Here is a 46,493-nt window from a genome sequence, read left to right on the forward strand (position 1 = left end):
CCAGTTTTAATAACTGGAATGCAACCCGGAGGGCAATTAACAACAACAACGGATGTGGATAATTGGCCTGGTGACATTGAGGGGTTACAAGGACCTGCCCTGATGGATCGTATGCAAAAACATGCTGAACGTTTTGAAACCCAAATTATTTTTGATCATATTGTTAAAGCTGATTTAGCACAAGCACCTTTTACATTACATGGTGACAGTATTACCTATACTTGTGATGCACTAATTATTGCTACTGGAGCTTCTGCTCGTTATTTGGGACTAGAGTCAGAATCTGCATACCAAGGCCGTGGCGTTTCTGCATGCGCAACCTGTGATGGATTTTTTTATCGCAACAAAGCGGTATGCGTCATCGGCGGAGGAAATACTGCGGTGGAAGAAGCACTGTATCTGTCGAATCTCGCAGCTTCGGTTACCTTGGTGCATCGCCGAGACAGCTTGCGTGCAGAGAAAATTCTACAAGATAAACTTTTTGAGAAAACTCGTACTGGCAATATTAAAATTATCTGGAATGCCACACTAGATGAAGTGATAGGGGATGACAAGAAAGTAACAGGTGCCTTAATCCGCAATGTTCAAAATAATACCAAGGAATTATTAAATGTCGATGGCGTTTTTATTGCTATTGGACATACTCCCAATACCGACTTGTTCAAAGATCAACTGGTAATGAATAATGGTTATATTGTGATTAAATCGGGACTTGAAGGCATGGCGACCAGTACTTCCGTACCAGGTGTGTTTGCTTGTGGGGATGTGGCGGATCACGTGTACCGGCAAGCGATTACTTCCGCTGGTTTTGGTTGCATGGCGGCTCTTGATGCTGAACAATATTTAGATTTGAAATAGAAATCGTCTTTGATCTGGAACTGCGAAGTGAATTAATTCCATAAAATTTGCTTCGCGAGCCCAAATAAGTTTCAGGTCTATTTAGTGGTTTTGTTCTGATGAAGCATTTTCAACATAATATCTTTTCCCATGGCTTCAACCATTTTCATAAATAAGGGCGGTTTATTTTGCTGTAAACGACGTAAATCAGAATAACGCCAATATAAAAAATCAACAGGTTCTCGTGAATAGATGGTAGTAGTGGCTTTGCCATCACGAAAATAGCTCATTTCACCAATAAAGTGATAAGGGCCTACCTGTATCATCGTATTATCAACCTCGATGTAAACCATACCTTTAGTAATTAACATTAAATTTTCAACAGGTTCCCCTCTTGTCAGCATTTGTGTGTTACTGGAAGTTCCCCGATAACTTAATTTAATTAGACGAATGAAATCGCTCGTTTGCATACTTGAAAAAAATAGATCTTTTATCTGCTGTAAATCATAGGGAAGATCCTTAGGAATCATGTCCCTTAATAAAATCCCAATTTGAACAAAATTGATGACAATTGATGCGACTGCCCAATAAGCAACAGGGGGAACATCAGCCAAAGACCCATAAAGTAAAAAGGATAAGTCGGAAAGTATAAATATAGTACGGATAAACAGTACTTTTCTAAAACAGAGGCTTAGAAGGAGTAAAATATTACCCAAGCTATACAGATAATCCAATTGTTTTCTCCTATCTTGTTTATAATAATTGTAGAATAAAAAAACTTTATCAGAGGAAAATTCGAGATATATCCAGGAGATTGAATTGAGTAATCATGTTGAATACCTCTTTCCCAATCCAGAAATGAGTGACGATCAAGGCCTATTATGCATGGGTGGCGATTTATCACCCCAATGTATCCTCCAGGCATATTCTCATGGAATCTTTCCCTGGTATGAACCTGGAACACCGATACTGTGGTGGTCTCCTAATCCGAGACTTATATTAATACCCAATGAATTTAACTTGTCTCGAAGTTTGAAAAAATCATTAAAAAAGCCGTTTAAGTTCTCAATAGATACAGCTTTTCTTCAAGTCATCACGGCATGTGCTACCAGCTCTGATCGAACGGATAAAACGTGGATTACTAACGAAATGATAGAGGCATATGTTCATTTGCACACAATGGGTTATGCACATTCTTTTGAGATTTGGTTTGAGAATGTTTTGGTAGGCGGTCTATATGGACTTAGTTTAGGTCATGCTTTTTTCGGAGAATCAATGTTTCATAAAATGACCGATGCTTCCAAAATGGCTTTTTATTTTTTAAGTAAGACAATGGAAGCATGGCATTTTGACTTTATTGATTGCCAACTTCCGACAAACCATTTACAAAGTTTAGGTGCGAAGATAATTAAACGGAAAGAATTTCTTCAAATGTTACACCAATCACTAAAATTTCCATCAAAAATAGGATCCTGGAAAATCCCTGAAATGGAAAATTTCAATTAATAACTCTTTGTACTATTATTATACTTAACGAATCATTTTACACCATTTCGCTCTGTCATGGCTTCAATGAATTGATAATAACATCATGAACTAACTTGGAGTATTTTCCTATGGAGTCAGAATCGAATGTTTCCATTATTTTCAGGCAACTGAGCAGTAATCAATTATACGATATTTTAGAACACCATGGTGCCACAAAAAATGAAACCAAGGCCATATTTTTAATGCGAGATCTTTCTGCGGGATTAATCACTGTTTCATACTATTCCCGAGAACATGAAATGGTACAGCATCTCAGATTAGGCTTAACGGAAGATGGATGGAAAACAGTCCCAAAACCGCCTAAAGAGCCTTTTTTTACAGCTACTCTTGAAGTTAAAACAAAATACATCCAAGATAAAGCAAAATTCGACAAACAAATGCAGATTTTTTTTAATACTGCAAAAACATTATTGAATGAGAATGCCACGCCCAAACATCTTCAAAGCTTAGGCCATGAATTACGCAACAATAAATTTCAAAAAGATGGCCTTATTAGACCTTCTCCAATGCAAGCAAGTCAAGAAAGGCACTATTTTGATTACCTAAGTAATTTATTACTAAATGAAGATACCCCCAGTCCTGCTAAATCCATTGTGTCATGAAAAAACCAGATTAAAATTTTTATTGTCCTGAGACAAATCCCACAGAAATCTGATACAAAACAATTAATTTTTAAACGACCTAGATTGCCATTTTCTTTATTTTAGTGCAGTATACACGCTGTTAGTATAGAATCATTCATCATATTTTTTATAAATTTGGTTACATCATTGAGAGACCTATGGCAAAAGAAGATCATATAGAAATGGCTGGGACTGTTATAGACACCTTACCTAACACCATGTTTCGTGTTGAATTAGAAAATGGACATGTTATCACTGCTCACATTTCTGGTCGTATGCGTAAAAATTACATTAGAATTTTGACAGGTGATAAAGTCAAAGTTGAGTTAACTCCTTATGACTTGACTAAAGGTCGCATTATATTCCGTGATAAAAATTAGTTAGATTTTTTAAATCTCTTCTTGAATTAAAAATACTTCCAGGTGGACTAAAATATGGGTCAAATGAGATCATTGCAATGATTTGATTTCCAAATAGAGTCCTTGGAGTAATTGTAGACAAAGGCACCAATCTACTTTGATTCAAAGTTTGTTAATTTAAAAAAAACGATTATTATCAAGTGCAGCAAATACGAAGACAATTTCCTATTTACTGCACCTGATGGATAAGTTATAAGGCTTCAAAAATTGCCGCAGCGCCCATGCCCGTACCAATACACATGGTTACCATTCCATATCGTCCTTTAGTTCTCCTTAACCCATGTAATAAAGTAGCTGTTCTTATCGCACCTGTAGCGCCAAGGGGATGCCCTAAAGCAATGGCACCACCCAAAGGATTTACCTTATTTCTGGGTAGATCAAGCTCTTTGATTACCGCCAAAGCCTGAGCTGCAAAGGCTTCATTGAGTTCTATCCAATCCAGTTGATCTAGCGTTATTCCAGCTCTTTTTAAGGCAACTGGTATCGCTTTTATGGGGCCTATACCCATAATTTCAGGAGGAACGCCCGCCACAGCATAACTCAATAATCTTCCCATTGGTTTTAGATTGTATTGTTTTAAAGCATTTTCACTAGTTAATAAAGCAATGCCTGCTCCATCACTGGTTTGGGAACTGTTCCCAGCGGTTACTGTTCCTTTTGCAGCAAAAACTGGTTTTAATTTTGAAATGACTTCATAAGAAGTATCTGCTCTTGGTCCTTCATCTTTATCTATCCATTTTTTCTGGATTAGAGACGTACCCTTTTTTAGATCTGCTTGCCTTACCGTAATTTCTACCGGGCTAATCTCCTCCTTAAAATCACCACGCACCTGGGCTGCAACAGCTTTTTTATGGCTTTCGGCAGCAAACTCATCCTGTTGCTCCCTGGTTATTTCCCAACGCTTTGCCACATTTTCAGCAGTGATGCCCATGCCATAGGCAATTGCAACGTCTTCATTATCGAATATAACTGGATTAGCTGTGTATTTGTTTCCGCCTAAAGGAACCATGGACATACTTTCAACGCCGCCAGCAAGAGCTAAATGCATATCCCCGGTACGTATTGACTCGGCAACAGTAGCGATGCTTTGAACACCAGAAGAGCAAAAACGATTGATGGTCATTGCCGGAACTGATTGAGGTAAATCGGCAAGTAAGGAGGCAATCCGAGCTACGTTCATCCCTTGTTCAGCCTCAGGCATGGCGCAACCTATGACTACATCACCTATTTTCTGAGCATCTACTGAGGAATTCCGTTGCATAAGCTTTCGAATGATTTGAGACAGCAAATCATCAGGCAAGGTATGCTTAAAAACACCCCTGGGTGCTTTGCCTACAGGGGTGCGTAGTACATCCACTATATATACATTAGTCATTTTCTAATTCTCCTTAGTTGCGTAACGGCTTGCCAGTTTCTAATAAATGACTAATCCGTGCTTGAGTTAATGGTGAATTCGCTAGAGTGATAAATGCCTCTCGCTCTAACTTAAGCATCCAGTTCTCATCAACCAAAGTATTCTGATTGAGATTGCCACCACAAAGTACTGTTGCCAGCTCTGTAGCAATAAAATAATCATGTTTTGAAATAAATCCGCCTTCTAGCCAGTTGACCAAACCTGCCTGTAATCGAGCCTTCCCTTCGATTCCAACAATAGGAAATTGCTTTTTCAGGGGAGGCAAATAATTTTCAGTGTGCATCATATTTACCTTAGCTAATGCAACATAAAGTACTTCATCTGCATTCATTACATAACTGTCTGTTTTCCGCAAATAACCCATTTGTATGGCTTCAGGAGCTGAACCTGCCACTTGTGCGGTCGCTATTTGTTGGTAGTAATTTTGTATTATTGCCATCAAATCCCCAGATTGATGAGCAGCAGCTCTCATCGCCATTTCTTTACATCCGCCTCCAGCAGGTATTACTCCCACTCCGAATTCGACTAAACCAGGATAAGCTTCAAAAGCGGAAACAACAGCATCGCAATGCATCATGAACTCACATCCCCCACCAAGGGCACGCCCTCTCAGCGCAGCAACAGTCGGAATAGAACTGTATTTAAGACGCAATGCCGTCTTTTGAAATTGCGCGATCATGGATTCCAGAGCTTGCATTTTATTGTCCTTTATTAAATTAAGGACTCCTTTTAAATCAGCACCCGAAGAAAAATTATTTTTATCCTGCTGATAAATAATTAATCCACGACATTGTTTCTCAGCAATTCCTATTGCTGCTTCAAGACCATCAAGAACCGCTTGTCCTATAGTATTTGCCTTACTTTTAAAACTTACGACAGCAACATCATCCTGTAAATGCCATAAACGAATCCCATCATTTTCATAAAGGATAGGAGTTGGTTGTGACGGTTCCTTGATAACCCGATCCGTAAAATATTGTCGTTGATAAACAGGTAATTGGCTTCGTGGTTGATAATCTTTTGTTTGGGGTGAAAAAGCACCTTTTTCGGTATAAAAAGTATCAATTTCAAAAAGCCATCCCGGCAACTTGGCTGTGCTCAGCGTTAATTTTTCTTGTATTGCCTGGTCAATGTACGTCCTCATTTTGCCTAAGTCGGCTAATTGCCAGGTTTCAAATGGACCTTGCATCCAGCCAAAACCCCAACGTATCGCTAAGTCGACATCCCTGACGTTATCGGCAATAGCCTCAAGTTGATACGCACAATAATGAAATAAATCTCTAAAACATGCAGCCAAAAACTGTGCCTGCTTGTTGTTAGAGTGAATTAAATTCTGCATTCGGCCTATGGGGTCAGGATTACCCATAATTGTTTTTACTTCATCACTGACAACAGGTTGAGCCGGACGATAAGTTGATGAACGAACATCATACACTTCAATGGTCTTTCCATTTTTTCTATATATGCCTTGGCCAGTTTTTTGACCTAAATGTCCCTCTTTAATTAAATTAAGAAGCCATTCTGGAAGTTTAAAAATTGGATGCCAAGGATCATCTTGTAGCTGTTGTTGCATTGTATGGATTACATGTTGCATGGTATCAAGGCCAACAACATCCATCGTGCGGAAAGTGGCAGATTTTGGCCTTCCCAATAAAGGACCGGTGAGAGCATCCACCTCATCTAATCCCATCTCCATATTAAATGCATGATGGAGAGTAGTTAAGAGGGAAAAAACACCAATACGGTTGCCAATAAAATTAGGGGTGTCTTTGGCACGCACTACTCCTTTTCCTAGATAACGCGTTAACCACGTCTCCAGGTTATCCACCAGCTCTTTATTGGTTGTTTCTGCAGGAATAAGTTCAGCAAGATGCATATAACGAGGTGGATTAAAAAAGTGAACGCCACAAAAATTTTCTCTATGCGCTTCGGGTAAAACAGAACAGAGTGAATTGATACTCAACCCTGATGTATTACTTACCAAAATTGAATGTTTCCCCATATATGGAGAAATGCGTTTATATAAATCTTCTTTCCAATCCAATCGTTCCGCTATTGCTTCTATGATTAGATTGCATGAGGATAAATCAGGAAGATCCTGATCGTAATTTCGTGATTGCAATAGAGATGCCGATTGCGGGGTAGCAAGAGGAGAAGGCTTCAACTTTCCCAAGTTTGCTATTGCCTTATCTACCAATGCATTCGCATTCCCTTCTTTAGTCCCCAAATCATAAAGTAATGTTTCGATACCTGCGTTAATACAGTGCGCTGCAATCTGCGCCCCCATAACACCAGCTCCCAGAACTGCGACTTTTTTTATAAAAAAAGGTCCATGCATTCTTTTTTCCTCGTGTAGCCTGGGTGAAGCGAAGCGTAACCCCGGTTAATTTTATATTCAATACACCTGGGTTACGCTTCGCTTCACCCAGGCAACGACTATAATTTTGGATTAATTAGGATAAATCAAACCGGATGCCCTGAGCTAAAGGCAGTTCATTTCCCCAATTAATGGTATTGGTTTGTCGACGCATGTATGCTTTCCAAGAATCGGAACCTGATTCACGTCCTCCGCCAGTTTCTTTTTCTCCACCAAAAGCACCGCCGATTTCAGCGCCAGAGGTACCGATATTAATATTAGCGATGCCACAATCACTTCCCCATGAACTTAGAAAATGTTCTGCATTTTTTAAGTTTTGCGTGAACATGGCAGAAGACAATCCTTGGGGCACATGATTTTGTAAAGCAATAGCCTCATCAATTGTATTAAAAGGTATCACATATAAAATGGGCGCAAATGTTTCTTCCTGTACAATATCCCAATGGTTTTTCGCATCACAAACTAAAGTCGGTTGGACAAAATTACCTGGACGATGAACTGGCTCACCCCCAAAAACGATGCGACCACCAGCTTCTTTAATGCGAGCAATTGCCTTTTTAAATTGATCTACAGCTTGCTCATCAATGAGTGGTCCCATTAAATTTCTTTTATCTAAAGGGTCTCCAATCGTGATTTGCTCATAAGCAAAACGTAAACGTTCTACAACATAGTCATATTTTGAATTATGAATAAATAGTCGACGTGTGGAAGTACAGCGTTGCCCCGCAGTTCCTACTGCCCCAAAAACAATTGCTGGAATTGCTAAATGCAAATCAGCAGATTCATCGAGAATAATGGCGTTATTTCCACCGAGTTCAAGGATGGTTTTTCCTAATCGAGCTGCAACTTTCGCTGCAACTTGTTTGCCCACAGCTGTTGATCCTGTAAATGAAATAAGCGGTATGCGCTGATCATGAACCATTTCTTCGACCACATCATGAGTTTCTGGGATAAAAAGACTAAATATTTCCGGGCAACCATTCGCGCTTAATACCGCATTGCAAATATGTTGAACCGCTATGGCACACAAAGGAGTTTTTGCCGAAGGCTTCCACAGGGTGACATTCCCGCAGATAGCAGCCAGAAAAGCATTCCAAGACCAAACTGCAACAGGAAAGTTAAAAGCTGAAATAACACCCACAATACCATAAGGGTGCCACTGCTCATACATTCTATGTTGAGGACGTTCTGAATGCATGGTATTCCCATACAGCATTCGCGATTGGCCTACCGCAAAATCAGCGATATCAATCATTTCCTGAACTTCTCCGTCCCCTTCCTGTTTCGATTTCCCCATTTCCAGCGAAACCAGACTTCCCAAAGCATCCTTATGTTCACGTAAGGCTTGACCAATCTGCCTGATAATTTCTCCTCTTTTAGGAGCCGGAACTTTTTTCCATTCATGTGCAGCATGCTGTGCACGAGTCATGATTTCCTGATAGTCTTTTGAGGTGCAGGTTGCAATTTCAGCGAGCTTTTCACCATTTGCTGGATTGTAAGAAATTAATTTATGATCATGAATTGCACTCTGCCAACCTTGACCACTAAATGCGCCTGAATTGACGGCGTGGATTTTCAAGCGTTTTAATATATCCATTAAATACCTCCATAGTTACCCGAAGCTATAGGAAAATACCCCGAGAATGGTAATTATCAATTAGGCGTAATAGTGACCAAAGCGATTTTCAAGAACATCCATTAGCTTAAATTTCTCTTGCAGAATCAAGCCTCTATATTCATTTTCTTGTCCAAGAACGAGATCGACTACAGCACATACACCTGAAGCAGTACTAATTTGAATTGCTGACCACTCCAAGCCACAAATTTCTGCGGGATATATTTTTTTTACATAATTCTTTTCGGTTAATTCACCACGTTTAATTCCCTCAACAGAAACATAAACAATGACAAGATCTTGGTAAGTTTTCGGGACAGCATTTTCCAAAATCTGCTTTAAGGTAGGTCTATCTTGATTTAAGCGCAAATCATTCATTAAAAAACGCATTTTGGAGCAATGGCCTGGATAACGCATTGTTTTATAATTCATGGTTTGGACTTGGCCTGCGTATAATTCGGCCAAACTTCCTAAGCCACCTGAAGTATTAAATGCTTCATACTCACATCCATCAATCTGTATGGTCTCTAATCCTTCTAAAGGTGCCACTGTAACCGCTTTTCCATATTTAATGGCATAACATGGATTACCATATTCGTTTATCACTCCATCAGTAGACCAGGTTAAGGAATATTGCAGCGCATTATTCGCATTTTGCGGTAGTGCCCCTACACGTAATTTCACATGATGGCACTCTTCGAATTCTTGCATTAAGCTATTTGCTGCAATGCTGATAAAACCAGGAGCTAATCCACATTGAGGAACAAATGCAGTTTCTGCATCAAGGGCGATTGCTTTGACTGCTTCAGTCACAGCGGTGTCTTCCGTGAGATCAAAATAATGTGCTTTAGCAGCTCTTGCGGCTTGGGCAACATAAGTATTTAAAAAATATGGAAGGCTTGAAATCACAGTCACTATATTATTCTTTTCCATATAGGCTTGTGTGGACTGCTGATCACGAACATCTAAGGCGACTGTTTTTATATTAGGAACTGCTTCCAACAGTCTTTTCACATCTGATCCATTAAAGTCGATGTCAACCAAATGGACCTGGTAAGAACCGCTCTCAGATAATAAACAAGCGATTAAGCTACCAATTTTCCCTGCACCAGTAATCATTACATTATACATTTAATCCCTCTCCCATTATAAAACGCAATCATCCTACACAAAATATCAGGAATTTAATAGTATTCTTGAATGACAAAACAGAATCTTAAATATCGAGTTATTTTGATGTTTAAGGCATAATAGTGAAAAAGGACTATATTTTAAATGAGATTTCTAGAATCAAAAAGGAAGTTTGTTTATGAAAAAATCAAAAAAAAAGTCAAGCAAATCCATTCTTAATATCCAAAATCCCCTTCCTATTGAATCAGAAAAAACGGATTATGATGGTTTAAGCTTCGATAGATTATTTCACGCAACAATCATTCAATTATGTAACTGGATCTCTCCTGGTAACTTCATGATGTCATTTACCGACTGGCTTATTTATTTAATTTTTTCACCTGCCAAGAGAATCGATCTAAATAAAGACGCAATCCAAAAATTAGGTCACTTATTGCTCTACTTGCAACAACAGTTTCAAGGGAAAAGTGATCCCTGCATTGATGTACGCCAGTCAGATCACCGTTTTCAAAATGAATTGTGGTCTCAGTTTCCATTTAACGTATATACCCAATCCTTCTTATTAACCGAAGCCTGGTGGGACAACGCGACAACACAACTACGGGGTGTTTCTAAACACCATGAAACAATCGTCAATTTTGTAACACGTCAGATTTTGGATGTCTTCTCTCCCTCTAATGTGCCCGGAATGAATCCCGAAGTCCTCACTACATCCCTTACCGAAGGAGGCATGAATCTTTTGAAGGGTTGGAATAACTTTGTTGATGATGTTTTAAGGAAGCTCAATAACAAACCGCCAGCGGGAAGTGAGCAATATAAAGTGGGAGAGAATGTCGCTACAACTCAGGGAAAAGTGATTTATCGAAATGATCTGATTGAACTGATCCAATACAAGCCTGCGACACCTACAGTCTATCCAGAGCCCGTTTTAATTATACCTGCTTGGATTATGAAATATTACATTCTCGATCTTTCCCCTAATAATTCCATGGTTAAATTTTTAGTGAATAAAGGACATACTGTCTTCATGATTTCCTGGAAAAATCCAACCTCTGAAGATCGGGATTTAGATTTTTCTGATTATGCAATGAGCGGAATCATGGATTCATTAAAGATTATCAATCAGGTGATTCCAAACAGAAAAATCCATGCTGTCGGTTATTGCATCGGTGGAACCTTATTATCTATGGTGGCTGCAAAAATGGCGGCTGATAACGATGCCCGATTAAAAACAGCAACTTTGTTTGCAGCACAAACGGATTTTGAAGATGCGGGCGAATTGCAATTATTTATTGACGAAAACCAGCTTACTTATATAGAAGATATTATGTGGGAAAAGGGCTATTTGGAAGGAGCACAGATGGCTGGTGCGTTCAACATGTTGCGATCCATAGATCTTATCTGGTCGCGAATCGTTTATGATTACCTATTGGGAAAGCGACAAGAGATAAGTGATTTAATGGCGTGGAATCTAGATACAACAAGAATGCCTTACAAAATGCACAGTAAATATTTACGGAATCTATTTCTAAAAAATGATTTGGTTGAAGGTCGATTTAAAATAATGGATAAAACCATTAATCTTGCCGATATAAGAATACCCATTTTTGCTGTAAGTACAACAAAAGATCACATTGCACCTTGGAAATCTGTTTATAAAATTCATTATTTCACAGACAGTGACATCACTTTTGTGTTAACTAATGCAGGACATAACACTGGCATTGTTAATGAACCAGGGGATCCTGGCCGTACTTATCAAATGTTAACTCATAGGTTAGACGACAAACATTTAGCCCCCGATGTGTGGATGGAAAGAGCGCCCCACTATCAAGACTCCTGGTGGCTGGCTTGGGAGAAATGGCTTTCAGGTTATTCTGGGATAAAAAGAAAACCTCCTGAAATGGGAAGTCCTGAAAATCAGATAATACCTCTTTGTAATGCCCCAGGAACTTATGTATTAAAAAAATAATCCTGGATGGTGATTTAATTCCCAAAAATATGGTACAAAAATTTCAATTACATAACGGAAGATTGCTCATCAGATCCATAAATTATTTTTCTATTTCTTGACCAAAATTAAGTAGTCATTTATCTTATTATTTTATAATATTTTAACCACCATGAAGCAAACCGCTTTAGCCAATTCTCTTTCATGGAACTCATCCATTCGTCTGAGTTATATTCAATACTTTTTTGTATTTATAGCAGGCCTGTTAGCGCCATTTGGTTTTGCTCCTTTCCACATACCTGGATTCATGCTGTTAAGCATGTCTTTTTTTTACTCAACTATTCAGGACACCTTACCTAAAAAAAGTTTTTGCCTGGGGCTTTTTTACGGAATTGGGTATTTCGGCTTTGGGGTGTCATGGGTTATTGTCAGCATTCACGATTATGGACACCTTAATTACATTATTTCGGGTTTAGTCACATTAATCTTTATTATGTACCTCTCTCTTTTCCCCGCCCTCACTGCTTCTTTTTATAATTTACTTGAATTAAAAAATAGAAAAATTCTCTCTATAATCCTATTCTGCGTTTTATGGTGTTTCAGTGAATACTGTCGCTCAACTGTATTTACCGGGTTCCCCTGGCTACTAACTGGTACTGTCCTCATTGATACACCTATAAAATATATTGCGCCTATTTTAGGGGTGTATGGATTAAGTTTTGTTTGCGTATTTATATCTGCGTTATTAGTTTTAGCTATGTCGCACAATTCTAAAAAGCGGATGTACTACCTTATTTTAATTGTATTACTTATTATTAGTCCCACACTTTGCAAAAATATTTCATGGTCACGAATTAAAGAAGAGCCAATTAGTATCGGTGCTGTTCAAGCCAATCTGTCTATGAGGGATAAATGGGATGAAGCTTTATTTTGGAATTTATTAAATTATTATGAAAAAGCAATAAACAAGCTTTTAGGAAAGCAATTAATCATTTTACCTGAATCAGCAATACCCTTGCCGGCTAGTTATTTAGACAAGTATCTTTCAAAATTGGATAAGCGGGCCCAAAAAGCAAATAGTGCGTTATTATTAGGTATTTTACAGCCTACAAATGATAATGAAACTAACTTTTATAATTCAGTTATTGCCTTAGGACAAGCAAAAGGAAAAAAGTTTAAAAGACAATTAGTTCCCTTTGGTGAGTACATCCCCAAACCACTGGTAAAAATTAATCGATGGTTGAGTCTGCCAGAACCCAATTTGTTGCCTGGGAAAACAAGACAACCGCTTATTAGAATTGAAAACCATCCTGTAGCCAGCCTCATTTGTTATGAGATTGCTTATCCAAGCATTTTACGCGAACAAATGCCAAAGGCCCAATGGATTGTATCGATTAGTGATAATGGTTGGTTTGGGCACTCTTTAGCCAGCTACCAACAATTACAAATGGCACAAATTTTATCTCTTCTTACTGGACGTTATCAAATAGTCGTCAATAATGATGGGCTGTCCTCAGTCATTGATGCAAATGGAGACATTGTAGAAAGCCTTCCTCCATTTAGTTCAGGACTCCTGCAGAGTAGTATTTTCCCAGCTGAGGGAAGGACTCCCTGGATTATTTGGCATGAGTACCCAGTACTTATATTTTGCACATTTTTTCTTATTTTTATACTTTTTATTCAACTACGTCGCTTATTCCAGCAATAATCTATTGCTGGCAGAGACAAGAGGAGTTATCCTTAGCGATTTAGAGTACTTATAAAATCGGACTATGGATAATACCTATATACCACAAGAAGTTGAGGAACAAGCTCAACAATATTGGCATAAAAAACAATCATTTAATGTTTCAGAAGATTTAAATAGAGAAAAATTTTATTGTTTATCCATGTTTCCCTACCCCAGTGGGACATTACACATGGGACATGTTCGTAACTACACTATTGGTGATGTGATTGCCCGTTATCAACGTGCTTTGGGAAAAAATGTACTTCAGCCTATTGGCTGGGACGCTTTTGGTTTACCTGCTGAAAATGCAGCCATTAAAAATGGCATACCACCTGCGGAATGGACCAAAAAAAATATTGAGTCCATGAAAAAACAGTTTTTACGTCTTGGTAATGCTTATGATTGGCGCCGAGAAATTTGTACCTGTGCACCTGAATATTATCGCTGGGAACAATGGTTTTTTATCAGACTTTTTGAAAAAGGGCTGGTCTATAAGAAAAATGCAATAGTCAATTGGGATCCTGTAGATCAAACCGTTTTGGCCAATGAACAGGTTGTGGATGGACGAGGTTGGCGTTCTGGCGCGCTTGTTGAAAGAAAAGAAATTTCTCAGTGGTTTATTAAAATTACCGCCTATGCCGATGAGCTACTCACTTCTCTGGATACATTAGATGAATGGCCTGCTCAAGTAAAACAAATGCAACGTAACTGGATTGGACGATCCACTGGCACAGAAATTTATTTTAATGTCGTTAATTATCCTAAGCGTTTAAAAATATATACCACACGTCCTGATACCTTAATGGGCACTACTTATCTTGCTGTGGCAACAGATCACCCTATCGCTAAAGAAGCAGCAACTCATCGTAAGGAAGTTAAAGAATTCATTGACAGCTGCCAAGGTACTAAAATGGCTGAAGCTGAACTCGCCACCATGGAAAAAAGAGGTGTCGCTACCGGTATGATGGCAATTCATCCAGTAACAGGAGCAGAAATTCCTATATGGGTGGCAAATTTTGTACTGATGCAATACGGTTCTGGCGCAGTTATGTCTGTTCCAGCTCATGATCAAAGAGACTGGGAATTTGCAAAAAAATATCAATTACCCATCAAGGAAGTCATCAAACCAGCATCCGATACCAAACATGATTTGAACAAGTCTGCCTATACTGGAGAAGGTACCTTGATTCACTCAGGTCAATTTGATGGATTAAGCTCTTCAGAAGCAGTGGAAACCATCACTAATTTTCTTGAAGAACATGATTTAGGGAAAGCGACAATCAATTACAGGCTTAGAGACTGGGGAGTTTCCAGACAAAGATACTGGGGTACCCCCATCCCTATGATTTTATGCGAACAATGCGGCACAGTTCCTGTTCCTGAAGAAGATCTCCCCGTAGTTCTTCCAGAGAATGTAACAATCACAGGTGCTGGATCACCCCTTGCCCAATGTCCTGAATTTGTTAACGTAAGCTGTCCTAAGTGCGGTCAGGATGCAACTCGTGAAACCGATACTTTTGATACTTTTGTTGAATCATCCTGGTATTATGCGCGTTTTGCGTGCAAGGGACAGGAAAATGCAATGCTTGATGATCGAGCTAAATATTGGACTCCTGTCGATCAATATATTGGTGGCATCGAACATGCCGTCATGCATTTGCTGTATGCTCGATTCTTCCATAAGCTCATGCGTGATGAAGGATTACTTAATTCCGATGAGCCCTTTAAAGCATTACTGACCCAAGGAATGGTTTTAAAAGATGGGCATAAAATGTCTAAGTCGGTTGGGAATGTTGTGGATCCAAACCATTTAATAGATACCTATGGTGCGGACACAGCGCGTTTATTTGTTATGTTTGCAGCGCCTCCTGAACAATCTTTAGAGTGGTCAGATGCGGCTGTAGAGGGGGCTCATCGCTTTCTAAAACGAATATGGGCTTTTGCTTATCAACACCAAAATATGTTCATTGAGGTGAATGATATTATTTTGAGTGGTAATGGTCATGTGAATTGGCAACAAGCAGAAACACGCTTAAAAAAATCACGCCATGTTGTCCACCAAATTCTTGCTCAAGCCACCCATGATTATGATCGGAATCAATTCAATACTGTCGTTTCTGGCTGTATGAAATTATTCAATGAACTATCCAGTTACTCCATAGAAACTGAAGAAGATAAGTTCTTTATACATTCCAGCATGAGTATTTTGTTGCGGTTATTAGCCCCTATTACCCCGCACATTACCCACTATATATGGCAGCAATTAGGGTTTGAAAAAGCCATTATTGATGCAAATTGGCCAAGAGTCGACAAAGGTGCTCTGAAGACTGATGAAGTAGACTATGTAGTTCAAGTGAATGGAAAATTACGGGGGCAATTCACTGCGGGTGTGGATACTCCCGAAGAAACATTAATCACTTCAGCAAAAGAGCATGTAAAAGATTTTCTGGTTGATAAAACAATCAACAAAGCCATCGTGGTGGCCCACAGACAGTTAATTAATTTGGTTGTTAGTTAATGGAGCCTAATCAATTAGATTATCCTAAGATTCCGTATCGATTTAGCGGACAATCTTTTGGACTATTATTACAGCATCAAGCAGTACTGCGATTTATGATTCCTTTGCTGCTTTTTCTCATGCTTGTGTCTTGTGGTTTTCATTTAAGGGGTACGAGTAATGTACCAAGTTGGCTTAATCATGTAGCGATTATTTCAGAAAATAATGACAAGCAATTTGTCTCAATTTTAGAATCACGGCTGGAAGGTTCCAAAATTAACGTTAATCCGGATCCTGCTCATGCACCTTATTGGTTAATGATTAATGAAGTGAACTTACAACAACAAATTATCAGTGTTGGGGCCAGTACAAATCCCAGACAGTATACTTTAACACTCACTGTTGCATTTGCATTACAAACACGAGCAGGCCAAGTAATCAATAAACCAGGTAGAGTGAGTATTTCTCGGGAACTTATTTTAAATAATGATAGAATTCTTGGTTCCAAAGATGAAGAAAGTATTTTAATTGGAGAAATGAAACAGGATGCAGTGACTCAAATCATTTATCGACTTAGCCATTTGCAAGAACCAAACTTTAGGTGAGACTGGGTAGATAAAGAGTAAGAGCCAACCCTACCCTTTACGGATTGTCTCTTCGATGATCATGAATTGAAACTTAAAATCATTGGGTTCTAATATCTTGAAATTTAAGTAGCGAGAGCAAGTTTTTGCTTAGAGCCATCGTAGCAAACTTCATTAACTAAGGCTTTTCGGAAGGTATCTCGCGCCTAAACGCCAAATATGGCCTTTCGCGAATTGAACATGAATGCTTATAATTTATTATGCAAATCAGACAACAAATGCTTGCTCAGCAAGTACAAAAAAAAATTGAACCTCTTTACATAATTATTGGAAGTGATAGTTATTTGTTAGATCAATCGGTGCAGACAATTAAATCCGCCATTCAAAAAAAATATAATTATGATGAAAAAGTGATATCCATTCAGTCACCTGAAGACTGGAATATAATCAAGGAAGAAGCAAACAGCTATTCCTTATTTTCTGACAATATGCTCTTAAATATTTTTTACGATAAAAAATCACTCGACGTTTCGGGGAAAAAATTTCTTTCTGAATACCCTAAATCAATTAATACTCGGTGCTTTATACTTATCAGGGCCCCCAATATTCCAGCGAAACAATTGCAATGGCTGTCTTCTCAAGAATTTGCTGTAATTGTTTTAGCCTATCCACTTTCTTCAGAAGCAATAAAAGGTTGGATAGCGACACAGTTAAAGAAAAACTCCTTGAGTTATGATCTTGAGATTCCTGAATTAATTCATCAGTACACCCAAGGTAATATGCTGGCTTGCGCCCAAGTCATCGAAAAAATATCTTTATCCCATTTGCCTCATAGTAAAATTGAGGCGCAGCAAGTACTGGAACATTTATTTAACCAATGCGATCACGATCTTTTTGAATTAGTAGATGCAAGTCTCCTTGGCCAAGCAGATAAAGCAATACAAATTTTACGTCATGCGGCAAATAATAAGACGGAAGCTACTTTAGTCTTATGGATTATGAGTCAAGAAATAAGACATATGATGCAGTTATTTTATTTAACTGAGCAAAAGATTGATATTCAAAATGCATGCAGCCAATTAAAAATATGGAATCAGCGGGTTCCTCTTTATAAGGCATGTTTTAAGCGGCTTAATCAAGTAATCCTGGAACAACTTCATAGATACTGTTTTTTAATAGATGATCGCATTAAATCGAACTCTCTTGGAACTCAAGTATGGATCTCACTTGAAAATGTGGTTCTTTCATTTTGTTTGGGGAAATTAATAGGTGATGCATGCACAGTATAGCTATTTTCGGTGGTTCCTTTGATCCCATACATAATGGTCATTTACAAGTTAGCGTATCCATACAGCATCATTTTAATTTTGACTCTTATATTTTTCTACCCTGTAAAACATCCACTATAAAACCCCCTACACTTGCCAATAATGGCCAAAGAATAGAGATGATCCATTTGGCAATAAAAGATTTCCCTGAATTCAAAATGGACCTAAGGGAAATTGAACGCCCTACTCCTTCATATATGGTGGAGACTTTAGAAAGCTTTAGAGCAGAACTTCCTAATGATTCAATTTCTTTAATCATGGGTTATGATGCATTTCTTTCCTTAACACGCTGGCATCAGTGGGAAAAAATTATCACGCTATCTAATTTGATAATAATAAATCGAAGTGAATTTTCGCACTTCCCTCCTTCGAAAACCATGGAAAAATTCTTGAAAGAACATCAAGTCATAAAAAAATGGGAACTTCTAAACAGTAAAGCAGGTAAAGTTTTTCTTTTTGATGCAGGGAATTATGAGATTTCTTCAACATCAATTCGTGAAGAAATAAAAAAGGGAGCTGATGTGAGAAAACAGCTCCCCGAGAAGGTGTATCACTACATTAAATGTCAGGAGCTATATCAATAAATTTAAAAGACTCATTAGCTGAAACAGTTTGTTTCGCTTTGTTGATTAACCCTGGTAATGAGCTAGAAATCCAATTGATCACCGGTAAAAGTTGATTGTAGATTCGGGATCCTTGAACATATTGCTGATAAGGCAGAGAAGTCATACTTAGGACTGCAAAGATAAGCGATAAAATAAACACTCCGCGGGCAAAACCAAAAATTCCACCCAGCACTTTATCCATAGCGCCAAGGCCGCTACCTCTTAAAAATAAACCCAGTATGGCATTGGCTATACCACCTACAATTAAAACTCCAAGAACCACACCAATGAATCCAGCCATTGTGAGAAGAGTTGGATCTTGTATATAAGGTTGCAGATAAGGATTAAGGGCTCCTGAATAGTGATAGCCTGCCCAAACGGCTAAAATCCACACACCCAGGGCAATAAATTCTTTGATAAATCCTCTTAGTAAACCGGTTATCGAGGACAAACCAATAATGACTATAAATATTAAATCCACCCATTGTAGTTGCATTTTTAACTAACTCCGGTATTGACCACAAAGCCATTCAGCTGCATGGAACTCGCTAATTGAACTTTTAGTTTCATCACATCGCTTTTAACGGGAGAATGTCCTGCATAAACCTTATAAATTGAACCCTGTCTTCCAGATGTTTTAATAAAACTAGCCTTATAGCCTTTACTTTGTAATTTATTCACCAAGGATTGCGCATTAGCTAATTTTGAAAACGATGCCACTTGCACTGCATAGATACTTTTTCTGTTGAAGGTATTCGTTTTCTTATTTACTTGGGCTACAGTCGATTGCTTTATTGTTCTAGTACTCTCACTGACTATAGGTTTTATGGTTTTAACAGCCGCCACTTTAATTTGCTTTTTAACGACATTTTGTGCCGCGTTGTTTAACGCCAACTCAACAGATTTTATTGCAGGATCATGCTTTGGAGCTGATTCCTTTTTAGCGACAGTAACAGCTGCATCATTCGTGGAGTCAATAGATTGAATGAAATCTTCTTTAGCAAGACTGTATTTTTTTTGTTCTGGAGCAGAAGGTATTTCCACCTTAGCAACTTTTATCGTTTCAAACATCTCCTTTTCATTTGTAATCGCCACATTAGGAGTTGTTGGTTTGGGAGGTAATTGTACTTTTACACTAAAATTATTTTCCAATCTCTGACTCGATTTTTTCATCATTGCCGGTAAAAAAATTGCACCTAAAGATAATACAACAGCCACACCAACCAAACGATGTTTTAGCTTCTCATCAATTACTAATTTCATTGAATCTCCTATTAGCCATCACTTGACTCACAGTAAAAAAAGACCCATAAACAACTATTAAGTCACCAGGTTGAGCTTGTTTCAATGCAGTTTCATAAGCTACAAGTGGATTATTATAACAAAACTCAACATGAATTTCTGCATTCTTGAAAAATGAGCGCAATATGTCTTCTTTGGCAGCGCGTTTATTGTCTAAAACTGCAGGATACCATTGATCTACATGCTCTTTTAAAGGCGATATCAAACCCAAAATATCTTTATCTTGCAAAGCAGAAAATACCGCATGAACTTTAGCTTTTCGGAGGGTAGGCAAGGTATCAGCCAGTAATCTTGCCGATTGCGCATTATGAGATACATCAAATAAGGTGCTCACTCGGTCTTGATGTAACTGTAACCGTCCAGGAATATGAATATGCTGCATTGCTCGCGAAAAATGATTTGGGGTTATTGGTAAAATGTTCTTAAGTAAAAAACTAGCAGTTATTGCTGCAGCAGCGGATTTGAGTTGAATTGTAGGCTTTGGTAATCCTAATACCCGCAGCCCTTGCAATTTTTTCTCATAGTGTAAATTCCAGAGCAAATCATGCTCATGAATGGAGAAATCAATTCCCCAAAAAAAAGTTGGCGCATTGAGTAATTTGGCTTGACGGACTACTGAATCAGGAGGATTAATATCCGCATAAATGAACGGCCTGTTCTCACGCAGAATACCTGCTTTTTCAAACCCAATTTCATCAAGGCTCTCACCTAAATAATCCTGATGATCATAATCGATTGTTGTAATAATCGCTATATCCGCATCCACTATATTAGTAGCATCCAAACGCCCTCCTAAGCCCACTTCAAGAACAATGATGTCCAATTTCAATTTTTTGAAATACCACAATGCCGCTAGAGTGACCATTTCAAAATAGGTTAGGATGGTTTCTCCACGAACTTCTTCGATGGCGCTAAAAGCAAGACATAATTCGTCGTCAGCAATAGGCTTTGAATTGATACGAATCCGTTCATTAAACTTAAGGAGATGAGGAGAGCTATAAGTACCTACCTTGTATCCAGCACAATGGTAGATGGATTCAAGTGCAGCGACTGTAGATCCCTTTCCATTAGTACCAGCAACAGTGATGACGGGACAATCCTGACATTGCAAAGTAAGTTTTTGCGCTACTTCCATAATTCTTGTTAGGCCCAGCTGTATTTCCTGAATATTTCTTGTTTCTAAGTCATGAAGCCATTCATCGACAGACCAATTTTGATATTCTAATGAAGAGGATATTTGCTTTAACAAGGGAGTGCTTGAATCTTTATGTACTCTTTTGCACATTTTTTCTTCATTACCCATACTTTTGCAAATCCTCTTCTACAGCAAGTTCCATAAATAACTAGTAGGAAATTGCTTTGCCAACGGAATCCCCTATGTTTTTACGAGTTAGTTTGGATATCATTTCAGCGACAACTGGACGAATATTTTTTCTTTCCAGAATCATGTCGATATGGCCATGTTCTAACAAAAACTCACTACGCTGAAATCCTTCAGGCAGGGTTTGCCTTACAGTTTGTTCAATTACCCTTGGCCCAGCAAAACCAATTAATGCGTTAGGCTCTGCAATAATCACATCCCCAAGGCTTGCAAAACTGGCAGAAACACCGCCCATTGTAGGATCAGTAAGCACGACAATAAAAGGCAAGCTTGTTTCAGCAAACTTGGCAAGGGCAGCGGAGGTTTTAGCCATTTGCATCAGGGAAAAAAGTCCTTCTTGCATGCGGGCCCCACCACTGGCAGTAAAACAGATGTAAGGCCTTTGTTCTTTTGTAGCGACCTGAATTGCACGAACAAATTTTTCGCCTACAGTAGCCCCCATTGAACCGCCCATAAAATTAAATTCAAAAGCGCTCACGATAACAGGTTGTTGCAATAAGGTACCTTTGACCACGATCAAAGCCTCTTTCTCGCCTGTCGCTTTTTGTGCTTGCGCTATTCTATCCTTATACTTTTTTGAATCCCTAAATTTTAATCGATCTTGAGGTTCTAAGGATCCGGCAATCTCTTCCTGGCCACCCTCATCGAGAAACTGTTTTATGCGGACTCGCGCAGATATCCTGTGATGAAAATTACAAGATCGGCATACCATTAAATTTTTTTCTAATTCAGTACTATAAAGTACTTCATTACATCCCAAACATTTAATCCATAAACCTTCAGGAACTCCTTTTTTCTGTGAAGAATCTGTACTGACTCTTGAAGGCAATAGTTTTTTAAACCAACTCATAATTGGAACCCGATATGATTGAATCGTAATATTATACACAGAAAAAAATATTCTTAAATGCACCTCGATGGTATCGTTATTTCAATGACCCTTGTTTTATCTTTTTTCTGTGGACAAAGCAGGGAACTCAAGAGCATTCCAATAAGAAGAAGAACCCAATTGGTTTTTTTTAATTCATTAACATGACTGTTTTTACTATTTAAAGTTATTTTTTTTACTGCCGCTATAAAGAATACCATGACTCTAATAGAGATTGTTTATGAAAATTACAATATCAATGATTGTCTCTATTTATATGTTGACAGTGAGCCCACTTGCACTTGGGGTTACTCGATTCGGTGAAACATTATGTCGTTCTCCGGATTATTTTTGTATGAAAGTTAAAAATGGAGAGACTTGGGAAAAACTTTTTCCTAACCCAGAAGAACGAGACATGGTACGACGAATAAATCGAATGAATGTAGCATTACGTTCTGGAATGATGATCGCAGTACCTAAAAATATAGAACGTCTTACTATATATGATGTCTCCCCATTTCCAAGATATATCGAATCAGCAGGAGAAAAAACCATTTATGTAAGTCAAAAAAAATTAGCCTGGGCTGCATACGATCAAGATGGAGAGCTGCTATGGTGGGGTCCCGTCTCTTCTGGAATTGGGAAATGTAATGTGGTAGGAGGATGCAATACCCCCTCAGGTTCATTTCGTATTGTACGAAAACAAGATATTGATTGTATCTCCACAGTATTTCCTCGGAGATCTGATGGAAATGACGGAGGCGCGCTTATGCCCTATTGCATGCATTTCTATATGGGTTATGCATTACATGGGAGTTATGAGGTGCCCGGTTATCGAGCCAGTCATGGCTGCATCAGAATGTTTATTGAAGATGCTCGCTGGCTTAACGAGGAATTTATTGATTTACCTGGAGATGGTATAAAAGGTACACGAGTTATTATCGATTCTCCGGATAATCCTAGCCATTCATAGACAATATATGCACAAACTGTTAATATTTTAATTGGTGAAATTAACGGATTTATGTGATAACGTTGCCTGTTGACTTTATAATTTAAAAACTGCATGACATGAGAGATACGTTATAGAAATCAAAGTATTGATTCTAAATCTCAGCTTTTTCCAAATTTTTATTTCACCAAGTTAAGGTAGAATTTTAGACCGATAATGCTGGTAAAAAAGTACGACACTGTAAGGGACTACATACGAAATTATTGTCGAAACGTCAGGATGACTGCAATCAGATAAATATTATTTCATTTATCTGATAAAAAAATTATTGAAAGTCCATTTCGTAGATGAACCTGGAGAATGATAAAGTATGGCACACTACAATACACGGTCCGACGCAGCAAGTTTTGGAATACAATCAATTATGCCTTGGATGGTATGGGGCTTGGGTTGCTTATTTTATTTTTATGAATGCCTTCTGCAGGTGTCTCCGAGTGTCATGAGCAATGAGCTCATGAGGGATTTCTCCGTAACAAGCCAAACGCTAGGGATTTTATCCGGAGTTTATTTTTATTCCTATGCAGCCATGCAATTACCTGGTGGCGTCCTCATGGACTATTTTGGCCCCCATAGATTATTAACATTGGCAACAGTTGTTTGTGCTGTAAGTACGATTGCTTTTGGAATGACGAATAACTTTTTCATGGCTTGCCTTGCCCGTTTGATGATTGGATTTGGCTCAGCATTTGCTGCCGTGGGGACTATGAAATTAGCTGCAAATTGGTTTCCCGCCCAACGTTTTGCTTTACTTACTGGGCTGATGGTTACGCTGGGAATGCTCGGAGCAATAGGTGGAGAAGCGCCTTTAGCTCTATTAATTGAAAAATTTGGTTGGCGTCATAGTATGCTTATAATGGGCAGCATTGGTCTTGTTCTAGCTGTTTTACTCATTGTCATAGCTAAAGATACACCCAAAAAACATGAATCACATCATCATTCCATTGATGAGGAACCTCTAATACCGAGTTTATTGACACTTGTAAAAAATAAACAACTTTGGCTAGTAGCTTTCTATGGCGGATTAATGTATATGGCAACTCCTGTTTTTTGTGGTCTCTGGGGTGTACCTTTTTTGATGAACAAAATGATGATCACGAAAACAACTGCAGCAAATTATATTTCACTAGTATTTATTGGATGGGCGATCGCAAGTCCCTTGTGGGGGATATTCTCAAATCGTATTGGTTTACGTAAACCGCCGATGTACATAGGGTGTATTGGGGCACTTCTCTGCTCATTATCATTTATATTTCTCCCTATAAATCATGCTATTTACATGGAAATCCTTCTATTTTTATTTGGTATTTTTTCTGCCGGGTTTTTACCTGCCTTTACTGTAGCAAAGGAGTTATGTAATAAAAAATATGTGGCAACCGGTTTAAGTTTTATGAATATGATGAACATGATAGGGATTGCGATAGCACAACCGCTTATTGGGTATATTCTCGATAAATTATGGACCGGTGAGATGAATGGAAATGTTAGGGTTTATCCATTGGAAGCGTACCACACTGGACTTGCTATTCTACCTTTAGGAATGCTCATTGCATTAATTATTTTGCCAAAAATTAAAGAAACATATTGCCAAAGTGCGCATTAATGAAATAATACAAAAATTTTCTGGTATAGTGTAATCTGGGTATGCAACACGTATCTTAAATGTCCAATTACGATTTGCGCTATGACTTAAGTTCCAACAATTTATTTAAGTAGATTTAATATGGCTAAAAAATTATACATCAAGACCAATGGCTGCCAAATGAATGAATATGATTCAACGAAAATGGCAGAAGTTTTGTTGCAATCACATGGTTTGATCAAAACAGATGTCGTTGAGGAAGCAGATGTTATATTACTCAACACATGTTCGATTCGCGAAAAAGCACAAGAAAAGGTCTTTTCCCAGTTAGGGCAATGGCGTGAATATAAGGCGAAAAATCCTCATGTAGTAATTGGTGTTGGGGGTTGTGTGGCAAGCCAAGAAGGTGAAGACATCATTAAAAGAGCGCCTTTTGTCGATATCGTTTTTGGTCCACAAACCTTACACCGTCTTCCAACCTTACTTAATGAGCGAATTGAAAAGAAAAAACCTGTTGTGGATATAAGTTTTCCAGAAATCGAGAAATTTGATCATCTACCCGCACCAAGAGCTGAAGGACCAACAGCATTTGTTTCTATCATGGAGGGTTGTAGCAAATATTGTAGTTTCTGTGTAGTGCCTTATACCCGTGGTACAGAAATTAGCCGCCCTTTTGATGATGTACTTGCTGAATGTTACCAATTGGCATTGCAAGGTGTCCGGGAAATTAATTTATTGGGACAAAACGTGAATGATTATCGGGGCGTAATGGAAAATGGCGATATAGCAGACTTAGCCCTATTAATTCATTATCTCGCAGCAATAGAGGGTATAGGAAGAGTTCGATTTACTACGTCTCACCCCTTGGCATTTTCAGATAATTTAATTAATGCCTATGCGGAAGTACCTGAGCTGGCAAACCATTTACATCTACCCGTACAAAGTGGTTCCGATCGCATTTTAGGATTAATGAAGCGAGGATATACTGCTCTGGAATTTAAATCCAAAATTAGAAAATTACGTAAAGTAAGACCAGATATTCGCTTGTCGACGGATATTATTGTCGGATTCCCGGGAGAAACAGACAAAGATTTCCAGGATACAATGGACTTAGTACATGAAATAGGTTTTGATACATCCTTTAGCTTTATTTACAGTCCCCGACCCGGTACTCCAGCAGCCAATTTGCCAGATGACACACCAATGGAAGTAAAAAAACAACGATTGCAGATACTGCAAAACAGGCTATTACTACAGGCTTCCCGCTACAGTCAATCGATGGTTGGAAGTACACAGAGAATACTTGTGACCGGTCACTCGAAAAAAGATTCGCAGCAGCTATCCGGTCGTACTGAATGCAATAGAGTAATTAATTTCGATGGACCTGCACATCAAATCGGACAATTCGTAGATGTACTCATCAGCGATGCATTACCCAACTCATTAAGAGGCCGCCTAGTTACTGTTGAGACCGAAACAATTTGATGATAGAACAGATACATAAAAAAATAACCGTACCACGCGAGTACCATAATCAACGTATAGATAGCGTGCTCGCCCATTTACTCCCTGAATATTCACGCTCACAAATTAGCAATTGGATTAAAAGCGGTACTATATTACTCAATCGAAAAACTTGTAAGCCAAAAGACAAGGCCTTAGATGGCGATTTGATTGAGATAGATGTTGATCTTACTGTGGTGGATAATGACTTTAATCAATGTGCCCCTGAAGAAATCCCTTTAGATATTGTTTTTGAAGATAAAGACATCCTAGTCATTAATAAATCAGCCAACATGGTAGTTCATCCTGGAGCAGGCAATAGAGAACACACACTGGTCAATGCTTTATTACATCATACACCTACTTTGCATCATTTACCCAGAGCAGGGATTATTCATCGTCTCGACAAAGACACAACAGGGTTATTAGTTGTAGCAAAAAACTTACGGGCACATACTTTTTTAACCCGGAAAATGCAGGCTCGCCAAATTCACCGTCATTATGTTACTTTAGTTCAGGGGCACATCATTTCAGGTGGCATTATTGATACAGGTTTTGGACGTCATCCACGAAACCGGTTAAAAATGACCGTCCTGGAGGTAGGAAGACAAGCAATCACCTATTACTCTGTAAAAAAACAATATCAAGATTTTACTTTATTGGATGTTCAATTAATGACTGGAAGAACGCATCAAATTAGAGTTCATCTAGCATACATTAATCATCCTGTATTTGGAGATCCGCTTTATGGTGGGCGTATGAGATTTCCAGCTCATGCTAACGAGCAATTACGTATTCTAATTCAAAATTTTAAAAGACAAGCATTGCATGCATGCACGCTCACTTTAGAACATCCCCAAACAAAGAAGGAGTTGACATTTAGGGCGCCCTTACCTGATGATTTCAACCTTCTTCTTAACACACTGGATGCGCATTATGAAGACCTTTCTAGCTAATTGGCCCGCGCCAAAAAATATTACAGCCCTAAGTACCTCTCGGCTATCAGGATTTAGCCAAGCGCCATATGATAGCAATAATATGGGTCTTGGTGTCGGAGACAATGAAGCGCACGTACTAAAAAATAGACAACAGCTTGTTGAGGTATTACAACTCCCCGGTGAGCCACAGTGGTTACACCAAACGCATAATACTTATTGCGTCATTGCTGAAGAAGACCCAAACAGAAATGCTGATGCCGCCATAACCCGTTCCCCGAATCATCCATTAGTGATTCTTACTGCTGACTGTTTGCCAATCATGCTGTGCAACGAGAAAGGTACAGAAGTAGCAGCAATACATGCTGGATGGAAAGGACTGGTTCGTGGTATCATTGAAAATACTCTTGACAAAATGGTGAGTCCGGAATCAGAGATTTTAGCCTGGATAGGTCCGTCAATTTGTCAAAAGTGCTATGAAGTCGGTGAAGAGGTATACCAAACATTTACCCATACATACCCCATGAGCAGACAGGCATTTCTACCTGTTCATGGAAAATGGCTGGCTAACTTACCTCTCATTGCTGAAATTATTCTGAACTCAAAAGGGATTAAAGGAGTTTATCAGTCTGAATTATGCACTTTTGAGTTAAAAAATGAGTTGTATTCCTATCGAAGAACATCACAAACAGGTAGAATAGCTACCTTAATCTGGTTTAATGATCAACCTCAGGACTAAATAAGATGATAAAACATATCAAATTCATTCTAAGTACCCTGCTACTCATATCTGCCTCATTATCATATGCGGCTGATGAAGCAGCACCTACACCCATGCCCAGTTTGGCTCCTGCATTAAAAAACATTATGCCTGCAATAGTCAATGTTGCGGTACAAGGTTATTTGCCACCCAATGGGAAAAAATCCGGCAAGCCTGGTGATGAAGAAGCCCAGAACAACAGACAGCCGCAACAAATAGCTCCAGAAAAAGGACGTAAATTTGAAAGCATTGGTTCTGGCGTTATTGTCGATGCAAAAAATGGGATTATTATTACGAATGATCATGTCATTCGCAACGCCAGCCTTGTTACCATTACGTTACAGGATGGCCGACGTTTGAAAGCGAAGCTAATAGGTAGTGATAGCGAAACTGATTTGGCTATATTAAAAATTAATGCCACAAATTTAAAGTCATTACCTATAGGTGATTCTGATCAACTGCAAGTGGGTGATTTTGTGGTAGCGATTGGTAACCCTTTTGGATTAAATAGTTTTGGTAATAGCCAATCTGCTACATTTGGTATCATTAGCGCTTTAAAACGCAGTGATTTGAACATTGAAGGTGTAGAAAACTTTATTCAGACAGATGCTGCAATTAATCCGGGTAACTCTGGTGGTGCATTAGTCAATACAAAAGGCGAATTAATCGGTATTAATACAGCAATTCTTTCTCCTTATGGTGGCAATGTTGGAATCGGATTTGCAATCCCTATTAATATGGCAAAAGATGTTGCGCAACAAATTATCAAATTTGGATCAATACATCGCGGTTTAATGGGAATCTATGTGCAACATTTAACTCCAGAACTTGCCCATTCATTAGGCTATGCTGAAGATTTCCAAGGCGCATTGGTTTCCCAAGTGAATCCCAACTCCCCTGCTGAACGTGCGGGTTTGAAATCAGGTGATATCATAACCCAAATCAATAATACAAAAATTACACAGGCAACTCAGGTAAAAACCACTATAAGCCTATTACGTGTTGGCTCGAATGTTAAAATGGTGGTTCAACGCGATGGCAAAACGATCAACCTGGACGCAGTGGTCACCGACATTAAGTCACACGAGCAAAAACTTCAATCAGAAAATCCTTTCCTTTATGGCTTGGCATTGAGAAATTTTGAGCAAGAAACACCACCTCATGGAAATGTAATTGGTGTACAAGTAGTTGGTGCATCAGAAGCAAGTGCAGGATGGCGTGCCGGTTTAAGACCAGGTGATATTATTATCTCTGCAAATAAAGCTCCAGTTAAAGATGTTAAATCTTTACAGCAATTAGCGCTTCAGAAAAAGCAAGAATTATTAGTCCAAATTTTACGTGGACCTGGTGCAATGTATTTATTAATTATCTAATTCGAGTCAGTCACTACACTTATTCAAGTTTTTGGCCTAGGTGTAGCGAAGCAAACATACCTGAGTTTTACTGAGGGTCTTGCTTCGCTGTATTCTAGGCTTTATTTTTTGTATCACTAAGCATTGTTGAATATCTACGAGGGTATTCAAAATGTGTTTTAAAAAGAAAAAGTTTAAAAAAATATGACAAGTACTTGACATATTTTCATTAAAAAGACAAAATCACGCATCTTTTGGCTATGTAGCTCAGCCGGTTAGAGCGCGGCACTCATAATGCTGAGGTCGGTGGTTCGAGTCCACCCATAGCCACCATAACTTCCATAATATATGATAATAATTCAAAGAAAAAATTTGAATTTAGTTTCAATGTTTCATATAAATAAATAAGCCTCAAATTTTTCACTCTCATTGAGGAGGCTGTCATGAACCAGATCGAATCATTACATTTTAAAATTTTGGATGAAACTGATCTTATCCTCCTATATCAATGGTTTGAAGAACCTACTATTAATCAATGGTATGCGAAAGGTAGATCTTGGTCGTTTGAAAATATAAAGAAAAAGTACCTACCCCGAATTTTAGGTAAAGAAAAAATTCCAAGCTTTATTATTTACATTGAAGATATTCCTCTGGGATATATCCCATATTATTCATTGAGCGATTATTTTCCTGAAGGAATAATGCACAGTAATCATTTTCTATTCCATTTGTATCGACCCGATGAATTGGTAGGCATTGATTTGTTCATAGCATTCAAGGACAAACGCGGTAAAGGATTGGGTGTACACATATTAAATAATTTTCTGCGAAAATTACCCAGTAACATTCATGCCGTTATTTTGGATCCGGAAAGTCATAATCAGCCAGCAATCTGCTGCTATGAAAAGGCAGGATTCAAATGTACTGATTATAGTGAAGATGAAACCCATGTCCTCTTAATTAAAACCTTACAATGACCGGCTTAGCAAATGTTTGCACCAATGCAAAACCTCGATCAAGATATTTTAAATAAAGCCAAACAGATACTTGAGTATCATTTCGAGGCCAATATTGAAATCAGCTCAGTTTACTTTTTAAGTGAAGCAGAGCGACGTAATCTTATCGCAAGGCTATTTATAGAAAGCAAAACCAAGGGTATTCCAAAAAGCATCATTCTGAAACAATCCTTACGAGAACAATCCGATGAAGATGACCGCGAAGCTTTTTCACGTTTTGCCCGTGATTGGGCAGGTCTTGAGTTTGCAAATCAAATTCATCAAAGCATACATAATGTGCCTCGTTTTTATGGGGGGAACAAACAGTGTCGGTTTATTCTTATAGAAGATTTGGGAGCCCATCATGTAAGTTTAGTAGACTCTTTAACCCTTCCTTATCAAGAAAAAGCAATTCAGGCTTTCACTCGCTTTATGAAATCATTAGGCAGTTTCCATGCAGCAAGTTATGGTAAAACTGAAATGTATGGAGCCTTATTAAAGAAAATTCATGAACCTTGGGAGGAATTGAACGATGATTTTGAAACTCTTAGACCTAAATTAATTGAAAAGCTGCATCTTATAGGTCATCTCTTGAACATTCCTCTCACTGAGGAATGCATTCAGGAAGTAAATGAACTCTTTGATTCATTAATAAAACCGGGAGAATTTACAGTTCTTACGCATGGTGATATTTGCCCAGATAATGTTTTCGATCATGAGAAATCGCAGGATTTGCAGCTGATTGATTTTGAATGGGCAAATATACGCAATGCTTTATTAGATGGTACTTATCTCAGAATGTGTATGCCTACTTGTTGGTGTGCGAAAGCGATTCCTGAAGATATCATAGTTCATCTCGAAACCATTTACAGGAAAGAACTCAAAAAATCTATCCCAGCTGCCGCAGATGATTTAGCCTATTCCAAAGCCTATACTGAAGCCTGCGGCTTTTGGATATTGCAACAAACACTCCCCTTCCTGGAATCTACTTTAGAAAAAGATAGAGTCGGCCCTTCGGGCCCGGTACCCGAAAATTCATTATGGAATACAGGTGAAAATTGGGTGAGACCTAGGGTCCTGTCTCGGTTACAAGCCTTTATTCACATTGGCTACTCAAATAATCTATTACCTCACTTGAGACTCATGGCAGAAAATATTCTTCTTCAAATTAAAAAGATTTGGGGAGATGTAAATCACCTGGAGTTTTATCCGGCTTTTTTCACATCCAATAAAACATTTTATATCCGATCTTTTGAGTTCGGGGATGAGACAGAAATTTATCAATTATTTTATGATACGGTACATTTTATTAATTGCAACGATTATACAAAAGAACAACTTGATGCATGGGCACCTGCAAAACCCAATTTGGCAGAATGGCGTGAATCATTATCAAGAAACTATTCTTTTGTCGCCATTGATAAAAAAAGTGGAAAAATCATCGGATTTTCCGACCTGGATAAAAAAGGTTATTTAAATCGAGGTTATGTTCACAAAGATTTTCAAAGAAAAGGAGTAGGCATTGCCTTATTAGAAGTGCGGGAACAAATTGCCATTTCATTAGGGATTCATCAACTTTTTTCAGATGTCAGCATTACAGCGAAATCTTTCTATGAGCATTGTGGGTATATTATAGAAGAGAAGCAAATTAAAGAATTAAATGGCCTTTCATTGATAAACTATCGAATGAAAAAAAACTTAACCTACTCGAAATAGATTGCAATACCTAATTATACATTTTAAAGAGTACTTAGAAGTCTCAATCTTCAAATACCTCCATCCTTATCCCATCTCTTTTGATCCCTATATAAATACTCATAAAATCTAATATTTTTTTCCGAATTGTCTATAATTTAGACTAATAGTCATATAAAAGACCTCATGTAGATTGTTTTTCTGAGAAAATTGCTTCTTTTAACGAATACCAAATAGGAGATATGTGAACTTTCATTATGTTAAAAAGTTAATTTAAAGGACTATTCCATTCGCAATTTTTAATGGAATGAGATTTTGTTTTGTAGTGAGAAAAGAATTATGGCACATCCGAATATTTCACAAGCAAAAACAATAAAAATTATAAATAATTATTTAAAATATCATAATCTGCCATTTAAATGGAATGAAACAGGAATATGTAATGGTTTAGCTGCGGTTCATGCTCAGTATGTACTTCAAGGTAAAGAGGATATTTTTTTAAAAATGCTACAGAAGATTTCTTCGATGAGCGAGGGAGACTTCAAAGCATCCATGAACCATGACTCTCCCGATGAAGATTTAGATCACTTTATAAGCCAAGTAGTTTTAGCTTATGATCCAGGTCTTTTTGATAAAAAAATTTCTCAAAGAGATTCTTTTAAAGCCTTAAATATTGATAGCAAACCTCTTGATTCCGATTTTATACTTCCATTGATAACTTCAGAGGAAAACTGGGCAAGCATTCTGAAGGATATGGACTTACAAAAAGGAGAGGTTTTAAAAATTAATTCCCCAAATCATTCAATATCTATTCATCGGTTAAATGGAGAATATATCGCTTTTGATCCTAATTACCAAGAAGGTATCAAACGTTTTCGCACTGAAGAAGAATTAATGACTGAACTACGAACCAATGTTTTCCGTTTCCAGGATAAAAATATGGCTTTAACCTTTACTCGAATAACTCGTTCAGGATTCCAACATAGTTCTTCTTTCGAACAGCCTAAACCTGAGGATTATGCTAGAAAATACCTAGATGTAAATGCTATTGCTTCTTACTCAGAGAAAACAATAAATAACGCTACTTTCATAGCAGCTTATGGAAATGAGGCTTTAATGCAACTTTATTTTAAAAAAGATAAAGATTTGACAGCTTCAGTGCTTATGGAATTAGGATACGAAGCCATTCGCGACAATAATAATTCTGAAACTTTAGGATCTATTATCACTCAACTAAATTCTTGTTCCGAAACTACCATACAGGAGAGAAAAGATAAAAAAACAGCTTTTCGCAATCTTATTTTACTTTCAATACTAAATGGTCGCCAGGAACTGTTTAATAAACTAATAGAAAATGATTTTGGATTAAATGTTTTCCAACATATAGATGATAGTATTTTAATGGAATTGGCCTCTCGGGGAGGAGATAAAGAACTTTTAATTCAAATTCTTGCGAAAATTAAATCAAGTCCTTGCCAAGGCTCTATTGAAGAATCAGAAGATGAACTCACTTCAGAGATTGAAGACACAGAAGAATTCGATGAGGAGACAGAAGAAACAGAAGAATACGACCAAAAGACAGAAGATGTGGAAGAATTGCATTTGGACGAGGAAGACGTACAAGTGGGAAGTCTTGCCGATTTTTTAGGAGATGATTACATACAAACAATCGAGGAAGACGTACAAGTAGGAAGTCTTGCCGATTTTTTAGGAGAGGATTACATACAAACAGCTGAGGAAGACGTACAAGTAGGAAGTCTTGCCGATTTTTTAGGAGATGATTACATACAAACAGCTGAGCCTGAACCGTCTCCACTGGCTAAAATAATTCTGCAGAAAAATAAAAAAGGAGAGGATGCGATTATGTTAGCGATAAAAGGACAATCTCCGGATTGCCTTAGAGTCCTTTTCAAACAATTAAAAGAAGAAGGATATAATCTTAGTGAAGAAAAATTACAAGATTACCTCGAACTAGCGATCTGTACTAATAATGTGCACATGGTGGATGAAATCTTTCACAAAAAGAATTCAGAAGAAATTAAATCCCTGGTAGATGGGATTTCTCTTTCTTCTGAACAAGTTCAGAAGATGAACATTCATTTACTCAAAACTCTAGAGCGCAACGGGATGGTTTTTGATAATAACAGTCAAAACATTATGACCGAAAAAGCAAATCAAAAAATGAGTCACATTGAAATATTAGGAGTAAAATTAGTTAAATTTGTCGAGTATATAAAAAGTGTATTTACATTTACCTGTTCACCCAAGGAGGAGGATGTTGCGAATTTAGGATATCCTCATAAGATTAAAAATGCACCCTGTGACAATCTCACCTCAAAATTTAATTCTTTTAAACAAAAACATCAAGAACACACAACGGAACAGGAGTCAAAAAAGGAAGCCGAATTAGATAATACCTCGCCAATAATTCAAGCCAATTAATTTTTGGGGCTTAGTAGAGCCTCAATTAGAAAAAGATATCATCTATTGGATTCATATAGGAGCCTATATCAGTTTACAAAAATAAATCGACCTGTTAACTTAAATTTTTATTTTGGTCATATATATATGGCCTTTCTTTGATATGTATCTAAATAAACATCCCAATACTTTTAATTTGCTTTGGATGAAGGAGCTATAAAAACTATGGAGCGGTTAAAATCCTATTTCCTTAAAGAGACCACCTTAAGAACCGAAATCATTGCTGGGGTTACTACATTTTTGACCATGGTATATATCGCTTTCATTAATCCAAGCATTCTCCACGATGCAGGTATGGATCAGGGTGCTGTTTTTACTGCTACTTGCATTATCACTGCGTTTGCATGTCTTTTTGCGGGCATATTTGCAAATACTCCTATAGGCATCGCACCTGGAATGGCTTTAAATATTTTCTTTTCTTATACCGTAGTTCAAGGCATGGGAATAACTTGGCAACAGGCTTTAGCGATTGTTTTTCTTTCAGGAGTCCTATTCTTTTTCATGTCTCTCACGAGTTTAAGACGTTTACTCATTGAAGCAATTCCACATAATTTACAAATTGCCATCTTAATAGGAATTAGTTTGCTCATTGCATTAATTACCCTACAAAATAACCAGATTATTATTGCAGGACAACATAATTTAATGCATCTTGGAGACATTAAACGTCCCGAATTGGGTTTATTTTTCCTGGGATTTTTAATGATTCTTACTTTGGATTTTTATCAAATTCCAGGTGCAATCATTATTGGAATTCTGAGTATCACACTCATAAGTCTTATGTTTGGTTTATCTACCTGGCAAGGTTTAATTGCCTGGCCCCCTTCCCTGCTGCCAACTTTTTTAAAGCTTGATTTTTCAGGTTTAAATACTGTGCTTGCCATCAAGGCTACTTTTACCTTTTTTTTAATAGCCGTATTCGATGCAACAGGTACTTTAATCGGTTTATTAAATCCATCGATATTTCGACAAGAAAAAAATTATGCCAAACGTCTTAGCAATTGTTTAACAGCTGATGCAGCAGCCTCAGCTGTTGCCGGACTATTGGGTTCAGCCAGTACCTCGCCCTACATTGAGTCTGCTGCGGGAATTGAAGCGGGCGGGCGCAGTGGAATAACCGCAATAGTGATAGCAATTGGATTTATCCTCATGCTATTTTTTTCTCCTTTAGCCCGTATGATTCCAAATTTTGCAGTTGGTCCTGCACTTTTATACGTTGCCTGCTGTATGATGAAACATCTTACCGACATGAAGTTACAAGACATCAGTGAAACAGCCCCTTGTATGATGACAATCATGATGATTCCATTTACAGCATCTATCGCAGATGGGATTGGTGGAGGAATTATTCTTTACACCCTATTAAAATTATTAACGCGCCAAAAAATTAATTTTTTATTATCCGTCCTGAGCATTGTTTTTGTAGTATTCTTCCTCGTCAGTTGAAGATTACAATTGATTCAAGCACTTCTCATGAGGATTCGTTATGTCCATCAAATGTTCTGTATTTATCGCTACCTCTTTGGATGGATTTATATCACGCGAGGATGGCTCCATTGATTGGCTCACGAGAATCAATTCCCTTGTACCCGCAGGTGAAGATGGAGGATACAAAGCATTTATTGCAACAGTGGATGGTTTAATCATGGGAAGAAATTCTTTTGAACAGGTAGTTACTTTTAAAGAATGGCCTTATGGAGCACTTCCCGTAATTGTCCTGAGTAATCAGCCTGTAAACATCCCAAAAAAATTAGAGAAATATGTTTCTTCCTCTTCTGAGCCACCATCAGTTCTAATCCATCGTTTGGCACGAAAAGGTATGAAGCATCTTTATATAGACGGAGGAATTACCATTCAAAAATTCCTTGCAGAAAATCTCATTAATGAACTCACCATTACCATCATTCCTTTATTACTTGGTTCTGGTCGCCCTCTTTTTGGTAATCAAATCCATGATAAAGAACTTGAACTAGTAGATACAAAAACTTTAAGTTGCGGTATCGTGCAGTTAAAATACCAAGTTTTGAATTTATAAACTCCAATCGTCGAGAATAATTAATAGAATATTGCCTTTGTGTTTAAAAATTGTTTTACTTGAAATGGAGATAGCGGACAAATGGTATTCACCATAACATTCAGTAGGAGTCATCATGACAAAATTCTTCGATAGTAAAACAAAAACATTATTTATCACGCAAGGTAGAACAGCGGCAGCAGATTTATCCGACAATCCCCTAATACAATTGCCTGAGCAGGGAGACATGCCTCCATCGCCTCAACTTCGTAGACAACTTGCACAATCAGGAAGTCATTGTTATAGACATTACATCAGCACAACAGGTGAAGAGTTAGAGGGAAATTTTGATTTAAAGGATCACTCAAATTCTGATCTTCAAGAAGTTGGTGATACCATTTATTGTCCTTAAATAACAATGAATGAGCAAGTTTTTTAAAGTAAATAAGCGTAGCATATCTTATTTTTTCTGATGATTTATCGAGTATTAAAAATAGAAAAATATATATACACTAAGCAAACCATCTGTATATAATGCGTTAAGATGATATTTTAAATGAACAATTATGTAGAATTATCATCTGTAGAAAAAATGAATCACTTCAATTCTTTACTGAATAAGGATGAGAAATATGCATAGACACAACCATGGACATCAGCAAAGCACTCATGATCACACTCACCCCTCAACGACACCGGCACATACTCAAACTACTGTAGTTGTGAGGCATCCCGTAGTAGCGACCAACCCATATTCATTTCATTACCATGGCCATCAACAGCCGTACTTTATACCCCAGCAACATACCAATCATGTACCTTACCATTCAAATCATCATGATCACGATGAGCATGGACATCACCATACCCATAAACCTTAATCAAATTACCCGGATTAATTTCCGGGTGATAACTAAATAGCCAATAATTTAATAATAATCATTAAATCTTAAAAGATACGCTAAATAAAGGCAGTGAATAAAATGCCTGCAGTCTGTGTAGACATAATGGTTATTTGGTAAATACAATCAATAGAAATAAACGAGCTATATTCTTAGCATTTAAATCAATCTTAATGCAGAATTACGAAAATGCTTGAAAATACCTTTAGTTACTCACGAAAAAAGGCTATTGTATGTCTATAAATTTAGTTATTATGTTTATTACTTAAGGTTTTGCTATTTTTCAATGCGCTCAATAGTATTTATAATTTTAACATTTATTTGTTCTGCATTAATTCATGCAAACGAAATTAATATTTCCACAACAACTAAAAATGGAAATACTATTTTTTATTTGCAAGCGGGCGCATTTAATTTAGAAAAGGATGCAAAACAACGCCAACAAGAGTTAGCCCCTCTCGTCACCGAACCTGTAGCAATAAAAAATTTGTCGGATAAAAAGTTGTATCTCGTTCAAATTGGCCCTATTCGTGATTATCTTACTGCTCGTGAGTTACAAAATAAGCTCACCCTAAAAATTCTGGATTTGAAAAAAGCCAAACAACTTGTCAATCCACCTACTACGGTAGTAGAAAAGACTACAATTGAGGTTTCAAGTGAACCAGCATCCATTCCACCGCCAGAAGCTAAATTATGGAATTTAAGAAATGCGGACATCAGAGCGGTTATTGCCGAGGTATCGCGCGTTACGGGTAAAAATTTTGTTATTGACCCTCGGGTTCAGGGAAAAATATCCATCGTGTCCTCAACACCAATGAGCAATAAAGAACTCTATCAAGTGTTTCTCTCTGTCTTGCAGGTTTCAGGCTATGCTGCGATACCCAGTGGGGCCATTATTAAAATAATTCCAAATATAGATGCTAAAACGCAGTCACCTGATTTGCTGAATGAATTAAAACATCCACCACAGGGTGATGATTTGATGGTAGCCGTCATACCCGTTCATTATGTTCCTTCGGAGCAGCTCGTTCCTGTTTTGCGGCCATTAATGCCACAATGGAGCAGCATTTCAGCGTACTCTCCCTCAAACATGCTCATCTTATCAGGGAGAGCAAACAACATTCGTAGTCTTTCGGATATCATCAAACAAGTGGATAACTCTTCCGCAAATGGTATCGATATTGTTCCTTTAAAACATTCATTAGCCATGGATGTTGCGGCTACTTTAAAAGATTTAGTTAAAATTCAACCCAGCGTAGGTGGAATACGGGCACAATTGACAGTAGCAGCCGATGATCGCTCAAACTCCCTATTAGTCAGTGGTTCCAAAATAGACAGAATACGTCTTAGAATGCTTATTTTAAAGCTGGATAAAGAAAGCTCTGAAGGATTAAACACCAATACTCAAGTGGTCTATCTTCATTATCTTCGTGCGGAAGATTTAGTACCCATTCTTGCAGGTATTGCGCAAGCGAACTTTAGCGGAAATGTTGGAACTACAATTGGAACAGTAACGCAACCTGTTTTAGACAGTACAAACCCTGCATCCAGTCTGGCAAATAACTCCAATGGGCAAAGCGCAACCAGCTCGACCTTCAGTTCGTCAGGAGGAGGAACTGGTGCTCCATTAACATCATCGGGTGCTACTGCAAATACAACTACGGCAACAACGCAAAATGAAGGCACCACAAAACCGTCCGTACAAATCATTGCGGAGCCCAATACCAATTCTATTATTTTAAACGCGCCAGCATCCGTCATACGCATTCTAAAAAGAGTAGTTGCCCAACTGGATATTAGACCGGCGCAATTGCTTATCGAAGCACTTGTTGCTGAAATCAACCAAGCAGATATTAATGATTTAGGTATCGAGTGGGGAAGTGATCAATTAACGGGTAGGCCACAAGATTTTAGACCAGGGTTTGCTATAATAAATAGTGAAACCAGGGTTAACGATTTACAAGCACAAATATATGCTTTAGCCAGAGAGAACAAAGCAAATATTTTATCAACTCCTTCCGTTGTAGTTCTTGATAATCGTCAAGCTAAAATATTAGTCGGTAAGCAGGTTTCGATTGCATCCACCACACAACCTGCTAATGCTGGAGGCACAACAAACAATGGCGTACCATTTACCACCTTTGATAGGGTCAACGTGGCCTTACATCTCTATGTTAGACCACAAATTACCCGTGGGAATGGAATTCAGATGCAAATCGATCAAGGAAATGACACGCTGGATCCACCAGTGGTTGCCCCCAATACCACAACACCTACATTTAGAATCAGCAGCATCGTGACTTCGGTTCATGTTGAAAGTGGAGATGTAGTCGTTTTAGGAGGCTTGACTCAAGACAGTCTAAATAACGACAATAACCGTTTACCTATATTGGGAGACATTCCCGGTTTAGGACGTATATTTAAACGTAATGTCAATTCACGTGAAAAAAGGGTACTCATGGTTTTTATTAAACCCATTATTTTACGTAATGAACGGGACAATATGGCAATAACCAGTGAGAAATACAATAATGTACGTCAATATGAATTGGATTGGTTAAAGTCTCAGGATGCATTTGTACAAAGCAATAATTCCACTGTATTGCCTGCTTTGAAACGGGCAGATTTGCCAAAGCCGTTTCACAGCCCTTTATTAGTAACAAAATAAGCTATGGAAAATGAAGATAAATCACTAAAAATCCCATACAGTTTCGCAAAGCATCATGGGATAGTTGTAGCCAATGAAATGAGTGATAATCATGCTTTGGTTTATTATTTGCCGAATACTTCACTACAATCCCTTGCAGAAATCAAACGATTATTGCAATGTGAATTTACGTTAAAACAAGTCGATGAATCAGCGTTTCAACAGCACCTAGCCCATGTATATCAATCCAAATCATCTATATTAGAAGCCGCTGGAGGAATGGAAGAAGATATGGATATTTCACTGTTGGCAAGCCAATTGCCCGTCAGTGAAGATTTACTTGAAAACCAGGATGATGCACCCATAATACGTTTATTAAATGCATTATTCACTCAAGCTATCAAACAAAAAGCCTCCGATATTCATATTGAAACTTACGAAGATCGCGTCCTCGTACGTAATCGAATCGATGGTGTGCTGCATGAAGTTCTGGAAATCCAACGTGCCATTGCACCCTTGGTCATTTCGAGGGTTAAAGTAATGGCTCGATTAGATATTGCGGAAAAGAGGATACCCCAGGACGGTCGTATTTCCCTCCGGATTGGTGGACATAACATTGACGTGCGGGTTTCGACTCTCCCCTCCAATCACGGGGAACGCGTCGTTTTAAGGATTTTAGACAAACAAGCAGCCCAACTGGATTTAAATCTTTTAGGAATGCCGGAACCCACAGTAAAAGCCATGAGAAAAATGATAGCTGAACCTCATGGAATCATTTTAGTAACTGGTCCTACGGGTTCTGGAAAAACTACCTCTCTTTATGCCATGTTAACGGAATTAAACCAAGTGACCCGCAACATTCTCACTATAGAAGATCCAATCGAATATGATCTTGAGGGTATAGGGCAAACACAGGTCAATACTAAAGTACAAATGACTTTTGCTAAAGGCTTAAGAGCAATTCTCAGGCAAGATCCGGACGTAGTCATGATAGGAGAAATTCGGGATTTGGAAACTGCAGAAATTGCAGTTCAAGCAAGTCTTACAGGTCACCTGGTTTTATCCACGCTACATACAAACAGTGCGCTAGGTGCCCTAACTCGTTTACGCGATATGGGCGTGGAGTCATTTCTCTTATCATCAAGTATCGTAGGACTGATAGCACAACGATTGGTCAGAAGATTATGTCCTAAATGCAAAACGCCCCATCAATTAAGGGACGATGAAAAAGAATTAATGGATATTGGACCCGATACGGATATTTCAAAAGTTTATGAACCAAAAGGTTGCGATTTCTGTAATAACCTAGGTTATAAGGGAAGAACCGGCATTTATGAATTAATTCCAATTGATGAAGAGTTAAGGGGAATGATCCACCGCCAGGAAAATCTGCAAACAATGGAAAACTATTTACGCCCCTCTACACCCAGTATTCGTGATGATGGATTTAAACGAGTTCTCGCTGGAGATACCTCACTGGCGGAAATTCTTCGCGTCACCACCCAAGTCTAATTTTTTCAATTAGAGTTTTAATGATATCAAGAGCCACCCTGGTTAGACTTGTTCTAAATCCTTGAACAATCATATTTTAAAAAAATTTTGTAACTCTTCAGCTACTCCCCATTTAAATTTAAAAAAAGCTTGAAAATTATATGGATATGATCAAATGCTGGGATAAAAGACGCCCTAATGAAACTGAGCGCGATCTACGGGTGCTGAACAATTCGCTCGCAATACGACAAGAAAACAAAGGATGGAATATCCTTGACTCTATTCAGACTATTTTTTCTGGGAAATATTCCCACGCCTGTATAAAGGGTTACTAAAATAAGATACTTATAAAATCAAGGAATTAAAGTGAAAGGATCGAAATACATTTTTCTATTATTCTGTATCTGTTCAATATTTGGAACTGCATCAGCCACAAACAAAGCACTCGATTCGGTACTTCGCATTATTGCCCCTGATAAATCGCTTATTCTGACTAAATCTGAATTACTGTCTCATCCAGCACTTGCTCAAGTAACTATTAATAACGACCGAGCGTACCCAAACAAAACAATGCATCATAATGTTATCCCCTTATGTAAGTTACTTGCTCCCTTCAATATTAGCAAACTAGACTTCATTGAATTGATAGCTAAGGATAATTTTCATGTGTATGTACCTTCAGCTAAAATAATGAATTGCAGTAAAAACGCTTCCATCGCAATGCTGGCTATAGAGCCTGTATCAAAGTGGCCAATAATTGATAATCATACAGGAACCAATGCTGGTCCTTATGAAGTTATTTGGCTTCATCCGGACCGATCCTATATATCAAATGAATATTGGGCATGGAGTATTGTTACAATAAAAATAACTCGAAAGCTTGATTATAAAAAAGTTCTTGCCCCACCACGAATAACGAATCCTTCCCTTATTAATGGCTACCAATTGTATATTAGTCATTGTGAAGGCTGCCATACGATTAATCACATCGGAAAAAGCAATATCGGCCCCGATCTGAATTGTCCTAAAAATCCGTTGGATTATTATCCCAAGATAACGCTATTGAAAAAATTTATACGCGATCCAAAATCAGTTCGTTCTCTTCCTCAAGGACGGATGAGTGGCTCAGATATAGAATCCTTATCCGATATTGATCTGGATGATTTAATTAAATTTTTTGCCTATATGAATACAAAAAAACGATGTTAATCCACACGTCCCCTCAGGTCATTTATCAAAAGCCTGTCATTCTGTATCTAAATGATGGATGAGCTGGGAAGTTACAAAATTTCTCTATATTTATTACATACTTCTTTACAAAAGTTTCTTACACTAAATAAATAGGGGGAAAATTTCAATTCATCAAAGGGCAAATAAAACAGTAGAAATAATTAAGGACTATGGAATACTTATTCAGCTTATTTGATTTGGAGAAAAAAATGGAAGAGAAGGACATACAAGTGAAATGTGGTGCATGCGGTGTTATCTTTGATAGAACTAATGCTCAGGAAGTCGAAGTATCTCGCATAAAAACATCAGACGAAGAAGAAATAATCGAGAAAGTGTACCTTTGTCCTTATTGTGCCAAACATCAATCCTAAGAATTTAATATGCAAAACCTTGAATCCTTTTTTTATTAATTGACTACATAAATTTAAAAATTGAAAATTCAGTTAAAATTTAAAATAACAAGAAGAGGCGGTTAGAAACAAAATAATGGAATAGAAAATCTTGTGAAAGTACTTTAGATAATTTCTTCTGAACCAAAAAATATTAAAAAAAATTTATTAATGAATTGAGAAAACTATTTTTTATTCTTTATTAATTTCTTTAAATCCTCTAATTGATCTGCTTCCTCCGGAGGTTTATCCCAACGAATGCGGTTAATTCTAGGAAACCGTAATGCGACGCCCGACTTATGGCGATTTGAAGTATTCACGGCATCAAATGCAATTTCCAACACAAGCTCCTTTTGCACTTCCCGGACAGGACCGAAATGATTTAATGTATGATAACGAATCCATTTATCCAACTGGTATAGCTCTTCATCAGTAAAACCAAAATAAGCTTTTCCTATCGGCAACAACTGATTTTGACTCCATAAACCAAAAGTATAATCTGAGTAATAGGAGGAACGTTTGCCATGTCCTCTTTGTGCATACATTAATATGGCATCAATTAGATGTGGATCCTTTTTCCATTTATACCAGCACCCTTTTGGTCTTCCCGCCAAATATAAGCTACTGTTTTTTTTGAGCATGATGCCTTCAACATTTGAAGGGTTTTCCTGCAAAACTTCTTCCCTTAATTGAGGTAAAGTCTGATCTTTTTTCAAAGAAAGCAGAGGTGAAATTAAGAAATTATCTGGTGCAGAAGTTGAAAACCATTTTTCTAATTGTTCTCGCCGATGGACAAAAGAATAGGATCGCAAATCGAGGTGATCTAAAAAAAGAATATCATATGCAATCAAACCAGCAGTTTGCGTCTCAAGAAGTTTTTTAGGCAATATTTTTCTATTTAGTCTTTGTTGTAAATCATTAAAACTTCCTAATCCGCTTGAATTTTTTATGACTAGCTCTCCATCTAGAACAATATTACCTTGTATTTGTGAGAGAATTTCCGGAAAAGAATGGCTAATATTTTCACCCGTACGAGTAAACAAAGCCTTTTCGTTGTTAAACACTGCAAGCTGCACTCTAATTCCATCATATTTTTTTTCAACCGCAAATTCTTCCAGGTTTATGGATAAAAGATCATTTTCATTCAATGGATGAGAGAGCATCACAGGACGAAAATAGATTGAACTGGTTTCAGGTTTCGTATTCTTTTTTTCTAACCAGGAAAATAAGGCTTCATAAGGAGGTGATTGAGAATGCCACACATCTTCCACCTCTTGTACATCAACTTTTCCATAATGGGCTAAGGTATTTTTCAAAAAACGTGTTGAAATCCCAATACGCATTTCTCCCGTAATAAGTTTTAAAATTGACCATCGCTCATTAGGATTACTCGAGTCTAATAAATGAACCAAATAAGGATATAGTTCTTGTTCATCAAGTGTTTCAAATTTCCTTATTACTTCAGAAAGCAGTGGTAAATCACCATGATTCATCTCTACGGGCCAAATTAATGAAATTGTTTCTGATAAATCACCAACATAATCATAAGATAAATAAAATAGTGTAGAATCAATTTTTTCATGAATTAATTTTTTTATAAAAGATCTCTTAAATTGAGGAAATTTGATGCTATTAGCCATAATCGCTAATGCATATCCTCGTTCAGGATCAGGGGTAACTGAGAAAAAATGTTCAATTAAAGTTCTTTTATCTAAACTGCCATAAGTAAAATAGAGTTGATTGAGTAACAGCGCAAATTTTTTCATCCTTAATCCTCTAACTCTTGATACCCTAAAAAATGTAAAGGTCTGGCATGAAATCCTTTTTGTGCCGCGTAATAAAGAAGCGCTTGTTCTTGACCGTGGGTAATCCATATCTCTCTCGGATTAATTTCTTGTATTGTACTAATGAGCTCATTCCAATCTGCATGATCTGAAATAACAAGTGGCAACTCAATTCTTTTTTGTTTTGCTCGTGCTCTAATTTGCATCCAGCCAGAGGCCATTCCAACTATTTTATCTCCAAAGCGTCTACTCCAGCGATCATGAATGCTATTGGGTGGACATAATACAATTTTTCCGGATGCCGTGGACTCATTTAAGGTATCGGCCATTAGAATGTTGCCTAGCGGATACTCTTTCAAGAAATAAAAATCACATGTTTTTTTTAATGCCCCATGAATATATACAGGTTCCAAATACCCAAGCTGCCTTAATTCCATAATCAATCGTTGACATTTTCCTAAAGCATAGACCCCAATTAAATGGCATTTATTTGGAAATAACTTTAGTGAGTCTAAAAGTTTCTTTATCTCTGATTGAATCGAAGGATGTTTGAATATAGGAAGACCAAAAGTTGCCTCGGTAATAAAGACATCGCAAGGCATTACAAAAAATTTGTCACAGGTTGGATCAAAACTCCTTTTATAATCTCCAGAAAATATAATTCTTGTGCCATCATATTCAATAACAATTTGAGCACTACCAAGGATGTGTCCGGCGGGTAACAAATACAATATCACTTTACCGAAATTAATTTTTTCGAAGTAAGCTAAAGATTGAAATGTAGAAAGTTTCTCTCCGAACCGAATTTGCATCAAAGAAATAGTATCCTTGTGACCTGTTACAAATTGATGTCCCGAAACAGCATGATCTGAATGGGCGTGCGTTATAACTGCATGATGTACTGCAGCTACAGGATCCACATAAAAATTTCCTGGAATGAAATATAGTCCCTCTTTTTGCAATGCAAACCAATTTATTGGATCTTCCATGTTATATACTTTCTCTCAAGGTTTGTATTTATTATAGAGTATTAAAATGCACAGATTTTAATGTATTTAGTAAGGGAAGGAATTAAAAAAATTCTTTGGATGGATATAGGAGAATAAAAATTCATTTAAAAATGTGTCAATAAGAGATCACGAATTTAGATTGTATTACTACAATTTTGTAGGTTGGGCCGATGGCCCAACACATACTCATATACGTACTTATCAGTTAACCTGAAGTAACTCAGATTATATGGTCAAGACAATCAGCCAATTAGTACAAGTTAGCTTCACACATTACTGCGCTTCCACACCTTGCCTATCAACGTCGTAGTCTTCAACGGGCTTCAAGGGAAAACTCATCTTGAGGGAGGCTTCCCGCTTAGATGCTTTCAGCGGTTATCCCGTCCGAACTTAGCTACCCGGCCATGCCACTGGCGTGACAACCGGTGCACCAGAGGTTCGTCCACTCCGGTCCTCTCGTACTAGGAGCAGCTCCTCTCAATTTTCCTACGCCCACGGCAGATAG

At 37.7% G+C, this 46,493-nt stretch carries 38 protein-coding genes, 1 tRNA gene and 1 rRNA gene (1 of these 40 running past the window's edge); 28 read left to right on the top strand and 12 right to left on the bottom strand.

Annotated elements, in window-relative coordinates:
* Window positions 1-858, top strand: the 3' portion of a protein-coding gene (gene trxB / locus BU07_RS0111475; RefSeq protein ID WP_031566169.1) for a thioredoxin-disulfide reductase. It extends 93 nt beyond the left edge of the window; 858 of the gene's 951 nt are visible here — the last part of the coding sequence; the start codon falls outside the window, past its left edge; its stop codon occupies window positions 856-858.
* Between the two features lie 77 nt (window positions 859-935).
* On the opposite strand, the gene BU07_RS0111480 is transcribed toward trxB, so the two are convergent.
* On the bottom strand, window positions 936-1,571 hold the full coding sequence (locus BU07_RS0111480; protein WP_031566171.1) for a cyclic nucleotide-binding domain-containing protein: 636 nt from the start codon (window positions 1,569-1,571) through the stop codon (window positions 936-938).
* A 124-nt stretch (window positions 1,572-1,695) separates the two neighbouring features.
* Here BU07_RS0111480 and aat point away from each other — a divergent pair, with 124 nt between their 5' ends.
* From aat to infA, 3 genes are all read left to right on the top strand, one after another.
* A complete protein-coding gene (gene aat, locus BU07_RS0111485) occupies window positions 1,696-2,343 on the top strand; it encodes a leucyl/phenylalanyl-tRNA--protein transferase (protein ID WP_211249048.1) in 648 nt (215 codons plus the stop codon).
* 110 nt (window positions 2,344-2,453) lie between these two features.
* Window positions 2,454-2,987, top strand: a complete 534-nt coding sequence (locus tag BU07_RS0111490) for a hypothetical protein (protein ID WP_031566176.1) — start codon at window positions 2,454-2,456, stop codon at window positions 2,985-2,987.
* 179 nt (window positions 2,988-3,166) lie between these two features.
* On the top strand, window positions 3,167-3,388 hold the full coding sequence (infA, locus tag BU07_RS0111495) for a translation initiation factor IF-1 (RefSeq protein ID WP_019233117.1): 222 nt from the start codon (window positions 3,167-3,169) through the stop codon (window positions 3,386-3,388).
* Window positions 3,389-3,617: 229 nt separating this feature from the next.
* Here the strand turns inward: infA and BU07_RS0111500 are convergent, their stop codons facing one another.
* The 4 genes from BU07_RS0111500 to BU07_RS0111515 form a co-directional block, all read right to left on the bottom strand.
* A complete protein-coding gene (locus tag BU07_RS0111500; protein WP_031566178.1) occupies window positions 3,618-4,802 on the bottom strand; it encodes an acetyl-CoA C-acyltransferase in 1,185 nt (394 codons plus the stop codon).
* Between the two features lie 13 nt (window positions 4,803-4,815).
* Window positions 4,816-7,179, bottom strand: coding sequence for a 3-hydroxyacyl-CoA dehydrogenase/enoyl-CoA hydratase family protein (locus tag BU07_RS0111505; RefSeq protein ID WP_031566180.1), 2,364 nt, complete (start codon window positions 7,177-7,179; stop codon window positions 4,816-4,818).
* A gap of 115 nt (window positions 7,180-7,294) precedes the next feature.
* Entirely contained in the window at window positions 7,295-8,815 is a 1,521-nt protein-coding gene (gene amaB, locus BU07_RS0111510; protein ID WP_031566182.1) for an L-piperidine-6-carboxylate dehydrogenase, read from the bottom strand.
* Window positions 8,816-8,875: 60 nt separating this feature from the next.
* Complete coding sequence (locus tag BU07_RS0111515) at window positions 8,876-9,964, bottom strand: saccharopine dehydrogenase family protein (RefSeq protein WP_031566184.1); 1,089 nt, start codon at window positions 9,962-9,964, stop codon at window positions 8,876-8,878.
* 178 nt (window positions 9,965-10,142) lie between these two features.
* On the opposite strand from BU07_RS0111515, the gene BU07_RS0111520 reads away from it, so the two are divergent.
* The 6 genes from BU07_RS0111520 (at window position 10,143) to nadD (ending at window position 18,637) form a co-directional block, all read left to right on the top strand.
* Entirely contained in the window at window positions 10,143-11,936 is a 1,794-nt protein-coding gene (locus BU07_RS0111520) for a PHA/PHB synthase family protein (RefSeq protein ID WP_031566186.1), read from the top strand.
* Window positions 11,937-12,087: 151 nt separating this feature from the next.
* Window positions 12,088-13,623: an apolipoprotein N-acyltransferase gene (gene lnt / locus BU07_RS0111525; RefSeq protein ID WP_031566188.1), complete on the top strand. Its 1,536-nt coding sequence runs from the start codon at window positions 12,088-12,090 to the stop codon at window positions 13,621-13,623.
* Between the two features lie 64 nt (window positions 13,624-13,687).
* Window positions 13,688-16,162: a leucine--tRNA ligase gene (gene leuS / locus BU07_RS0111530; RefSeq protein ID WP_031566190.1), complete on the top strand. Its 2,475-nt coding sequence runs from the start codon at window positions 13,688-13,690 to the stop codon at window positions 16,160-16,162.
* Window positions 16,163-16,257: 95 nt separating this feature from the next.
* Complete coding sequence (locus BU07_RS0111535) at window positions 16,258-16,746, top strand: LPS assembly lipoprotein LptE (RefSeq protein ID WP_031566193.1); 489 nt, start codon at window positions 16,258-16,260, stop codon at window positions 16,744-16,746.
* Window positions 16,747-16,985: 239 nt separating this feature from the next.
* The gene (gene holA / locus BU07_RS0111540; RefSeq protein ID WP_031566195.1) at window positions 16,986-18,014 is read left to right on the top strand and encodes a DNA polymerase III subunit delta; all 1,029 of its coding nucleotides are present in this window, start codon (window positions 16,986-16,988) and stop codon (window positions 18,012-18,014) included.
* Window positions 18,002-18,637 carry a nicotinate-nucleotide adenylyltransferase gene (gene nadD / locus BU07_RS0111545; protein WP_031566197.1) on the top strand — a complete coding sequence of 212 codons (636 nt, stop codon included), beginning with the start codon at window positions 18,002-18,004 and terminating at the stop codon, window positions 18,635-18,637. The genes holA and nadD overlap by 13 nt, the downstream gene beginning before the upstream one ends.
* Here the strand turns inward: nadD and BU07_RS0111550 are convergent.
* The 4 genes from BU07_RS0111550 to accD are packed head-to-tail and all read right to left on the bottom strand — an operon-like array spanning window position 18,612 to window position 22,191.
* A complete protein-coding gene (locus BU07_RS0111550) occupies window positions 18,612-19,154 on the bottom strand; it encodes a CvpA family protein (RefSeq protein ID WP_031566199.1) in 543 nt (180 codons plus the stop codon). The genes nadD and BU07_RS0111550 overlap by 26 nt on opposite strands.
* 2 nt (window positions 19,155-19,156) lie before the next feature.
* Window positions 19,157-19,921, bottom strand: coding sequence for an SPOR domain-containing protein (locus BU07_RS0111555; protein ID WP_031566200.1), 765 nt, complete (start codon window positions 19,919-19,921; stop codon window positions 19,157-19,159).
* Window positions 19,905-21,263, bottom strand: coding sequence for a bifunctional tetrahydrofolate synthase/dihydrofolate synthase (gene folC, locus BU07_RS0111560; RefSeq protein WP_242601911.1), 1,359 nt, complete (start codon window positions 21,261-21,263; stop codon window positions 19,905-19,907). The genes BU07_RS0111555 and folC overlap by 17 nt, the downstream gene beginning before the upstream one ends.
* Window positions 21,264-21,303: 40 nt before the next feature.
* Window positions 21,304-22,191 carry an acetyl-CoA carboxylase, carboxyltransferase subunit beta gene (accD, locus tag BU07_RS0111565; RefSeq protein ID WP_031566204.1) on the bottom strand — a complete coding sequence of 296 codons (888 nt, stop codon included), beginning with the start codon at window positions 22,189-22,191 and terminating at the stop codon, window positions 21,304-21,306.
* Window positions 22,192-22,468: 277 nt separating this feature from the next.
* On the opposite strand from accD, the gene BU07_RS0111570 reads away from it, so the two are divergent.
* The 18 genes from BU07_RS0111570 to BU07_RS17445 all read left to right on the top strand — a co-directional run bounded on the left by BU07_RS0111570 (window position 22,469) and on the right by BU07_RS17445 (window position 43,176).
* Window positions 22,469-23,182 carry a L,D-transpeptidase gene (locus BU07_RS0111570; RefSeq protein ID WP_051635558.1) on the top strand — a complete coding sequence of 238 codons (714 nt, stop codon included), beginning with the start codon at window positions 22,469-22,471 and terminating at the stop codon, window positions 23,180-23,182.
* 349 nt (window positions 23,183-23,531) lie between these two features.
* Entirely contained in the window at window positions 23,532-24,821 is a 1,290-nt protein-coding gene (locus BU07_RS0111575; RefSeq protein ID WP_031566208.1) for an MFS transporter, read from the top strand.
* A gap of 120 nt (window positions 24,822-24,941) precedes the next feature.
* Window positions 24,942-26,285: a tRNA (N6-isopentenyl adenosine(37)-C2)-methylthiotransferase MiaB gene (gene miaB, locus BU07_RS0111580; RefSeq protein ID WP_031566209.1), complete on the top strand. Its 1,344-nt coding sequence runs from the start codon at window positions 24,942-24,944 to the stop codon at window positions 26,283-26,285.
* A complete protein-coding gene (gene rluD / locus BU07_RS0111585; RefSeq protein ID WP_031566211.1) occupies window positions 26,285-27,259 on the top strand; it encodes a 23S rRNA pseudouridine(1911/1915/1917) synthase RluD in 975 nt (324 codons plus the stop codon). Before miaB ends, rluD begins: the two co-directional genes overlap by 1 nt.
* The gene (pgeF, locus tag BU07_RS0111590) at window positions 27,240-27,977 is read left to right on the top strand and encodes a peptidoglycan editing factor PgeF (protein WP_031566213.1); all 738 of its coding nucleotides are present in this window, start codon (window positions 27,240-27,242) and stop codon (window positions 27,975-27,977) included. The genes rluD and pgeF overlap by 20 nt, the downstream gene beginning before the upstream one ends.
* A 5-nt stretch (window positions 27,978-27,982) precedes the next feature.
* Window positions 27,983-29,371, top strand: a complete 1,389-nt coding sequence (locus BU07_RS0111595; RefSeq protein ID WP_031566215.1) for a Do family serine endopeptidase — start codon at window positions 27,983-27,985, stop codon at window positions 29,369-29,371.
* A 235-nt stretch (window positions 29,372-29,606) separates the two neighbouring features.
* Window positions 29,607-29,683 (top strand) — tRNA-Met (locus tag BU07_RS0111600).
* A 110-nt stretch (window positions 29,684-29,793) separates the two neighbouring features.
* Complete coding sequence (locus BU07_RS0111605) at window positions 29,794-30,327, top strand: GNAT family N-acetyltransferase (protein ID WP_031566216.1); 534 nt, start codon at window positions 29,794-29,796, stop codon at window positions 30,325-30,327.
* Window positions 30,328-30,339: 12 nt separating this feature from the next.
* Window positions 30,340-32,061 carry a GNAT family N-acetyltransferase gene (locus BU07_RS17275; RefSeq protein ID WP_242601912.1) on the top strand — a complete coding sequence of 574 codons (1,722 nt, stop codon included), beginning with the start codon at window positions 30,340-30,342 and terminating at the stop codon, window positions 32,059-32,061.
* 318 nt (window positions 32,062-32,379) lie between these two features.
* Window positions 32,380-34,482: a hypothetical protein gene (locus tag BU07_RS17020; protein WP_031566221.1), complete on the top strand. Its 2,103-nt coding sequence runs from the start codon at window positions 32,380-32,382 to the stop codon at window positions 34,480-34,482.
* A gap of 204 nt (window positions 34,483-34,686) precedes the next feature.
* Window positions 34,687-35,967 (top strand): NCS2 family permease, encoded by a 1,281-nt coding sequence (locus tag BU07_RS0111625; protein ID WP_031566223.1) that lies wholly within the window; start codon window positions 34,687-34,689, stop codon window positions 35,965-35,967.
* Window positions 35,968-36,007: 40 nt separating this feature from the next.
* Window positions 36,008-36,556, top strand: a complete 549-nt coding sequence (locus BU07_RS0111630; protein ID WP_031566224.1) for a dihydrofolate reductase family protein — start codon at window positions 36,008-36,010, stop codon at window positions 36,554-36,556.
* A gap of 115 nt (window positions 36,557-36,671) precedes the next feature.
* Window positions 36,672-36,947 (top strand): hypothetical protein, encoded by a 276-nt coding sequence (locus tag BU07_RS0111640; protein WP_031566226.1) that lies wholly within the window; start codon window positions 36,672-36,674, stop codon window positions 36,945-36,947.
* Between the two features lie 220 nt (window positions 36,948-37,167).
* The gene (locus BU07_RS17440) at window positions 37,168-37,416 is read left to right on the top strand and encodes a hypothetical protein (protein WP_115262281.1); all 249 of its coding nucleotides are present in this window, start codon (window positions 37,168-37,170) and stop codon (window positions 37,414-37,416) included.
* A 307-nt stretch (window positions 37,417-37,723) separates the two neighbouring features.
* A complete protein-coding gene (lspD, locus tag BU07_RS0111645; RefSeq protein ID WP_031566227.1) occupies window positions 37,724-40,105 on the top strand; it encodes a GspD family T2SS secretin variant LspD in 2,382 nt (793 codons plus the stop codon).
* Window positions 40,106-40,108: 3 nt separating this feature from the next.
* Window positions 40,109-41,596: a GspE family T2SS ATPase variant LspE gene (gene lspE, locus BU07_RS0111650; protein ID WP_031566230.1), complete on the top strand. Its 1,488-nt coding sequence runs from the start codon at window positions 40,109-40,111 to the stop codon at window positions 41,594-41,596.
* A 345-nt stretch (window positions 41,597-41,941) separates the two neighbouring features.
* Entirely contained in the window at window positions 41,942-42,784 is an 843-nt protein-coding gene (locus BU07_RS0111655; RefSeq protein ID WP_031566232.1) for a cytochrome c family protein, read from the top strand.
* A 230-nt stretch (window positions 42,785-43,014) separates the two neighbouring features.
* Window positions 43,015-43,176 carry a hypothetical protein gene (locus tag BU07_RS17445; protein WP_211249047.1) on the top strand — a complete coding sequence of 54 codons (162 nt, stop codon included), beginning with the start codon at window positions 43,015-43,017 and terminating at the stop codon, window positions 43,174-43,176.
* Between the two features lie 203 nt (window positions 43,177-43,379).
* Here BU07_RS17445 and BU07_RS0111665 read toward each other — a convergent pair whose 3' ends face one another.
* From BU07_RS0111665 to BU07_RS0111675, 3 genes are all read right to left on the bottom strand, one after another.
* Window positions 43,380-44,960 carry a cisplatin damage response ATP-dependent DNA ligase gene (locus tag BU07_RS0111665; RefSeq protein ID WP_031566234.1) on the bottom strand — a complete coding sequence of 527 codons (1,581 nt, stop codon included), beginning with the start codon at window positions 44,958-44,960 and terminating at the stop codon, window positions 43,380-43,382.
* A gap of 2 nt (window positions 44,961-44,962) precedes the next feature.
* Window positions 44,963-45,967, bottom strand: coding sequence for a ligase-associated DNA damage response exonuclease (locus tag BU07_RS0111670; protein ID WP_031566236.1), 1,005 nt, complete (start codon window positions 45,965-45,967; stop codon window positions 44,963-44,965).
* 250 nt (window positions 45,968-46,217) lie between these two features.
* Window positions 46,218-46,493: ribosomal RNA gene (locus BU07_RS0111675) — 23S ribosomal RNA — on the bottom strand; the annotation flags it as partial.

Origin of the sequence: Legionella wadsworthii DSM 21896 = ATCC 33877 (assembly GCF_000701265.1) — a bacterium.
Classification (GTDB): domain Bacteria; phylum Pseudomonadota; class Gammaproteobacteria; order Legionellales; family Legionellaceae; genus Legionella; species Legionella wadsworthii.

Excerpts from the sequence above, each read along its gene's own strand:
- lnt (WP_031566188.1), top strand. The coding sequence starts at position 12,088 with ATGAAGCAAACCGCTTTAGCCAATTCTCTTTCATGGAACTCATCCATT.
- amaB (WP_031566182.1), bottom strand. The coding sequence starts at position 8,815 with ATGGATATATTAAAACGCTTGAAAATCCACGCCGTCAATTCAGGCGCA.
- lspE (WP_031566230.1), top strand. The coding sequence starts at position 40,109 with ATGGAAAATGAAGATAAATCACTAAAAATCCCATACAGTTTCGCAAAG.
- rluD (WP_031566211.1), top strand. The coding sequence starts at position 26,285 with ATGATAGAACAGATACATAAAAAAATAACCGTACCACGCGAGTACCAT.
- BU07_RS0111595 (WP_031566215.1), top strand. The coding sequence starts at position 27,983 with ATGATAAAACATATCAAATTCATTCTAAGTACCCTGCTACTCATATCT.
- BU07_RS17445 (WP_211249047.1), top strand. The coding sequence starts at position 43,015 with ATGGAAGAGAAGGACATACAAGTGAAATGTGGTGCATGCGGTGTTATC.
- BU07_RS0111500 (WP_031566178.1), bottom strand. The coding sequence starts at position 4,802 with ATGACTAATGTATATATAGTGGATGTACTACGCACCCCTGTAGGCAAA.
- BU07_RS0111555 (WP_031566200.1), bottom strand. The coding sequence starts at position 19,921 with ATGAAATTAGTAATTGATGAGAAGCTAAAACATCGTTTGGTTGGTGTG.
- BU07_RS0111575 (WP_031566208.1), top strand. The coding sequence starts at position 23,532 with ATGGCACACTACAATACACGGTCCGACGCAGCAAGTTTTGGAATACAA.
- nadD (WP_031566197.1), top strand. The coding sequence starts at position 18,002 with ATGCACAGTATAGCTATTTTCGGTGGTTCCTTTGATCCCATACATAAT.
- BU07_RS17275 (WP_242601912.1), top strand. The coding sequence starts at position 30,340 with ATGTTTGCACCAATGCAAAACCTCGATCAAGATATTTTAAATAAAGCC.
- BU07_RS0111665 (WP_031566234.1), bottom strand. The coding sequence starts at position 44,960 with ATGAAAAAATTTGCGCTGTTACTCAATCAACTCTATTTTACTTATGGC.
- aat (WP_211249048.1), top strand. The coding sequence starts at position 1,696 with ATGAGTGACGATCAAGGCCTATTATGCATGGGTGGCGATTTATCACCC.
- pgeF (WP_031566213.1), top strand. The coding sequence starts at position 27,240 with ATGAAGACCTTTCTAGCTAATTGGCCCGCGCCAAAAAATATTACAGCC.
- folC (WP_242601911.1), bottom strand. The coding sequence starts at position 21,263 with ATGGGTAATGAAGAAAAAATGTGCAAAAGAGTACATAAAGATTCAAGC.
- BU07_RS0111625 (WP_031566223.1), top strand. The coding sequence starts at position 34,687 with ATGGAGCGGTTAAAATCCTATTTCCTTAAAGAGACCACCTTAAGAACC.
- BU07_RS0111505 (WP_031566180.1), bottom strand. The coding sequence starts at position 7,179 with ATGCATGGACCTTTTTTTATAAAAAAAGTCGCAGTTCTGGGAGCTGGT.
- BU07_RS0111490 (WP_031566176.1), top strand. The coding sequence starts at position 2,454 with ATGGAGTCAGAATCGAATGTTTCCATTATTTTCAGGCAACTGAGCAGT.
- BU07_RS0111515 (WP_031566184.1), bottom strand. The coding sequence starts at position 9,964 with ATGTATAATGTAATGATTACTGGTGCAGGGAAAATTGGTAGCTTAATC.
- holA (WP_031566195.1), top strand. The coding sequence starts at position 16,986 with ATGCAAATCAGACAACAAATGCTTGCTCAGCAAGTACAAAAAAAAATT.
- BU07_RS0111630 (WP_031566224.1), top strand. The coding sequence starts at position 36,008 with ATGTCCATCAAATGTTCTGTATTTATCGCTACCTCTTTGGATGGATTT.
- BU07_RS0111670 (WP_031566236.1), bottom strand. The coding sequence starts at position 45,967 with ATGGAAGATCCAATAAATTGGTTTGCATTGCAAAAAGAGGGACTATAT.
- lspD (WP_031566227.1), top strand. The coding sequence starts at position 37,724 with ATGCGCTCAATAGTATTTATAATTTTAACATTTATTTGTTCTGCATTA.
- miaB (WP_031566209.1), top strand. The coding sequence starts at position 24,942 with ATGGCTAAAAAATTATACATCAAGACCAATGGCTGCCAAATGAATGAA.
- BU07_RS17020 (WP_031566221.1), top strand. The coding sequence starts at position 32,380 with ATGGCACATCCGAATATTTCACAAGCAAAAACAATAAAAATTATAAAT.
- leuS (WP_031566190.1), top strand. The coding sequence starts at position 13,688 with ATGGATAATACCTATATACCACAAGAAGTTGAGGAACAAGCTCAACAA.
- infA (WP_019233117.1), top strand. The coding sequence starts at position 3,167 with ATGGCAAAAGAAGATCATATAGAAATGGCTGGGACTGTTATAGACACC.
- BU07_RS0111535 (WP_031566193.1), top strand. The coding sequence starts at position 16,258 with ATGATTCCTTTGCTGCTTTTTCTCATGCTTGTGTCTTGTGGTTTTCAT.
- BU07_RS17440 (WP_115262281.1), top strand. The coding sequence starts at position 37,168 with ATGCATAGACACAACCATGGACATCAGCAAAGCACTCATGATCACACT.
- BU07_RS0111640 (WP_031566226.1), top strand. The coding sequence starts at position 36,672 with ATGACAAAATTCTTCGATAGTAAAACAAAAACATTATTTATCACGCAA.
- BU07_RS0111605 (WP_031566216.1), top strand. The coding sequence starts at position 29,794 with ATGAACCAGATCGAATCATTACATTTTAAAATTTTGGATGAAACTGAT.
- BU07_RS0111550 (WP_031566199.1), bottom strand. The coding sequence starts at position 19,154 with ATGCAACTACAATGGGTGGATTTAATATTTATAGTCATTATTGGTTTG.
- accD (WP_031566204.1), bottom strand. The coding sequence starts at position 22,191 with ATGAGTTGGTTTAAAAAACTATTGCCTTCAAGAGTCAGTACAGATTCT.
- BU07_RS0111570 (WP_051635558.1), top strand. The coding sequence starts at position 22,469 with ATGATTGTCTCTATTTATATGTTGACAGTGAGCCCACTTGCACTTGGG.
- BU07_RS0111520 (WP_031566186.1), top strand. The coding sequence starts at position 10,143 with ATGAAAAAATCAAAAAAAAAGTCAAGCAAATCCATTCTTAATATCCAA.